We start from the raw sequence: 57,671 nt of genomic DNA, 5'->3' as shown, positions 1-57,671 counted from the left end.
ACGGTAGTTTCGCAAGTAGCACTACACATGACATGTGTATTACCGATTTTAATAAGGCATGAACCTTCCGTATTAATAAGCGGTGATAATTCTAATGAAATAGGACGTAATCGGTTGCTTTTTCTTCCTGACTGTCTCATAATACAATTTGTACTCCATAAGTAAAAATAAGTAGTAGACGAAGTTTAATTTTTCAAATTAAACGAGTATACCATTGAAAAAATTTTTATTATATCTATATATATCTCAAAAAAGAATATAAATATAAAGTAAATAATATGATAAATGATAATATAGAAAATAATGAACAAACAATAAATGATATTGCTGAAGAGATAGTTGAAACGGCAAATCCAGAAATAACAGAGTTAAAAGCAGAAATTGAAGAGCTAAAAGACAAACTAATTAGAACTACTGCCGAAATAGACAATACAAGAAAACGTTTAGAAAAAGCACGTGACGAAGCGAAAGATTATGCAATTGCTACATTTGCTAAAGAACTACTAAATGTTAGCGATAATCTTTCAAGAGCATTAGCACATAAACCGGCAAATTCTGATATAGAAGTCACAAATATTATTGCAGGCGTTCAGATGACTAAAGATGAACTGGACAAAATCTTTCATAAACATCATATTGAAGAAATAAAGCCGGAAATAGGATCAATGTTCGACTATAATTTACATAATGCAATTTCGCAGATAGAACATCCTGATCATGCACCGAATAGCATTGTTACTTTAATACAATCAGGATATAAAATTAGAGATAGACTGCTTCGCCCGGCTACCGTACAAGTAGCTAAAAAATCTTAATACTCGATGAACTTCAAAAATTGGCGTTGTCGTTCTACAAGAGCTTCGGTTCTCACGTATTAAGTATACGCTGCGATCCTCGCCTTGTGAACTCCTTGCTCTTTTTGAAGTTGATCTTCGTATAGAAATGGAAAAAATAATATGAATAGAACCGCTATATTTTGGCTAGTTTTTTTAGGGCTTTTTATAAGCGGTTTTATGCTAATTTCAGACGCAGTAAAACCATTTTTTATCGCATTTATAATATCTTACTTACTACAACCTGCTATAGGTTTTATCGCATCAAAATTCAAAATATCAAATAAATTTGCATCAAGCATAATTTATCTGATATTTTTGAGCATATTTTTCTTAAGCTTAACTATTTTAGTGCCGATAATTTATGGACAAATTTTTACTTTTATAAATAATATTCCAAAATATAAAAATTATTTACAAGCAGAAATATTACCGCCTATAATGGCAAAAATTTATTCGATAGAACCTGATATTGCCGATAAAATCAAGAATTCTTTAAGCAATCTTATAAATAGTATATTTACTATACTTGGCAGTATTGCTAATAATTTTTGGCGTTATACCATTATTACTATTAACATATTTATTTTATTTTTACTTATACCTATAATATTATTCTATTTCCTACGTGATTGGACTAAAATTATTGCAAACATGAAATCATTATTACCTATAAAAACCCGACCGAAAATCCTTGAAATATTATCGGCAATTAATAATCTGTTATCTGCTTACATAAGAGGACAGCTAAATATTTGCTTATTATTATCTACTTATTATAGTATTGCATTTACCGTAATAGGGATTGATCTCGCTCTTTTACTTGGCATTTTAACGGGATTTTTAGTTATTATTCCTTTTATCGGTACTTTTATATCGTTTCTTTTGACTCTAATTATCGGTTATTTAACTTTCGGCATGACCGCAAAATTATTATATATAATGATAATTTATCTAGTCGGGAATATTTGTGAGTCTTATATTTTAACTCCTAAAATTATCGGTGATAAAATAGGTTTGCATCCTCTTTGTATTATATTCTCGATTTTTGCCTGCGGCAGTTTATTTGGAATTATTGGAATATTTTTTGCTATACCGATTGCAGGGATTACAAAAATTTTACTCCTAAATCTAATTAAATTTTATAAATCTAGCAAATTCTATCGAACAGACGGCTAAGTTATAATATTATTGTATGATTTTTAAAAAGTGTCTAATGTCATTCCTAGCTAAAAGCGGGGAATCCAGTCAAACCTATAAAAAACTTGTTTTTTTAGGTTTATTTTATGAATTAATGTATAATTTTTGTACTGGTATTAAGATTATTTTTCTGGATTCCCGCTTTCGCGGGAAGGCATTGTTGCGTGGACCGAAAAACCTGTTCGGTGTTACCCCGTGGCTTGACCACGGGATCCATAAAAACAATAAAAATACTAATAATTTTAGTATTTTTAACTGGATCCCGTGGTCAAGCCACGGGATGACAGAGGTGAAATTGATCCACGCAACAACGCCTAGCGGGAATGACATAGAGAAGCATGAAAATGACCCCCTCGACCTACAACAATGCTGCTAAGGATTAATAATGCAGCAATATATATTTCGTTTTATTACTTCTAATAAATATCATCCTGATGAGTTTATTGTTTCTAGTTCTAACGAGCAAGCTTATAATATTATAAAAAATTGGCAGTGCAGCTTTGGCGTTAATCCTTATAAATTTACTTTATTAATTAAAGGACCTTCTTCGTCAGGAAAAACTTATTTAACCAAAATATGGCAAAATTTAAGCAGTGCCTATATTATTAAAGATATTTTTTTAAATGAAGAAATTTTAGAAAAATATAATGCTTTTATCATTGAAGATATTGAAAACTGGCAAGAGCCGGCATTACTTCATATATTTAATATTATTAACGAAAAACAAAAATATCTTTTACTTACCTCATCTAATAAAAGCAGAAATTTTACTTTACCCGATTTATCTTCACGTATTAAATCAGTACTTAGTATTGTATTAAACTCACCTGATGATGAATTAATCAAAATTCTAATATTTAAGCATTTTTCTATTTCTTCGGTAACAATATCAGGACAAATAATAGATTTTCTTTTAGTAAATTTACCTAGGGAATATTCTAAAATTATAGAAATATTAGAAAATATTAACTATTTTGCTTTAATTTCCAAAAGAAAAATAACAACTTCATTAGTCAAAGAAGTTTTAAATAAGTATAATCATAAAATATTGTAACTTTTTTCTTGACTTTAAATCTTCTCAATATAACCTTTCTATAAATTAACTTTTTAGAAAAAATTGTGTTGGGATACGAAAAAAAACAAAAAAATTTAAATAGAGAACAAAAACAGGCTATAGGTTTACTATCGATAGGTACTTTTTTAGAGTATTTTGATCTTATGCTATATGTTCATATGGCATACTACTTAATGAGCTTTTCTTTCCGCAATATGATACTCACGTTAATCGCCTTCTTGCAGCTTTTTCTTTTTGTTCTACTTTTATTTTTAGACCCTTAGGAGCTTTGTTATTTGGCTGGATAGGAGATAATATAGGTCGAAAATCTACAGTCATTATTACCACTATTTTAATGTCGTTTTCTTGTATCGTTATGGCTAATCTTCCTACTTATGCCCAAGTAGGTGCTAGTGCCGCTTGGATAGTAACAATATGCCGTATAGTGCAAGGTATGTCGTCCATGGGAGAAAGAGTAGGAGCAGAATTATATTTAACGGAATCCGTAGGAGTTCCTAAACGCTTTCCTGCCGTAGCGTTTGTAGGGGTATGTGCTAGCTTAGGATTGACTGTTGCCCTTGGCGTAGCAACCTTAGTTACATCCTATGGCTTTAATTGGCGTATCGCATTTTGGGTAGGTGCAGGAATTGCTCTAATAGGTAGTGCTGCTAGGACTACTTTACGTGAAACACCGGATTTTGTTGATGCTAAGCGTAGAATACAAGAAACTATAAAAGATAGTAATATAATTGATGTAGCAAAAATAAAAAATAACCCTGTATGGCAGGAAAAAGTTAATAAGAAGACTGCAATCTATTATTTTTTAATACAACTAGCACAACCGGTGTGGTTCTATTTTGCTTATATTCATTGTAGTAATATACTTAAAGATTCGTTACACTATACCGCTGAAGCAGTAATACATCAAAATTTCATTATTTCTATAGTAGAAATTTTTGTAGCACTAGCACTTACGTGTTTATGCTATAAATTTCATCCACTAAAAATTTAAAAAACGCAATTAGTAATATTTTTAACTTTTCTTCTATTTAGTCCATTAATATTAGATAATATAACGCAAGGCTGGCAAATTCTCTTAATTCAACTAATTGTAGTTACTTTTTCTCCAAGTGCATTTCCGGCAATTCCAATATTTTATAAAAGTTTTCCGGTTTTTAAACGATTTACCTATCCAAGTTGGTTATTTGCTTTATCACGAGCCTTAATGCATATTATTACCTCTTTTGGACTAGTTTTTTTAGTTAAATATTTTGATAATTGGGGGGTATTGTTTATACTAATTCCAGTAAGTATAGGTTTTACGTGGGGAATATTATATTTTGAAAAGCTGGATAAAGTGGTTGAAAGCTATCCTCAAACTTCGTTAGTGACCGTTCCAGCTGATAATCTTTAGGATATAGATACTGATAGCATAAAAATAAGAGCCTTTCTTTTATTACTGGAATTTTAAAATATACAGCTATAGTTACAAAATTTATTAAAGTCTCTTCAATAATTTTTTTAGCTTTCTCAGGTGATTTAGCTCCTAAAGTCTGTATATTATGGGCTCTATCAAAAAGTTTTATAAGTGCTGTATTATATCTTTTCTGTTTAATTAATAGATTTAAGCTTTCTTCAGCAGTGATTTTCCCGTAAGGTTTAATTCTAGTTAGACCTTCTACATGTTTCGCTACCTCTGCTCCAAAAATGTCGTTAATCATTTCTTCAGTTAATTCTGTATCCTCAATAGTATCATGAAGTAAAGCAGCTTGTAGCATTATGGTCGTAAAAAGCTTAGGAACTTCTTCAGCTACAAACTCCGCAAGCATAATCGTCACCTCAATCGGATGAGAATAATAAGGATCACCTGATTGACGCATTTGAGAACCGTGATATTTACGAGCGTAGTAGATACCTTTTTTAACCTCCTCTATATCAACAGGATTTTTTACTTTAGTGTTTAAATATTCGAGTTTATCAAGTAATTTTTTAGCGTAAACGCATACTTCAAACTTTTTTTTCCAAGAGCTTATATCTTTCATAAAAGTTATTTTTTATTTTTGTTAATAATAGTTGATTACAATTAAAGCAAAAATTAAAAAATTTGCAATAACAAATATTTTTTTAACTTTTAATATATTATCAACTTTTGGTTATTTTGTATTTTAGCAACTATCATTTTACTTTATTAACTGCTTTAACTCCTACTTTCTCTCGCAATTTATACTTTGCTATTTTTTTTGAAAAGCTAGTAAAAATAAGGGCAAAAGTAATAAATAATGCGGAAAAGAATTACAGTAAAATTTAGAAAGGTTCCGGACAAGATAAATTTAAAGGCGAGCGAGCTAGGGTATATTAGCATGTGAGCAAAAGCGATAGTACAAAATTCGCTTGTATCAAGCTTTATGAATTATACTGTATATAAAAGATTCTAAAAACTCGTATGAATCAGAAAATTTATTCAGTGTCATATCATAGCTTGTTGACCACGATATAGCATTATTACGTGGATCGATTCCACCCATATCATCCTAGCTCGCTTGACCTCAGGTTTCAAAAAAGATAGCCAAGTAATGTAATATATAATGAAATACGTAACTACGACTAAAGTGAGATAAAAAAGATATAAACTGTCATACTGGAACTTGTTCCCGGTATCCAGAAAACCTTAAAAAGTTTTGGATCCCATGGTCAAGCCAGGGGATGACAAATTAATAGCATACCATTTTTATTTAACCCTAGCTATATCAATCTCTAAATGGACAATCTCTTCTCGTTTTCTTCTTGTCAACGAATTACGTAAACTTTATTAGACTTCTTCGGAAATGAGGATTTAGAGAGGAATTTGCAAATAGACACTTCACTTTGAACCGGAGCGGGCGTACATACTAGTATGTGAGGATCAGTGGTAAGGATCGACGTACAAATTACCTCTAGAAGTAGAGTTTCTGAAGAGGTCTATTGTATGACACTAAGCGTGCCTCCTGATCTACGCGACAAAAAACTATAACTGTAAAGAACGTAGAAATTTAGAAAAAGTAATAAAAAATGCTAAAATTTAGTATTTTTTTACTGGATTATTTCGTCAATTACTTTGTAATTTTCTTGCAATGGCATTAAACTATTAACTAATATATACTTAGTTAGAAATGCCATTTCACAAAGATACTGTTTTTCTTGATAGGTTTAACTATTGTAACATTTAAAACTGAAAAGCTTGAGTTTAAGGCTCATGGATTGTTTGATGTTTTCGTTGAAATACTAAAAAATTTCGATTGGTGGGCGATGACGGACTCGAACCGCCGACACTCTCGGTGTAAACGAGATACTCTACCAGCTGAGCTAATCGCCCATATTTTTTATTAATTAGTAAAATAACATTATTTATAATTAATAAGAAGTATATATAAGTAATTTAGCAAAATTTTATTAGCTCTTGCTTTTAAATTACCTATAAAGTGTTATTTACTTTCGTTCAAACTTTTTATTTGTTTTGATAACCTGCTGATTTTTCTTGAGGCGGTATTTAATTTAATTATATTTTTTTTCACACCTTGCATTATCTTAGACTGAGCAACAGATAAAGCTAAGTTAGCATTTTCTTTATTACCAAGACTGATTTCATGTACAACTTTCTTTACAAAAGTTTTTATTGCACTAGATCTTTTTTTATTGATTAGAGTTCTTTTTACTGTTTGTCTGGCAGCTTTTTTTGCTGAAGAATGATTAGCCATTACCGAGTCCCTTATATTTTAATTTTTAATTTCTTCATTAGCATCTTGCTGTATATTTCCTTTAGCATTAATATCTCTATCTACAAATTCAATATATGCTATCGGTGCTAAATCACCATAACGGAATCCGGCTTTTATTATTCTAGTGTAACCGCCAGGTCTATCTTTATATCTGGTACCTAAAATATTTATAAGCTTTTCTACTGCTTTTTTATCTTTTATTTTTGATAAAACGCTTCTTCTTACCGTTAAATCAGCTTTTTTAGCTTTAGTAATTAGAGTTTCAATGTAAGGTCTTAATTCCTTAGCTTTTGGTAAAGTAGTTTTAATTTGTTCATGGGTTACAAGTGCTACAGCCATATTAGCAAGCATTGCTTGCCTATGGCTACTTGTTACATTTAACTTTCTACCTTTAATTTTATGTCGCATTTTTATTAGTCCTTAATTATAATCTTCATAACGTTTAGATAATTCTTGAATATTTTCCGGTGGCCAATCCGGTACATCCATACCGAATCTTAAATTAAATTTTGCCAATATTTCTTTAATCTCATTTAAAGATTTTCTACCGAAATTTGGAGTTCTCAGCATATCGGATTCCGTTCTTTTTACTAGATCCCCTATATATATTATATTATCATTTTTCAAACAATTTGCCGATCTAACCGATAATTCTAATTCATCAACTCTCTTAAGTAAATAAGGTGAAAACGGTAAAGCATCAGTTTTAACTTGCTTATCTTCTTCCTGTTCTTCAAAAGAAATAAATAATTGTAATTGCTCTTGTAGAATACGTGCAGCTAAACCTACAGCCATTTCAGGTAATAAATCACCGTTAGTTTCTACAAACATAATTAATTTATCATAGTCGGTAACCTGACCTACCCTAGTATTTTCTACCTTATAAGTAACACTCTTTACCGGATTAAATAAAGCATCTATAGCTATTTCACCAATAGGTAAATTATCCTCATAGCTATTTGTGCTAAGTACATATCCTTTACCAACCTTACAAGTTAATTCCATTTCTAGCTGCTTATTCTTAGCTAGATTACAAATTACATGATCCGGATTCAGTATTTCCACATCATGACCTGTTTCAATCATACCGGCCGTTATAACACAAGGTCCTGTTGCTTTTAATTTCATGATACGTTTTTCCGCAACATGCATTTTTACTTCAATACCTTTAATGTTTAAAATCACTTCCGATACATCTTCTTTTACACCGGGTATAGAAGAAAATTCGTGTTCTATAGCAGGGATCTTTATAGAAGTGATAGCTGCTCCTTGTAAAGAAGAAAGTAATACTCTTCTCATAGCATTACCGAGTGTTAAACCAAAACCTCTTTCTAAAGGTTCAACTACAATTTTAGCTTTATTATTGGTTTCCGGAAAATTTTCATAAGCGACTTTATTCGGCTTTATTAAAGTATTCCAATTTTTACTTAACGATAACATTTAATACCTATGATTCTCTTATACTCTTCTTCTTTTTGGCGGTCTTACTCCATTATGAGCAATTGACGATACATCTAAAATTGATGTAACCACAAAATTTTGCCCGAATAAAGCTCTCATTGCTGATTCACGCTGAGCTCCCGGTCCTCCAATCCTAATAGAAATAGTTTTTAGACCATATTCTTTTGCTTTTTCCGATGCTCTATCAATTGTTACTTGAGCTGCATAAGGTGTTGCTTTTCTTGCCCCTTTAAACCCATTACCTCCTGCCGATGCAGAAGAAATAGTATTACCTTGGATATCAGTAAATGTTACTATAGTATTATTAAATGATGCTCGGATATGCACAACACCAAGAGTGATAGTTTTTTTCTTTTTCTTAACTTTAACCGTCTGATTCATTATTTATACTCTATACTTAAACTATTATTTTACAGCTTTTTTCTTTCCGGCTATCGCAATAGCTTTACCTTTTCTAGTTCGAGCATTAGAATGCGTGTTCTGTCCTCTCACCGGCAACTTACGTATATGTCTAAGCCCTTGATAACATCTTATATCTTTCTTCTTCTTAATATTAAGCGTAACTTCTCGTCTTAAATCACCCTCAACTTTATACTCACTTTCAATAATATTACGTAAGCTTATTAACTCTTGATCCGTAAGTTCTTTAACTTTTTTATCTTTCGATATTTTTGCTTTATTACAGATCTCTGCTACCATAGTAGACCCAAGACCGTAAATATAAGTTAAACTCACAACTAAACGTTTATTATCGGGAATATTAACACTTGCAATTCTTGCCACAAATAATCTCCAAAATTTTACTGGTAACTAGAAAATAATATAAAAATCTTTGATAAAGTCAATTTATTTTTAGTATTTTCTGTATATCAATTTCTATTTCTTGTTCATTTTTACTTCCATTAACTATATAAAAATTACCACTATTTTTATAATAATCTATTAATGGATATGTTTCTGTTTTATATACTTCAATTCTTTTTTTTATTACTTCTTCATTATCGTCTTTTCTATAGTCAAATGTACTTGAACCGCAAACGTCGCATACATTATCAGTTTTAGGCTGCAAGAAGTAATTATTATATATTTTACCGCAATTTTTACAACTATATCTTCCTAAAACTCTTTTAATTAATAATTCATCTGGAACATCAAAATATATTATTTTAATTTTTTCTTTAATAAATGATTCAAAGAATTTTGCTTGCTCTAAATTACGTGGATATCCATCTAATATATAGCCGTTTTTATATTCAGAGGATAATAAAAAATTTTTAATTACTTGATTAACTATTTCATTAGGGATAAGCTCCCCTTGCTTAACATAATTATTAATTAACTCTGCTTCACTAGTTGATGTTTTAATAATTGTTCTAAATATATCACCGATTGCTATATGTGGTAAATCAATTTTTTTAGCTATCTTTTTTCCTTGTGTTCCCTTTCCGGATCCTGGAGGACCTAAAAAAATTACTATCACTATTTAAGCTCATTTTTAATTTTTTAATTTTACTTTCTTCATTAAACCTTCATACTTACTACTAAATAAGTAAGTTTGAATCTGAGTCATAGTATCAAGTACCACGTTCACTACAATTAAAAAACTCGTACCTCCTAAAGAAAGAGAAATTACATACTTATTCATTAATAGCTCCGGAATTACACATATTACACTTAAATATATCCCACCTATAACCGTAAGCCTTGTAAGTATATAATCAAAATAATCAGACGTATTTTTCCCTGGTCTTTTACCCGGAATATAAGCACCGTATTTTCTTAAATTATTAGCAGTTTCTTCAGAATTAAATACTATTGCAGTATAAAAAAAACTAAAAAACATAATTAATGCTACATATAATAAAATATATACGGGCTTTCCATGCCCTAAGTAATAAGTAAGCATGCCCATAGTTTCTGAATTACTATTAGAAAAATTAGCAAGTGTAGCAGGAAATAGTAAAATTGAACTAGCAAATATTGGAGGTATTACACCAGAAGTATTTAATTTAAGAGGCATATGCGTTGCTTCTCCTCCATAAATTTTATTTCCTACTTGTCTTTTAGGATACTGTACCAATAATTTTCTTTGGGCCTTTTCAAAAAATATAATTATAGCTATTAATACAACTACTCCAATACAAACAGCTAACGCTATTAAAGGCGATAATGCTCCTTTTCTTGATAATTCAAACATACTAATAATAGCACTAGGTACTCCTGAAATTATACCTATAAATATAATTAAAGACGTACCGTTACCTATTCCGCGTTGTGTAATTTGTTCTCCTAACCACATTAATAGCATAGTGCCTACAACCAAAGTAATTACGGTTGTAACCCTAAAGAAAAAACCCGCTAAAATTACTACAGGACCGGTATTTGTTACAATCGACTCTAAACTTATAGCAACTCCATAAGCCTGAAAAGAAGCAAGCAGAACCGTTAAATATCTCGATAGCTGATTTACTTTTCTTTTACCAACTTCCCCTTCTTTTTTTAAATTTTCTAAAGGTTTATATGCAACTGACATTAATTGGATAATAATTGAGGCGGTAATATACGGCATAATTGCTAAAGCAAAAATAGACATTCTACCTAGCGATCCTCCGGATAGCATGTTGAACATTCCGAGTATTCCGGATTGATTCTTTTCAGCCACACTACTTAAAGCAATTGAATCTATACCGGGTATAGGTATAAAAGACCCAAATCTACATACTATAAGAATGAGAATAGTAAAAACAATGCGACTAACTAAATCATTACTGGATTTTTTAGAAAAATTCTGCCCCATATACTATAATAATTTTCCACCTGCTTTTTCGATTAAATCCTTAGCTTTAGAAGAATAAGCATCTAATTTTAATGATAGGGGAGAAGCGAAATCATCACTACAAATAGATAATAATTTCACTAATTTCTTATTATTTTTATTATTAACTACTCCAGCTTCTACTAATTTTTCTTTCGTAATAGTATCAGCAGCACTTAAACGCCCATCGGCTAATGCTTCTTCAATATTATAAATGTTTATTATATTGTATTTTTTAGTTGAAATACAATTAAATCCTCTTTTAGGTAGTCTTTTGATCATAGGTGTTTGACCACCTTCAAAACCTTTTATTGCAACGCCAGATCTAGATTTTTGACCTTTAATTCCTCTACCGCCGGTTTTTCCTTTACCGCTACCAATACCGCGTGCTATTCTTTTCTTATTTTTTTTAGCACCTATATTATTATATAATTCATTTAATTTCATTTAAAAACTCTAATTACATATTTTCTATTTTTAACAAATGCTTTACTTTTTCAACCATCCCTTTGATTGAATTAGTATTTTCAAGAATAACGCTCTTATTAATTTTGTTTAAACCAAGCCCAACTAATGTCAATCTTTGATCATACTTACGACCTATAGCACTTTTAACTTGAGTAATTTTTATATTATTATTCATAACTTCACCTATACTTAACGCAACATTATTCATTAACTTGAATATCAGAGGATTTTACAGATATTTCATTTACTTTTTTATCTCTTCTCATAGCAATAGATTTTGGTGATGCAAGTTTATTTAAGGCATCAAATGTTGCAGAAATCATTGCATAAACATTCGTTGAACCTATTGATTTAGCAACAATATCATGAACGCCTAAAGAATCAAAAATTGCTCTCATAGACCCTCCGGCTATAACGCCCGTACCTGCTTTAGCTCTTCTTAAAATCACTTTAGCAGCTCCACTTTTACCGACAACGTCATGGTGAATAGTCCTATTTTGATATAACGGCACTTTCATCATTCTCTTTTTAGCGGCTTGTTTTGCTTTTCCTCGAGCTTCGTTTACTTCTTTAGCTTTTCCGTGTCCCGCTCCGACTCTGCCAGCTTTATCACCGACAACTACATAAGCAGAAAAAGCAAATCTTCTACCGCCTTTTACTACTTTTGTAACTCTATTTACATCAACTAAAACTTCGCTTAAAGTCTCTTCATTTTTTTTAACTTTAGACATTACTACAACCTTATAACCTAAAATTTTATTTTCTCTCTAGCTGCATCAGCTAGAGCTTTTACAACACCGTGATACTTATATCCGCCTCTATCAAATAATACTTCTTTTATCCCTGCAGAATAAGCTTTTTTTGCTATTTCTTCACCTACTTTGATAGCATTTTCAATATTACAATGAGATTTTTTTAATTTTTTTATTTTCTCATCTAAAGTTGAAGCAGAAACAATCGTTATAGACTTAGAATCATCAATAATTTGTGCATATATATGTCTACCTGATTTAAATATCGATAATCTAACTCTATTAGATGTTTTAGATATTTTATGTCTTATTCTACTTCTTCTTTTTTCAAATTTTAGCTTAGCACTACGCATATTTAACTCTTAAATTTAATTTTTCTTACCTTCTTTACGCGGTATAAATTGATTTTCAAATTTAATCCCTTTTCCTTCATAAGGCTCAGGTGGTCTCTGTTTTATAATAATTGAGGCAAATTGTCCTAATTTTTCTTTATCTGTTCCCTCAAGAATAATAATATTTTGCTTAGGTACCTCTATTTTAATATCTGAAGGTATTTCAATTTTTGTATTATGGCTTTTAGCAAGCATTAAATTTAAATATTTACCTTTTACCATTGCTCTGTAACCGACTCCATTAATTTCGAGTTTAAGCTTAAACCCTTCTTTAACGCCGGTAACCATATTTGATATTATGCTTCTTGCAGTACCCCACATAGCACGTGCATTTTTATTTGCGGCTAAAGGTTTTACTAAAAGCTTATTTTCTGCCAATGAAATTGCTATATTACCTTTAAAAGTTTTTGATAATTCGCCTTTAGGTCCGGATATTTTTACTTCTAAATCATTTAAACCAACTTTTACACCTTCAGGTATAGTAATCGGCAATTTTCCAACACGTGACATTTTTTTACCTTAAAATACTTTACAAATTACTTCGCCGCCGACATTTTTAATATGAGCTTCTCTATCAGACATAACACCGTAAGGAGTAGAAAGAATATATATACCCATATTATTATAATATCCTTTCAAATCTTTAATAGCAGAATATACTCTTTTTCCAGGCTTTGATACTCTATGAATTTCGCATATAGAAGCATCACCGTTTACAGAGTATTTTAAAGCTACCTCAGTATAACTAATATTATTTTTTTGAGTAGTTACATAATCTTTTATATAACCTTCTTTTTGCAAAACATCTAAAATTGAAGTTTTAATTTTAGAACTAGGAAAAGAAACATTTATCAATTTGCTTTTATAAGCATTTCTAATTCTAGTTAACATATCTGCTACATTATCCGTCATTGACATATTATTTACCTATCGACTTTTACCAACTTGACTTAACTACACCGGGAACTAAGCCTCTACCTATTAATTCCCTAAGCTTATTCCTAGATATACCGAATTTTCTTGTAACACCTCTTGGTCTACCTGTCATCTCACATCTATTTCTTATTCTAGTAGATGATGAATTTCTAGGTAATTGTGCAAGTGACATTACCAAAGAAAAACGCTCTTCTAATGAAATATTTTTATCATAAATTTTACTTTTTAGTGCTGAACGTTTATTATGTAAACTTTGTGATTTTTTTTTCCTACTTTCGTTCTTTTTTATAGAACTTACTTTTGCCATTATATATATCCTAAAAATTAATTATAAAAAGGTAAATTAAACCCTGATAACAAAAACTTACTTTCTTTATCTGTTTTAGCAGATGTAACGATTGTAATATCCATACCCCTTATTGTATCGATTTTATCGTAATTAATTTCAGGAAAAACTATCTGCTCTTTTAATCCAAAAGTAAAATTCCCTTTACCGTCAAAACTTTTATAAGAAAAACCACGAAATTCTTTAACACGAGGTAACGCAACAATTACTAGCCTTTCTAAAAAATCATACATTCTATCTTTACGTAATGTAACCTTGCAGCCTATTTTCATACTTTCGCGTAACTTAAAGGTTGCAATAGATTTTCTTGCTAACGTTACAACCGGCTTCTGACCGGATATCAAAGTAAGATCATTTACCGCATTATTAATTACTTTGGAATCGGCTATCGCTTCCCCTACTCCCATATTTATAACAATTTTCTTAATTTGCGGTATTTCATGCTTATTTTTATAAGAAAATTCTTTTTGTAAGTTTTCAATAATTTTTTGCTGATATAATTCTTTAAATCTTAACATTATTTACCTTCCTTACCGATAATTTCCCCTGATTTCTTTGCTACTCTAACCTTAGAACCGTCTTCTAAGAATTTAAAAGCTACTTTGGTAGGGTTACCAGTTTTTGGATCGATGTGTGCAATATTTGAGATATGTATAGGTAATTCTTTAGTTATTATCCCGCCTTCACTCATTTGATTAGGTTTAGTATGCTTTTTTACTAAATTTACTCCAGAAACAATTACTTTACTGTCCTCAGGAAAAACTTTTAATATTTTACCTTTTTTTCCTTTGTGCTTTCCGGTAATAACAACAACTTCATCACCTTTTTTTACTTTTAATTTAATCATTTATAACACTTCCTCTGCAAGCGACATTATTCTAACATATTTTTTCGCTCTAAGTTCTCTTGTAACAGGACCGAAAACTCTAGTACCGATAGGTTCATCTTGTTTATTCAAAAGCACTAATGCATTTTTATCAAATTTTATTGTACTACCGTCAGGTCTTACTACTCCGGTCTTTGTACGAACAATCACGCCTTTATAAACATCGCCCTTTTTAACCTTACCGCCGGGTATAGCTTCTTTAACAGATACAACTATAACATCACCCAGCTTTGCCACCATATGGTGAGAGCCACCTAAAACTTTAATACACATAACTTTTTTAGCACCGGAATTATCTGCAACTTCCAAGATGCTCTGCATTTGAATCATAAACTACTTCCAATTTTTTATACACGAGAGATAAAATAAACAATCTACCTTATAAAGTCAAAGATTAAAAAACTTTATTCCCCATTTACCACTAACCATGTTTTGGTTTTTGAGATAGGACGACTTTCAATTATACTAACTTTATCTCCTTCTTGATATTTATTTTCTGAATCATGAGCAGCATATTTTTTAGATACTTTCACGAACTTTTTATAAATAGGATGCTTAAACTTTCTTTCTACTTTTACTGTAACCGTCTTATCAGCTTTTGAACTTATAACCACGCCTTGTAACACTCTTTTCGGCATTTTAATATTCCTCACTATTAGATCTTTTTGTTAATTCAGTTTTAATACGTGCTATAGACTTTTTGACTAACGAAAACCTACTAGTATTTTTTAACTCACCTAAAGCTTGTTGAAATCTTAAATTAAACAATTCTTTTTTTAAAAGATTAAGGTTTTTATAAAGCTCTTCTATTGTTTCAGTAGATAACTTACTTCTTAATAATTTTAAATCATTCATAACGTCTCACTATCCTTGTTCTAACAGGTAATTTTGCACTTGCAAGCTCCAAAGCTCTAAGTGCAATATTTTCTTCTACCCCTTCAATTTCAAACATAATTCTTCCAGGCGAAACTCTAACTGCAAAAAATTCAGAAGAACCTTTACCTTTACCCATTCTTACTTCGGCAGGCTTTTTAGAAACGGGAACATCCGGAAAAATGCGAATCCATAATCTTCCTTGCCTTTTCATACATCTAGTAGCAGCTTTTCTTCCTGCTTCTATTTGTCTTGCAGTAACACGCCAACCGTCTATAGATTTTAGACCAAATGATCCAAAAGCAAGCGTCGTACCTGCTTTTGCTTTTGAAGCAACTCTACCTTTATGAGCTTTTCTAAATTTTTGTTTTTTCGGAGCTAACATTTTAATACTTAAAATTAATTATATCTTTTATTTCCTGTATATTCACCTTTATAAATCCACACTTTAACCCCTATAACTCCATAAGTAGTTATAGCCTCAGCTGTTGAATAATCAATATCAGCTCTTAAAGTATGTAACGGCATTCTTCCTTCTATATACCACTCGGTTCTAGCAATTTCAGCACCTCCAAGTCGCCCTGAACAACTAACTCTTATACCTTGTCCACCTTGCTTAAATGAAGCCTGAATTGCTGTTTTCATAGCTTTTCTAAAAGAAACTCTTTTTTCAAGCTGTAGTGCTATAGTTTGAGCTACTATAGCAGCATCTATATTAAATTTTCTAACTTCGTGAATATTTATATAAACTTCTTTTAAAGAAGTCATTTTCTCGATAGCTTTTTTTAGCTTATCAATTTCACTACCGTTTCTACCGATAATGATATTTGGTTTTTTGGCATTAATATTAATTATAATACTTTTATTAGAAGGACGTTCAATTAAAACTCTACTAACTTGAGCTTGATTAAAACCTTTATTTATTAAATCCCTAATTTTTAAATCTTGTATAAAAAGAGTTTTATAATGTTTTTCTGCATATAATACGGAATCCCAACCTTTAATTAAAGTCGGTCCAACTCTAAAACCATGTGCACAAACTTTCTGCCCCATTTTAATTATCCTCTTTTTCTGTAACAGTTATATAAAGATTACTAAAAAACTTATTTATTCTAGTTGCTCTTCCTTTTGCTCTTGGCATAACTCTTTTCATTACTAAAGCCTTACCTACAGTCGCTTTAGTAATAACCAATCTATCTATATCTAGACCTAAATTATTTTCAGCATTTGCAACAGCAGATTGTAAACAATCTTTTACAACTTTTGCAATTCTTTTAGGAGAAAAAGTTAATTGTACCAATGCTTCAGATACTTTCATATTTCTAATAAAGGCTGCAACTAAATTTAGCTTCCTTGGACTTACTCTAATAGATTTAGCTTTTGCCGTAGCAAAATTTTTATTTTCCTGTACCATATAAATCTTTACTTTCTTTTGACTTTTTTATCTGCTCCATGACCGTGAAATGTTCTAGTAGGAGCAAACTCACCTAATTTTCTTCCAACCATTTCTTCATTTACAGAAACCGGAATAAATTTATTTCCATTATGAACAGAAAAGGTAAACCCTACAAAAATAGGCAAAATCGTTGATCTTCTAGACCAAGTTTTAATCATTTCAGATTTACCTGATTCCATTAATTTTTGAACTTTCTTTATTAAATAACCGTCTACAAAAGGCCCTTTCCATATTGAACGTGCCATACTAATACCTAATTAATTTAAAATCTATTTTCTTTTCTTTACGATAAATTTTGAAGTACGTTTATTTTTACGTGTCTTCTTACCCTTTGTTGGGAATCCCCAAGGAGTAACAGGATGGCGTCCTCCTGAAGTTTTACCTTCACCACCGCCATGAGGGTGATCTACAGGATTCATTGCTACACCTCTAACATGCGGTCTCCAACCGAGCCATCTATTTCTACCTGCTTTGCCTAAATTAATATTTTTTTGATCCGGGTTAGATATACTACCTATAGTAGCTTTACAATCTAAAGGTATTAACCTAAATTCACCTGATCTTAATTTAATCTGAGCATACCCTGAATCTTTACCCACTAGAACTACTGAAGTACCTGCAGACCTTGCAATTTGACCACCCTTACCTACTTTCATTTCAACATTATGTAAAGTAGTACCGATAGGAATGAATTTTAAAGGTAAACAATTTCCTATTTTTATATCAGCATCTTGACTTGATATTACTCTATCACCTACGGATAATTTTTGCGGTGCTAGAATATAAGAATATTCCCCATCTTCATATTTTATTAAAGCAATAAAAGCAGTTCTATTAGGGTCATACTCTATTCTTTCAACAATAGCAGAAATATCTATTTTATTTCTTTTAAAATCAATAATACGATATAATTTTTTGTGTCCTCCACCTCTGTGCCAAGAAGTAATTCTACCTTGATTATTTCGTCCACCGGTTTTAGATATACCTTTGGTCAAAGATTTTAAAGGTCTGCCTTTCCATAAACTAGTTTTATCAACTTGAACTAACTCTCTAAGAGAAGGAGTAATTGGATTAAAGTTTTTTAAAGCCATTTATTTAATTCCTCCGGCAAAATCGATATTATGATCTTTTTCTAATGTAACAATAGCTTTCTTTCTATTGATTTGAGTCCCTATAATTCCTTTAAATCTTTTTTTCTTACCTTTAACGTTTAAAATATTCACTTTTTTTACTTTTACTTTAAATATTTCTTCTATAGCCTTTTTAACGGTAAGTTTTTCAGCAAATTTATCTACATAAAAAGCGTATTTATTTTGTTCCGAAAAGGTTGTAGTTTTTTCTGTAATAATAGGTTTTCTAATTAAATCGTAGTATTTATAAGAACTCATCTTAACCTCTCTTCTAAAACGCTCACTGCTTCTTGTGATAATAGGACATATTCATGTCGTATTATATCATAAACATTTGCTCCTATTTGTGGAACAATCACAGTATTATAAATATTTTTTGCAGCTAAAGAAAAATTAGTATCTACTTCATTTCCGTCTATTACAAAGAAACTTTTCCCTTGAAATTTGTTTAATATATTTACAAGAACAGAAGTTTTAGGCTTATCTAGCTTTAAAGAATCTATGACTAATAATTTTCCTTCAGCGAATTTCTCGGATAAAGCATGAATTAAACCAAGTTTTCGTACTTTTTTAGGTAATTTTGTTGCATGACTACGTACTCTAGGTCCGTGAGCTACACCACCACCACGCATCTGTACCGATCTAAGGGAGCCTTGTCTTGCATTACCTGTACCTTTTTGCTTAAAAGGTTTTTTTGTGGTTCCTGATACTTCTGATACTGTTTTAGTTTTATGGTTACCGGACATTGCTTTAGCTCTCTGCCAATCAATAACCTGCTTTATTATATCATCTCTGATAAATTCAACAGCAAATATATCTTCATTTAAGCTAATCTCACCAACTTCTTCATTAGCAAGACTTAATATTTTAGTTTTCATCTTTATTTAACCTTATACAGTCTTATATAAAACTTTTATATAAATAATATTGCATGGCGTTTTGTTAATTTGATAATCTTTAACCTCAATAAACATGTCTAAGAGGTTATCAGTAAACAAATTTTAACCGATAATTTAATTCATTTACTGATAGCCTCTAAATATCTATTATACAGTTATTGAAATCTTTTTTATTGCATCTTTTACTGAAAGATACGAATTTTTGTGACCAGGTATACTACCCTGAATCATAATAAGCTTACGCTCTTTATCAACGGCAAATATTTTCAAATTTTGAATAGTAACCTGGTTACATCCCATATGACCAGCCATTTTTTTGCCTTTGAAAACCTTTCCTGGATCTTGCCTTTGTCCTGTAGAACCGTGCGAACGATGGGATATAGAAACACCGTGAGAAGCTTCAAGACCTCTAAAATTATGTCTTTTCATACTACCAGCAAACCCTTTACCTATAGTAGTTGCCGTTATATCCACAAATTGTCCTGCCGTAAAATGATCTACTTCTAGACTTGCTGCTATATCAATAAAATTCTCTTCAGAAATTCTAAATTCTTTTAATTTAGTTTTAGGAGATATTTTAGCATTAGCAAAAACTTGTTTCATAGGCTTGGTTACTCTAGATATTTTTTTATCTTTTATACCTATAACCAAAGCATTATATCCATGTTTTTCTAGAGTTTTATGCCCTACCACTTGACAATCATCAACTTTTACTAATGTCAAAGAAATTCTTTCCCCTTTATCATTAAAAACACTAGTCATCCCAATTTTTTGAGCAATTATACCGGTTCTCATTTATTCCCCACTCTCTAATTCAATCACTACATCAACACCTGCTGCTAAATCAACTTTACTTAAAGCATCAACAACCGCCGGATTTGGATCATCTATAACTAATAATCTTTTATGCTTTCTAATTTCAAATTGCTCTCTTGACTTCTTATGTACATGAGGAGACCTATTTACGGTAAATCTTTCAATTTTTCTAGGTAAAGGAATAGGACCATTAATGTTAGCAAATGTTCTTTTAACAGCACTAACTATCTCTTTTGTAGCTTGATCAAGACTACGGTGATCAAATGATTTTAAACGAATTTTGATTTTATTTTTCATTCAGTAAACCTAATATTTAAACAGCAAGATGTTTTTCAGACATCTTAAAATATAAATACCTATTATTAAAAAATAATAGGTATTTATAAAATCAATTAATTATTTATTTTAGTTACTACGCCGGCACCCACTGTTCTACCACCTTCACGTATAGAGAATTTTAACCCTTCCTGCATAGCAATCGGTTTAATTAATTCCACTGTAAAAGTAGCATTATCTCCAGGCATAACCATCTGCTTATCAGCAGGCAATTTTATTGTACCGGTAACGTCTGTTGTTCTAAAATAGAACTGCGGACGATAGTCATTAGTAAATGGGGTATGACGTCCACCTTCTTCTTTACTAAGCACATATACTTCAGCTTCAAACTTATCATGCGGTTTTATGCTACCAGGTTTTGCGAGAACTTGTCCTCTTTCAACTTCTTCTCTTTTTGTACCGCGTAGTAATATACCGACATTATCTCCGGCTTGTCCTTCATCAAGTAATTTTCTGAACATTTCTACACCGGTACAGGTAGTTTTTTGCGTATCTTTTAGACCGACTATTTCAATTTCCTCACCTACCTTAATTATTCCTGACTCTACTCTACCGGTTACAACAGTACCTCTTCCTGAAATAGAGAATACATCTTCTATCGGCATTAAGAAAGGTTTATCCGTAGCTCTTACAGGCTGCGGTATATAGCTATCTACTGCATCCATTAACTCATTAATAGCTTTTTCACCTTCAGGCTTTCCTTCTAAAGCTTGAAGTGCAGAACCTTTAATAATAGGTATTTCATCACCCGGGAAACCGTATTTTGATAATAATTCCCTTACTTCCATCTCTACTAGTTCTAATAGATCAGGATCATCCACCATATCTACTTTATTTAAGAATACTACCATAGCAGGTACACCTACCTGTTTTGCTAGTAATATATGCTCTCTAGTTTGCGGCATAGGACCATCAGCAGCAGAAACTACTAATATTGCCCCGTCCATCTGAGCGGCACCGGTTATCATGTTCTTTACATAGTCAGCGTGTCCCGGACAATCTACGTGTGCATAGTGTCTATTTTTAGTCTCATATTCTACGTGTGCAGTAGAAATAGTTATACCTCTTTCTTTTTCTTCAGGAGCAGCATCAATTTGATCATACGCTGTAGCTTTTGCTCCACCTGTCTTAGCAAGTACTATAGTTATTGCTGCTGTTAAGGAAGTTTTACCGTGATCTACGTGACCGATCGTACCTATATTAACGTGCGGTTTAGTTCGTTCAAATTTTGCTTTTGCCATGTTATTACTCTCTACAATCAGGTTTAATACAAGTTAATTTTTTATAAGTGCATTTTTTGCTAAATTTATTTGTTACCACTATCTCTGGAGCGGGTGATGGGAATCGAACCCACACAGCCAGCTTGGAAGGCTGGAACTCTACCATTGAGCTACACCCGCATTGTGGCACTGTTAATAAAATAATTTCAAAGCTATTTTGTTAACAATGCTATATCAATTTTATTCAGATTTATAAATATACACAATTATGTTTTATTTTTAAATAAAATTAAACATATATACATGAATCTTTTAAAATAAAATGATACGCTTCCCTGAACCATTTAAGTGGTGGAGGGAGAAGGATTCGAACCTTCGAACGCTTACGCGGGCAGATTTACAGTCTGCTGCCATTGACCACTCGGCCACCCCTCCTAAAGAACTTTACTGTATTAAATAGACTAATTCACTGTAAAATACAATATATAATTAGTATTAGGACTTAATAAAACTTCTTGCCGAATCATCAAATAAACAAATAGCAGCTTGCACATTTATTTAGTTGTAACTTTCTATAATAAATAGTAGTTTCTGTCAAGAACAAATTACTGACGGTTTTCAATATAGATGCAAAATAAAAAACTTGATTCTAAAAATTGTTATTATATGTATGGGAAACATCCTGTATTTTCTGCTCTAAATAATCCAAAACGTCAAATTGAAAATATTTTATGCACTAGGGAAATTTTTGATACAAACAAAAAATTAATAGGTACTAGATCTTATGAAATTATTAATAACGATATTTTATCTAAATTACTGGAAAACCAAACACATCAAGGAATAGCTGCAAAAGTTAGACCAATTTTTTCTTACAATCTAGAGGACGTAGATATAAAAAACCCAAAATGTAAAATTGCGATTCTTGATCAAATAACAGACACACAAAATATTGGAGCAATTATTCGTAGTGCCGCTGCTTTTGATATAAATGCTATAATATTACCTCAAGATAATTCTCCAAATGAAAGCGGCAGCATTGCTAAAGCGGCTTGCGGTACTTTAGAATTAATACCTATAATTAAAGTTACTAACTTACGCTCATGTATGAATTATCTTAAAAAACACGGCTTTTGGATTATAGGTCTAACAGGTTCTACAAATGACTACTTTACCGATAAATTAATTTCCGACAAAATGGCATTAGTATTTGGCTCAGAAGATAAAGGCATGCGAAGATTAGTCGAAGAAACATGTGATTATTTAGCCAAAATCCCTATTTCTAAGAGAGTAGAAAGTCTTAATGTATCAAATGCCGCTTCTATAATTTTTCATTCATTACATAAATAATATTTTTAATAAATCAAATATTGTTTTTTATTTACTTCGATATAAATATTTAGTCTACTAAAATTAAAGTAATAAACTTTTATTATATCAATTAATTTGAGAGAAAAGTCATGAAAAGGGGACCAAATGAACAAATTATCGAGAGTTTTGAAAAACAATTAGACATATTTATAAATGAACTTACAGAAGAAGAGATAACAACGGCTATATTAAATAATTTTTTTGATAAAGTGATCAATAATCTCAAGAATGAAAGATTAATTAATGATACTATATTTGATATATATCAAGGTAAAGCAGTAATTACTAAACCTATATATTCCGATTATATAGAATCTTCTGAACCTAAATATAAAGAACATTGGCAAAAATTTTATAGTTTTAATCGTAATCTTATGATAGAAAGCACATTAATATTTATTGCTAAGAATCTAAAAAAAGCTTCTTTAACAGACAAATTATATTATAGCTTTGCTAAATTAGCCCAGCAATTAGATTTGAATGTAGTAAGTGATCATTTTATGAAAAAAATAGATAATTATATAACATTTAACAATTTATGAAAAATTACAGAACCGAAAGCGATTCTTTTGGAGAAATTCAGATAGAAGAAAAATTTTATTGGGGAGCTCAAACTCAAAGATCTTTAGAAAATTTTAAAATAGGCAAACAAAAAATGCCTGAAATTTTAATTCGTGCTCTTGCTATTTTAAAAAAATGTGCAGCACAGGTTAATTATGAGTTTGGTGATTTAGAAGCTAAAATAGCTACAAGTATCGATAAAGCCACTGATAGAATCTTAGAAGGTGAATTTGAGGATAATTTTCCTTTAGTAGTTTGGCAAACAGGTTCAGGTACACAAACAAACATGAATATGAACGAGGTTATTGCCTCTATTGCTAATGAAGAATTAACACGCAAGAAAGGCGGCAAATCTCCAGTACATCCTAACGATCATGTTAATAAAGGACAATCATCCAACGACTCTTTTCCAACCGCTATGCATATAGCAACCGTACTTGCAACTAAACAGCAACTTATACCGGCTTTGAATAATTTACTTACCTCTTTGCAAGACAAGTCAAAAGATTGGGATAAAATCATAAAAATAGGACGTACCCATTTACAGGATGCAACTCCTTTAACTCTTAAACAGGAATTCTCTGGATATATTACACAAATAGAGTATGCTTTAGAACGCATAGAAGATGCACTAAAAAAAGTTTATCTACTTGCTCAAGGTGGAACAGCAGTCGGCACAGGTATTAACTCAAAAATAGGCTTTGATATAAAATTTGCTGAGAAAGTGGCAGAGTTTACTAAACAACCTTTTAAGACGGCTCCTAATAAATTTGAAAGTCTAGCTGCCCACGACGCACTAGTAGAATTTTCAGGAACTCTTAATACTATAGCAGTTAGCTTAATGAAAATAGCAAATGATATAAGACTGCTCGGCTCCGGTCCAAGATGCGGTCTTGGTGATCTGCATTTACCTGAGAATGAACCCGGCTCTTCGATTATGCCAGGTAAAGTAAACCCTACCCAAGTCGAAGCTTTAACAATGGTATGCAGTCAGGTGATGGGAAATCATGTTACGGTTACTATTGCCGGCTCAAACGGACATCTTGAACTTAACGTATTTAAACCTGTAATAATATACAATATCCTACAATCTATAGAGCTGTTATCCGATAGCGTAAATAGCTTTGTTACTCACTGTGTTAAAGGATTAGAACCCAATATAGCACGCATTAATGATTTACGTGATAAATCTCTAATGCTTGTTACAGCTCTTAATCCGCATATAGGCTATGATAATGCTGCAAAAATTGCTAAAGAAGCTCATAAGCACGGAATAACTTTAAAAGAAGCAGCTAAAAAACTCAATCTTTTATCCGAAGAAGAATTTGATAAAATAGTAGTACCCGAAAAAATGGTTAGTCAATCCTAAGTTTTATACAAAGATATTAGTTTAAACTATTAATATCACTGTACAAAATCTTATAAATAGGCTAGTATTAAATTAGTCTATTTATTATATTACCTATGTGAAACAACATTTACCTAACCAAATTAACCTGTTAGAAGCAAAAGCTCATTTTTCCGATCTAATACAGCGTGTACAAGACGGCGAACAAATTACTATTTGTAAGCATAATACGCCGGTTGCAAAAATTATACCTATAACTCAAAAACCTAAAATGGATAATATAGTAGAGCAAATAAGAGAATTCAGCAAAGGTAATACATTGGCTCCTTATACTATTAAAGAGCTTCGAGATGAAGTTAGAAGATGAGTTCTAAACCATTTATAGCCGATTGCTCCATAACTGCTTCATGGTTCTTTAATGATGAACGTGATGAATATTCAGACTTTACATTAGATTATTGTTATAAATTTAGAGCAGTAGTACCATTTCTTTGGAAATTTGAAGTAACTAATACAATATTAATAGCAGCAAAACGTGCTAGAATAACTTCAGCAAAAATTATTAAAACTATAGATTTTTTAAACTCCTTACCCATCAATATATCAAATTTTGATTTTCCTATGTACGAAATTATGAATACTGCAAGAACCAATAATCTTACTTCATACGATGCAACTTATTTGTTAACTGCCATGCATGAAGGGCTTCCTAGCCACTAACGATAAAGCATTAATAAAAGCATGTCATAATAACGGTGTTCCGCTATTAAAAGAAAACTTATCTTAAACTTTTCATAAAATACTGTGGAAATTTTAAGGCTGTATAAAGAAAAATTTAATTATTTATATTTTTAGATATTTTTGAGCGAAAATTAATAAGATTTTTGCAGCAAATAGCTGTTCCTATTTCAAAAAAATCTTATAATTTGCAGCCAAAAAGAATAAAAATATATTAATTAAATTTTTCTTCACACAGCCTTAATCTTTTATTATACTTAAACATTAATTATATAAAATAAAAGAGTATCATGGTTTTAAATATAAAAGCTCCTGAAAATATAGTATTAAAGCCGACCATTACGGTTTTTGGTGTAGGAGGTGCAGGTAGTAATGCAGTAAATAATATGATTAGTGCTAATCTGCAAGGTGCTAATTTTGTAGTAGCTAATACCGATGCACAATCGCTTGAACATTCTTTATGCACTAACAAAATACAACTCGGTGTTTCTACGACTAGAGGTCTTGGGGCAGGAGCTTCTCCTGAGGTTGGAGCACTTGCTGCTCAAGAATCAGAAAGCGAAATTCGTAGTTATCTAGAAAATAGCAATATGGTATTTATTACGGCAGGTATGGGCGGCGGTACAGGTACCGGTTCTGCACCGGTTATTGCACGCATTGCTAAAGAACTAGGCATCCTTACGGTTGGGGTAGTAACTAAACCTTTCCATTTTGAAGGCGGTCATCGTATGAAAACTGCCGATAAAGGACTTATTGAATTACAGCAATTCGTTGATACTTTAATTGTAATACCGAACCAAAATCTATTCCGTATTGCTAATGAACAAACGACGTTTGCCGATGCTTTCAAAATGGCAGATGACGTATTACATGCAGGCGTTAGAGGAGTAACGGATTTAATGATTATGCCGGGACTTATTAATCTTGATTTTGCCGACATTAAAGCAGTAATGAGCGAAATGGGTAAAGCAATGATGGGTACGGGTGAAGCTAGCGGTGAAGATAGAGCTATTAAAGCGGCAGAATCTGCAATTTCAAATCCGCTGCTAGATCATAGCTCAATGTGCGGTGCAAGAGGTGTATTAATCAATATTACAGGCGGTTCCGACATGACCTTATTTGAAGTTGATAACGCTGCTAATAGAATTAGAGAAGAAGTAGATAACCTTGATGCTAATATTATTTTCGGTTCAACATTTAATCCGGAACTAAAAGGAATTATCAGAGTATCGGTTGTTGCTACCGGTATTGATGCCGATAAAGTACCGACATATAAACCCGCAATAGCTGAAACTACCAATATAGTTCCTGAAGAAACTTATAATGAACCTATAGTACAACCTACACAAATAGAAGAAATTCCTGATTTTAACAGCTATAGTACCGAAAATATTGAAATTACCGACTCTCCAATAAATCAAAATTTTATCGGAAATGAAAAAGAGCTAGGGCTACATGCAAATACTTTTAACAAATCTGAAGATGACTCACCAAAACCATCATTTTTAGGAAAAATATGGGGTTCTCTGCGTGCTTCAAATAATCAAACTTTAGAACGCAAAAACATTGTTGTTAATACTCTAGATCAAGATAATAAAGAGTCTGATATTCATGACATACCTGCTTTTTTAAGAAAGAAACGGGATTGATTTAAATGAGCAATACACCTAACCTTACATTAATTTCATTATTTGCAGGTGCTGGCGGTATGGATATTGGATTTAAAAAAGCAGGATTTAAAACTGTTTGGGCAAATGAATATGATAAAACTATTGCTAAATCTTATCAAAATTATTTTCCTAAAACCAAACTTGATAATCGTTCTATTTTAAATGTCCCTAATGAAGATATTCCTATCGGAATAACAGGTGTCATAGGCGGTCCTCCTTGCCAGTCATGGTCAGAAGCAGGAGCAAAACTAGGCTTGCAAGATCCTAGAGGCATGTTATTTCATGAGCAAATTAGAGTTATTTGACATACAAAACCAAAATTTTTTGTGGCAGAAAATGTTCATGGGTTAATTCATTCTAGAAATATAAAATCATTTATGAATATAATAGACATGTTTCAAGAAGAAGGCTATGAAGTAAACTGGAAGTTATTGAAAGCAAGTGATTATGGAGTACCGCAAGATCGTGAACGTGTTTTTATTGTTGGTTACCATCAATCATTAAATAAAAAATTTCAGTTTCCTGAGACTTTAAAAACTAAAGTTACTTTAAAACAAGCTATAGGTGATTTATCTAATTTAGAAGCAGGAATAACTAGTACAATAAATAATCATGAATTTTTAGACTCAGGCTATTCTCCTATTTTTATGTCAAGAAATCGAGTTAGAAACTGGGAAGAACAATCTTTTACAATTTTAGCTACTTATAGACATATACCTTTCCATCCCCAAGCCCCAAAAATGGTTAAAATTGCCGGTCAGGAAAAACGAGAATAAATACTACTATAGGCATATCTTGCAAAACGAATCACCAAGCGTTAAAACATCCAAGGCTTTCCGATTCAATTGACTTTGTAAAAAAATGGGGACTTGATGGTAATGGTTGTAGTGCTAAATATTGGGATATTGTAAAACCATTATTTGGAGAATTAAGACAAATTAAAACTCTTTCAAATAAAACTGCATTATGGGAAAATTTACTTGATAAAGCTAATAAATATTACTGACCTATACTCAATGCTTGGTCTGAGGAAATCACAAATCTTTGTTCAGTTGATGAAGAAAAAGCTAATAATGTTTGTAAGGCACTAATATCTTATTTAATAGGAAAATATGATTTTTATAAAATAATGTATTATGGATCAAATAAAGTTTTCATTCAAGCATATAATTTTAATAATACACTTAACACCAAAAAAACTAATTACCCTAACTATATTCATACTATTAATACTAAAAATGGAGGAATTTATTCTAAAACTATAGTATTTAATCGTGGATTTAGCATTAATTTTAGAATTCATAATGCAAGTAGCAGAGTTGAACCGTCGCTTAAATTTGATATTAATGCAATAGGGCTTCCTACTAATGAAGCTTATCAACATACTTTTGATATTATAGACTAGGTTATTAATATGTTTCAAAAAATTATACTACTTCTTACATTATGTTTTTTAAATACTCATTTATTAGCTGATACCGATAAGCGGTTAAAAGATATTGCACCCTACCCTCTACCGACAGATAGCCAAAAACGATATGTAATTCATTTACCTACAGAGTCTAATGAAGAAAAGCTAAAAGTAGAATTGCAAGCAACAAAAAATGCAAAGAAAAAATGCAAAGATTGTAATCGTGTTTGGTTTGGCGGTAAGCTGGAAACAAAAACTTTAGAATGAAGGATGGGGATATAATTATTATATAATCGATCAAGTTAGCGATCAGCCTGCTAGTACAATGATGGCATGCCCTGGGGTAAAAGCAACCATAAAACCGGTTAGTGTATTTTTAGGCGATGAAACATTTTTAAGATATAATAGCAAACTACCTATCGTAGTATATGCTCCAAAAGATGTTGAACTACATTACGTTATTTGGCATCAAAATGATATAATCAATTCTGCAAAGGAAGGTTAGCTTCTTTAACGTGAGCGTTCACGGGTTTTTCACTGTCACCCCGTGGCTTGACCACGGGGTCTATAAAAACAATAAAAAATACTAGTAATTTTAGTATTTTTAACTGGATACCGTGGTCAAGCCACGGGGTGACAGAGATAAAATTGATCCACGCAACAACGCCTTGCGAGGAACGAAGCGACACAGCGATTCAGAAAAATAATTAAAAAAATTCTGATTTACAGAATTTTTTACTGGATTGCTTCGTCAATTACTTACGTAATTTCCTCGCAATGACGTTGAATTCTTATAGTTAGCAATACCTAAATTACTCAAAATCTTCCTCTACAGCTTCAACTTCTTGCACTTCTGGTACAAAATGTTTAAGCATGGATTCAATGCCGTTTTTTAAGGTAATAGTAGAACTTGGACAGCCAAGACATGCACCGCGAAGAGCTAATTTAACTATACCGTTTTCAAAGCCTTTATATATTATATCACCACCATCTTGTGCAACAGATGGACGCACTCTAGTTTCAATAATCTCTACGATTTGCTTCTCTATTTCCGAAAGCCCATCAAGGTTATGATTTACATTATCTGCTTTTGTACTTTCTTCAAATACCGGAAATCCCGAAACAAAATGATCCATAATAACCATTAAAACTTCAGGCTTTATAACTTGCCAATTACTTTCAGCTTGCTTAGTCACCGTTATAAAATCACTACCAAAAAATACTGATTTTACATTATTAATATAAAATAGTGACTCTGCAAGTTTGCTTCTTCCTTTAACTTCAGCAATATCGCTAAAAAATACCGGCTGTTCACTACTTATTTCCTGTCCCGGGAAAAACTTTATTGCATCAGGGTTGGGAGTATCTTCAGTTTGAATAAACATAATTAAAGTACACTAATAAATTTGTTGATTATTATAAATCGATAGTACCGTTTTTACAATATATTTGTATTTATCTTGAAGATTGTTGCGTGGACACCTAATCGTCAAGTGGCTGCGGCAATCTAGAAAAGATAATAAAAAATGTCAATTTATAGCATTTTTTTACTGGATTGCTTCGTCAATTACTTCGTAATTTCCTCGCAATGACGAGAAAGCTGATCCACGCAACAATACTACGCGGAAATAACATAAGGCGGTAAATATCTAATTAATATATAAGCCGGTATAAAACAAAATCCTGCTACGATGAAAAAATAAGTCCAACCTAAATAAGTAGCTGCATAGCCTGAAATACTACCAAACAATATGGTACTAATATAAGCAATAGAAGTAATTAAAGCAATTTGGGTTATACAATATTTAGAACTACAACATCTTAATTGGTAAGAAAAAAACGGGGACATAGTTAAGCCTTTGGTAAATTCTTGAAAAAAGACCGCTATATACAGACTTGTAATATCTCGATTATAAAAATAGAGAAATAAAAAAGATAGGCTAGATAAAGCATGATATATTAATGCTCTTTTAAGCAAATAAGAATATTCATATTTTCGGCACAAAAACCCGCCTATAAAACCTCCAAGGATTGTAGCACACATACCGAAAGCTTTATATCCAAGAGCTAAATCTTTCTTCGTATACCCAATATCGAGATAAAACATATTCGGCATAATTGAAAGAAAATTATCTTGAAGACGATATAGAAGCATAAAACTAACAATTATTAGCCATTTAGGTTTCTTGATAAAGTCATAAAAAGCATGCCAAAATCTATCAAAATCATTAATAATTATCTTATCTTTAAATTTAAGCGGATAAATTATAATTAATAGTAATGACGGTATACATAAAATTGCCATAGCACGATAAACATCTTGCCAAGATATGATAGTTGATAAATATAACGCTCCTGAACCTGCTATAAGTATACCTATTCTAAAGCCTGTAGTACAAGCTGCCTCACTTATGCCCCAATTTTTATTTATAATAAGTAACATCTGTGATGATTGAAGCAACATATCATAAATGGAAGAAAAAAATGCCACAGCTACTAAGCATAAAGCAAATGGTATAAAATGAGTGTTAGGGTTAAAATTTGTTAGAACATATACACAACAAATACAGCTAACCAAAGCAATAATTAAACAATATTTATATCCTCGCTTACTTGAAGGAGCAAAACTTACTTTTTCTAGTAAAGGACCCCATAAAAATTTAAATATATGAATAAAATTAACTAAACTAAAAAGCCCGATAGTGATTTTATCAAAACCGGATTCTCGAAGCCAAAAAGAAAGAGTTGAACCGGTAAGTAAATAAATTAAACCTCCGGGAAAAGAAATTATTAATATAAAGAAAATATTAGATATATATTGAAATCGTGAAAAATTTAAATTTATGAATTTATCCTCCTTTTTTATATTTGTCATCCCACCGCTTGATCGGCGTTGCTGCATAGATCAATTCCACTTCTGTCATCCCGCGAGCTTGTAGCGGGGCCCAGTTTAAAATACTAATATTAGTATTTTAAGTTGTTTTTTGGACCCCATGGTCAAGCCACGGGGTGACAATATAATAACCACCCACGAAATCAAAGATCACTCGCAATGACGTAAATCTAAACTACGATACTTTCTTTCTTTTATTACCGTAGCTATTACCGTCAAAAGTTTTTTTACGATTATTATCAAAAGAATTAAAATTTTTACCCTCACCGCTGGCTCTTTTACCGAATGATCTTTTACGATTATTTTTATCACTCCTAAACTCACTGCGTGGTGTAGATTCTCCTTTATTTACTAGACGATCAATTGCACGCCATCTAATAACATCATCAGGAGAAATAAAAGACAGTGCATGTCCGGTAGCCCCTGCTCTACCCGTTCTACCTATTCTATGTAAATAATCTTCAGGACACATAGGTAAATCATAATTAATAACATGCTGTGTATGAGGAATATCAAGCCCACGAGCCGCTACATCAGTTGCTACCATTATTCTATGATTTGACTTACGAAATGATAAAATTACTCTTTCACGTCGACGCTGACTTAAATCACCATGTATAGCTTCTGCTTTATGATTTTCATATTTTAACATTTTAGCTAATTGATCGGCAGAGCGTTTAGTCTTCACAAAAATAATTACCGATCCTTCCCTATTACCAAGTTGTTTAGTTAATTCACTAAATTTTTCTTTATCAGAAACATGCATTGATTCCTGTTTTATTTCTGCAGCTGCTTTATTAGTAGCACCTACCGTAATACGTAATGGATTGTTTAGATATTTTTGAGAAACAGCAATAATATGTTTTGGCATAGTAGCGGAAAACATTAAAACTTGTCTTTTTTCCGGTAAAAATTTATTGATTTCTTCTAACTGTTCTTTCATCCCCATATCAAGCATTCTATCCATTTCGTCAAGTACGGTTATGCCTATGCGATCAATTTTTAAACTTCCTCTATTTAAGTGATCGATAATACGCCCCGGCGTACCGATAATCACTTTCGGATTCTTTTTTAATTGCATAAATTGTTTAGGCATTGGTTCACCGCCTATCAAAACTGCACTATTAATTTTATAGGATGTAGTTACTTTATTTAAAGTACTGTGTATTTGCATTGCTAATTCTCTAGTCGGAACAAGAATTAACGCAGTAGTTTTATTTTTAATAAATGAATCAATTAACGGCAATAAATAAGCGAGAGTTTTTCCTGAACCTGTTTGGCTAGAAGCGAGTATGTCCGACCCCGCCATTGCAACCGGAATCGATTGCTTTTGTATTTCAGTCGGCTCAGTGATATTCATTGTCTCAAGAGCGATAATTAATTCTTCAGATAAATTAAAATTTTTCATTATATAATCCAATATAGTTTTAAATCAAAATATGCACATTATTGATTAGACCACTTACATAACCCATTTCTTAAAGATATTATGAGACGCTCTCTCTCAGCCTTACATACTTAACTATAGTACGCTTGAGTAGAGTAGAAATCTCTTATTCCCTTTATTAAGAGCCTACCTGTAAGATAAGTTATGCAGGTCTATTGTATAAAAAATAAGTTATAGTAAATTAAAATAACGACTTATATAATTATCCTGAATCAAAAAATATGCTTAAGCTAGATTACAAACCAACTAAATATATAAAACGATAATGAATAATGAAACTATTTTAGAATCTTATTCAAGCCAGAATAATATTATTAGATTTAGGGCATTTTCATGCCCTTTAGTAAAAATAATTTATTATACTTAAAATTATATAGGTTATTATAAGACAAAAACAAAATATTTACTATATTGATAAAGATGACTAGGCTACCCTAAATTATAAACAATTTTGGATAGCTGCTTTTGGTATTATAAATATATTTATTTAATTCTGAGGTTAACAGCATAGGCTTTTCCTTGCTTTTCTTCAAGATCAAAAATTACATCTTGTCCTTCTTCAAGGCTATGTAAACCTGCTGCGTCTACGGCTGATTTGTGTACAAACACATCTTTGACGCCATTTTCCTGTTCAATAAATCCAAAATTCTTCGTAGAATTATACCACTTAACTTTACCTACTATATTTGTAGCCATAAAAACCTTTATTAGATAGAAATTACTTATTTGAACTTAACACACGCTTATAATAACTAAAACTTAAATTTTACTTTAAATCTTACTTAAATATAAGAGCCGATAAAAATTCATTATGCAAAACTACCTTACCTTGCGGCATTTGTCAATAAACATGTCAATAACATGCAAGAGAAAGTATTACTTTCTGAAACTAATCTATCATATTATTACTATTTTGTCACTATTTAAGTTAATTATCTAATAAATTAATGCGTAAACTAACTATTTTAAAGGTGTTTAATAATTTTTTCATATCAGACTAATATATTAATGATAAAAGTACTTGCTTTTTTGTATTTTTTTTATTAACCTGTCCACTTAGAAAAATACAGTTCTGTATTTGCCCGCGTGATGGAATGGTAGACATAACGGACTTAAAATCCGTGGAGCGTAAGCTCTTGCCGGTTCAAGTCCGGCCGCGGGTACCATTCGCCATTTTTAGGCAAATTCACCAATGTATCAAACGGCGAACACAGCATAAAATCAAGCTTTCCAGCATTTTTTACTTAACAATACATACGCTTTAATAAATTTTGTTTATTATATTGTACTTCAGAATTTGTAGGATCAAGTTCAATTGCCTTATTATAAGACTCAAGAACTAATGCATATTTACCTAGTAAATAGAAAAAGCCGTATTTTTGAGTAAGATAGATTTATTAAATATATACTTATTGACTTCTTTTAATTCCCCCTATAAATTACTTCTCTCAAATGATAATTAAACTCTATCATTAATATATAAGCTAATTTTAAAGAGTTAAAATATGGAAAATAAAGAAGAAGAAATTTTAACCTCTGAGTCTTATATTGATGAAGAGGAAGAAAAGAAATTAAAAGCTCAAAATGCAAGGAAAGAGCTTAAGTTAATACTAATAATTCTTGGAATAGTTTTGACTAGTTTTTTAACTTTCTGTTATTTCTTTTTTAATTATGCAGAAGAAAAAGCGGCATAGTATAAATTACAGCAAGAACAAGAAGCTAAAGCAACTAATAAAACAGAATGATAGCCGCTGAAATACCAAAAGTTACAATTATTAATACTTCTTTAGGGCTAAAAAATTATTTATTATTGCAACTTTTTATTTTTACTTTAATTGTAATCAACTATTATTAACAAAAATAAGAAATAACTTTTATGGAAGATATAAGCTCTTGGAAAGAAAAGTTTGAAACTTGCGTTTATGCTAAAAAGCTACTTGATAAACTCGAATATTTAAACACTAAAGTAAAAAATCCCGTTGATATAGAGGAAGTCAAAAAAGCTATCTACTACGCTCGTAAATATCACGGTTCACAAATGCGTCAATCAGGCGATCCTTACTATTCGCATCCGATTGAGGTGGCGATTATGCTTGCGGTGTTTGTAGCTGAAGAAGCCCCAAAACTTTATACTGCTATTATGCTGCAAGCTGCCCTACTCCACGATACTATTGAAGATACAGAACTAACCGAAGAAATGATAACTAAGATTTTTAGTATAGAAGTAGCGAAACATGTAGAGGGATTAACTAGAATCAAACCTTATGGAAAAATAAGTGCCGAAGAGAGTTTAAATCAATTAATTAAACAAAAAAGACACGATACGGCACTTATAAAACTTTTTGATAGAGTCAATAATATACAGACTTTAGGAGCTAAATCACCTGAGAAAGCTAAAAAAGTAATAAAGGAAAGTTTAAGTGCATTTGTAGCAATTAGCATGCACTTAGAAATACCTACACTAGTACAAAAATTAACTCAACTATGCTATACACATTTATCAATACAAAACCAACAAAAAGAATTGTTTATAGAGGATAATTCCCAGCTTCTTTTTCTACCTTTTCAAAATGAGATAAACCAATTGCAAAACCAGTTGCTACTAAAGCAAAAACAATAAATAGTCCCCAATAATTAAAAAACTTAGTTAAATAAACAAGACCAAAGGATACCAATACATACATTATAGCTCTTGATAAAGCATATGTAAGAGTAGCTGAAGTAAAACGTTTAAAAACTGGAAAATGTTTATAAAAAATTGGAGCCGCAGGCATACTATCTGAAACAAATAAAATAACTAAACTCTGTAGTATAAACAATTCGGTAGGACTTGTCATATTACTTAGAAAATAAGGAATAGCTACTGTAAAGATTATAAATGCCCCAAATTTTACTTTTAAGATTTTTAATGGATAAATCCAATAGCTTAAAAATGTTAATATTATAAAGCCCAATAGATTTACTAATGAAATAAAGAAATTATGATTAATAACCTGTGCTGGGGTGTAATTGAAAACACGCTCTAGTACTTCACCACAATAAACATATATAAAGTAAAACATTACTGGCCAACAACATTCTATTAAAAAATATGCTAGAAAATTTTTGTTTAAAAGTTTAGCACTTATTACAGGATTATTTTTTATAATAGATAAATCTTGATTTGCAACTTCTAAAGTTTTTTTCAATTGACGTTTAGCATCTGCAAATTCTGGAGTTTCTCGAAGACTCCTTCTAGCTGTTGTACCTACAAGTGCTATTGCAGCCCCTATCCAAAAAACAGCACGCCAACTAAAACCTTGAGAAGTTACTAATGATGCAACCCCAAGTGCCATAGTTCCTCCTAATGTTGCAAATACTGATACTACTGCAACAGCTACATATCTAATCGGCGGAGAGATCATTTCAGTTAAGTAAATCTCTGCCCCTACTACTTCTCCCATTGATGAAATACCTTGAATAGCACGACATAAGGTTATAATCACCGAGACGGCAAGCCCTTTCTCTTCATAAGTCTGAAGATTTGCCATAATTATACAGCATATAGACATTAAGAAAGTAGTTATTATAACTGTAGTTTTTCGTCCGATAGTGTCTCCAATCCAACCAAAAATTAAAGCACCCAGAGGTCTAAGAATGTAAGTAGAACAAAAAGCTAATGCTGTAAAAAGTGAAGAAGTAAAAACGTCTGTCTGAGGAAAAAATAGTTTATTAAGTAGTACTGCCATATGAACATATAGCATAAGATCAAAGTACTCTAAAAAGGCTCTGGATATATAAGTGTGTAAATTCTAAAATAGGCATTAAATTCGCCCCTCAAATTTTATCAAAAAGTGAGCCATGGCCTCTCCCCAATTTTGGATAGGCATATTCCATTTTCGCGTAATATAGTCAATTGTCAAGTACAAAGTCTTAAATACAGAGTCGTCGTTAGGAAAACCCCTTTTGTTATTAGTAACCTTGCATAATTGACTATTTAAACCTTCGATTGCATTGGTTGTATAAATGATACGCCTAATCACTTCTGGGTATTGTAAAAAAATTATCAAATTCTGCCAATTATTTTGCCATGATTTTGCAATATGTGGGTACTGTTTGCCCCATTTCATATCAAAATCAGATAAGGCAGTAAGTGCTTCATCCTCAGTGATAGAGCTGTATACTAGCTTCAAATCTGCTGCAAGTTCTTTACGATCTTTATAGCTTACATATGACAAACTATTTCTGATTTGATGTACAATGCACAGCTGATGCTCAGTTTGTGGATATACTGCAGATATCGCCTCACTCATGCCCGTTAGATTATCGCTACAAGCAATTAAGATATCTTTTAATCCCCTGTCTTTCATTTCAGTAAAATTATTTAACCAAAATTTAGCTCCCTCATTCTCGCTAATACACAAGCCTAAAATATCTTTCCTTCCGGTTAAATCTACACCTAAAGCTACATATACTGCCTTATTGATAATTCTCTTATCTTGACGTACTTTAACTATAAGTGCATCAAAATATACTATAGCATATATGGCTTCCAGAGGCCTATTCTGCCAACTCCTGACCTCATCCATAACATTATCGGTAACCCGACTAATAAGGCTTTCACTGTTCTCTGCACCATATAGCTCATGAATCTGAATCTTAATGTCAGAGAGGCTCATCCCTTTAGCATATAAGGATAATATCTTCTGATCTAATCCATCAATCCTAGTCTGACGCTTTGGCACTAGTACAGGAGAAAATTCAGCATTTCTATCACGTGGTACTTCAAGTTCCAATACTCTACCTTCAGTAATTAGGCTTTTTTTGCATACACCATTTCTACTATTGTTAGTCTCTATCCTGCCATATTTGTTATAGACAAGATGCTCATCCATCTCAGCTTTTAAGGCTCTTTCAAATATATTTTTAGTTAACTGCTTTAATATCCCGTCTTTGGCAAAAAAACTCGTTAAATCAGTATCTTTATCTATTAGCAAATCTACTGCTTGTTTTATCTTCTCTTGGTTACTGTTACTCATGTTATTCCTGATAAATTATATTATTGTTAATATAACCTATCCTAGAAATTTACACACTTAGTGAGACAGCACCGGTTGCTATGCGATATAACTGTAAAATGAAGCAATTATATGAACGTTTAATTGCTTCAGGCAAAAAAGCTAAAGTAGCTTTGGTTGCCGTCATGCGTAAAATTATTATTTGTTTAAATTCTATGCTAAAACATAACGAAATTTATCAAATTTAACGCTTTTTACTCTTGACTCTTAAGACGGTAGATTCCCGCCTCCGCGGTAATGACATCGAAGCACTAGGATAACCCCAAGCAATTCTTTTTAGGCAGTACTAACTCTTCTACTTCATATTTCTTAAATGATCTTCTAATTTTCTTAGTTTTCTGCCTTCATTTACTATTGGTCTCACATATTTTTCCATTTTGGCATTTTCCCTATATTTATTAATCTGATCGATCTGAGCATTGACTTCATCGGTAATAGCTTGCTTTCTGTCCTCTATTTTATTTAATACTTCAGTACTATATTCATAATTTTTAACATCAGCATTAAAGTTATTAAGCTCTTCCGTAATCTTTGCGTCTACTTCAGGTCCCTGCTCAGTATCTTTGATCTTTTGTGCTATTAATGCCGGCATTTCCTCAATGTTGATATCATCTCTTTTGAAATGATCTTTAAGCTCTTTATAAGTTTGTTCTAAATTTCCTTCAGCTTTCTCGTGCATAATATCATAATGCTCTTGGCGACGAGTATATCGATCTTCCTCTATAAATTCTGCATGTTTTCTATGGGCGTTATCTATCATATCTCGCATCTGAGAATCAGTAGCTTTCTCACGCATAAATCTGTCGCCCATCATTACCGGTTCACCTTCCTCGAATAACCTACCACGCACCTCATGAATAAGCTTTCTTTGAGCTAATTCTTGATAATATTCTACATCACTCTGTCTACCTGCTTTTTCTAGCCTTGCTAGATATTCCGGTGATAATATATCTGCCTGAGCAGCTAACGTTTCCTTATTAATATGCATTTGGAGTTCTTCACGTTCCCGTGCTTTTTCATCATCTTTTAATTTTTCGCTATAAGTTCTAAGCCTTGGATCGTTATATTCAAAATCATGCCATTCGGCACTGGTTAGATTACCCTCATAAGCATCACGTAAATCTTTACCGACTATTGCAGTTAAAGCTCCTCTTTTTATTCCTGTATAACCTGCATATATTTTTTCACCTATACCTACACGCCTTTCTTCTTTTAATTTACGTTTTGTATCAACACGATGCTCCATCTCTTGCCAACTTCTAAGCGGTTTTATATTCTTACCGAACAGACCGACACCTCGCCCTGACATTTCTTTGTGAGCATATTTATAAGCATCTTGATAATCTTTAGTAAAACTCGCATCGCTAGCGAGTTCACGTAAGTTAGCATCTTTTAAGGACTTATCAAGCTCTGTTTTTTGTTCTTTACTTAAAGCAGCGTAATCTTTCACTCCATATTTATTTGCAGCAATTTTATCTCGAAGCTGAGTAAATTTCATTTGCGATAGTTCTTTTGCTTTTAATTCATTCCCTTTAGGTAAATTCTTTAACAATCCTGAAATACCGTTTTCATAATCAGTAATAGCATTCATTTTTACATCTTTAGAATCTATGCCGTATTTTCTCTTAACCTCATTTTGTACGGCTTTGTTTGCTGAAGAACCAAGAGCTTGCTTTTCAAGCCTTCCCATCATTATACCTTCAAATCCTTTAGCAAAGAACATACTAGTTTCTTCTAACTTCGCACTTACACGGGTAGTTACAGGTGCACTTACCGTCTTAGCTACATAACTTAACGGTCTATTCATTTGCTTCGCTGCAGATTCATAAGATTGCTGATTAACTTTTTGTATGTCTGTTAAATTACCTGAGGTACCGGCAATAAATTGTGCCGTCGATATAGCAGTATCGTTAAATTTACTTAGCAAATAAATAGACACAAAAATTAGTAATATCCCATCAAGTTGGACAAATTTCCCGTTTATAAAATTACTAATCCTTTTTGCATCTTTAACTAAATCTAAAAACGGTAATTCAATATAGCGTTCATCTATACACTCATACGCAGCACAATGCTTACATTTATCAGGATCATTCTTACAAGAATCATCTACTATTATATGATCTTCTGGAACTAATATTTTTGCTTTGTGGAAATTATTTATACCTCCTTTCATTGGTACAGGGAACCACCAATAAAATATTGAATTACCAAGGCTTGGATCTATATCCTCAAGAAAACTACCGAATATTTCATTTATCGGACCTAAATTAGGAAAATCATGTTTACATACCCCAAAACCAAGAGTTGAATATATTTCGGTTCTGATGATCATTGAAATAAAAGCGATACCGGCAAATAAAATTATAGGCTGTAATGCATATGATATTAATTGTCTTAACCAATTCTCAAATAACGAACGAGTTATATTAAATAACATGAAACAAATAAATATCGGTCCCATAATTATAATCATACCGATAGTTATAAGAGCGGTTAGATAGATAATAGTAGCTTTAAATATAAGAAAGAAAATAAAATATAGGGCTATTAAATATAGAATGATATATATAAAACCAAGCCAATCAACAAATAGTAAAGAAAATAATTTAGATAAAGTTTGAGGAGAAATAAGTAACCCCAGCAAACTTTGAGAACCGGGACCGGTAGCCGCAGCTTCATTAATTATTTGCAGTATTTGCTGAACCCCGTCAATAAAAAATACGAATAAATAATCATGAAAAAATGTCCAAGCTTTATCCGTACTTAATAATATTGAGACTATACTAACTTTTAATATTCTAACTATAAGTTCGACATGAGTAAGGTTTATATTACCTATTAAAAAGGAAAAGCCCGTAAACATTATATATAGAGTTAAAATAGCCGAGACACTCATCCTATAACCCGGCGTATCAATTATTTGTTGATAAGTTTTCTTTATAATCCCATCCTTACCAAATAATACTCCTTTTATTAAATCCGTTAAAAATTGTAGCGGATCGGGTCTAGTATCAGTAACTCCGGACTTGATTACTAATCTATATTGCCCGCTATTATCATCATAAAATTTATCTATAATCTTAAAATAAATAGGAGATTGAGCATATTTTGACTTATCCTCACCTTTATATTGATAATTTATACCGCCGGCTTTCAAGAATTGTCCTGTACTACTAATACTATAAAATTCATAGCCTACACTCGAAGTAAGCTCTCCTAAATGCTGAGTTATACCTTGCGGTTTACGCTGTGAATCCGGTGAAATATTGGGATCGGTATTTTTAGCGGCAATAAGAAAATAAAGCCCGACACCGTCTGTCATTATACATGGAGGATTACTAATCATTGCGTCATTTTGATTTGCGGGATTAGGAGTACACATATCAAGTCTAGCATTATCCCAAAAAGTACACGGTTGTAGCTTAACGCAAAAAGCAGCCAAAGTAGTTGTGTTATTTTTCTGACCATACCACGGACACCATGCAGATAACTGACCTGAAGTATTTTTATCACCAAGTATATAACTCCACGGTCTTACCATAACGGTTAAAGGATAACCATTTACTTTATAAGCACTATCACGCCATGGTGCTACCTGATCACCTTCCTGTCTTGAAGTAATTTCTTCCGGATTATATCTAGAAGAGACATTGAATTTGATAAAACCGAAATCATCAGGGTCAATACAAGTATCGCCGGTACAACCGGAAAGCAGCAATAGCGATATTAATAATGTAATAAAAATATTTTTGTTCATTTATTTTTTATGTGTTATTTCTTGTTTATGTCATTCCCGCAAAAGCGGGAATCCAGAAAAAATAAAACCATTTGCGTTTATAATTTTTAATATTATTTTGTGTTTTCTTGACTATGGATTCCCGCTTTCGCGGGAATGACATCGACAACCGGCACAACTCCAATCAAGTTAGCTAGGATGACACTAAAATAATTTTGTTACTTTCTCTCTTCCTCTTTCTTCGGTACATCATTACGCTCGGCAAGGAATTTATTTGTAAATTCACCACCTCCTTCCGGTTTTCTAGCTTTATAATTTTGATCAATTATCTTGTCTTTGAAAACTCTAGCCGGAGCCATTGCAGCCTTTTTAATCGGTTTTGTTACCGAACCTATATCCTGCATAACGGCTCCCACAGGATCAGAACGTTCTTGATAATTTCCTGATATTCGTGCCGGTGTAACATTTGTAAGCATTCCGACTACTATATTTACAAAAGTTACTAAACCATATGACATTAAGCAATATGAATAAAATAATAAAGCCGTAGTAAACAATACTAAGAAAGTATTAGCGTTATTCGTTAGAATATTCGAGCTACTAATTTCCGGTACATCCGGTACATAGAAAGGTATTCCTGGTAAGAACGGTAATGTAAAAGAGAAATTAATCGGAATACCAAGATTTGTTAAATCAAGCCCTATTTTTATTGGTATCAGAGTATCCCAACAGGCTCTAACTACTACTTTTAAAAGCTGCTCAGATAAAACCTGATCTATCAATAAAAAGAAAATCAATAATATTGTCGGCTGCACTACATAGCTAAGCAATGTCGATATCCAATTATCAAATAAACTTTTAGTTTTTTCAAATAACATTAATATTATGAAAAACGGTGCTAATGAAATCATAACAGTTAGCCCTATGAATGCAATAACATAGCCTATTATAACTTCTAAAATAGCTCTAAAATAAGTAATAAGTGAATAAATGGTTATAATAGCGATAAATGCTAAACCATTATGTATTTGTAATAATTCAATAAATAGTAATCCCCAAATCCTACCGTTAGTATATTTATCAAATATAGGATCAATAAAACCAAAAATATTAGCTCTAGAGCTTGTAGCACCTACTACGTTAGTTACAAAGAAATCAATACCGTCAGTAAATGCACTAAAGAAGTATGTATTAAAGAAGCTCCAACTTTCTTCTCTAATTAAAAAAGCTACTATAGCTATTTTGCATATACGTGTTATTACTTCTACGGCAGTTAATTTTAATGCTCCCGCAACGAACATTAGCCCAAATATAGTAACATAAAGGGTTAATGCAGCTTTAGCTATATTCTGCACTGCAGAATTTTTAACTAACTTAATATAAAAGTTCTGACTAAAAGTTCTAAACTGATCGGTAATAGGTTTAATAGCACCGTTATATATTATATCAGAAAACCAAGTTGTACCGGTATAATTAGCATAATTTACACTAACCACCCCTTGTATATTACTATTAGGGTTTACCACCCTTAACCATAAATATCCATCTTGCGGTGCATCAGCCGCAAAGTTATAATCTACCGGCGTACCACGAACAGATGGATCAGGTAACGTACCATCAGATGTTATTAAATATTCTAAACTTATATTTTGCTGATCACCTGGACTAATTGAATTTGCCCCATTACCTATTTCAACAATCATCGAATAACGACCGAAATATAAAAAATTAGCTGACCAATCATTCTTATTTATATAATCTACAAAATTAGCATAATTTGAAAAATTTCGGCTCCAATCACTCATTAAAACTGAATTACTAAACATGTTATTAACTTGCCAATCGCTAGTAAAATCCATAGTACCGCCGCTAGTGGCTTGATAATATATAAAGCTACTTTGAGTGCTGCCTGAATTTACAAAACTCTGATCTCGTTCCTTAATAACCTGCCCGCCTACTTTAATTATCATCCCTCTACCTTGATCGTAATAGCAAGCAGGGCTAGTATTTATACCGGCATTAGCAGGACAAGAATTAATTAAGCCCATGAAATTCTGTACCGCTCCCGTCATCATAGGTTTGCCGACTAATGCTTCGTTACTATTTATACTTTTATATTTTGTAGCTGAGCCAGTACCGCTACACCCGCTTGGTTTATCAGGATCTCTTGAAGCGTCTATAAGATCACATACCTCCTTTGCAGATGAGTAAATTATTCTATTATCAAAATTTCCAAGGTTACTTTGAGTATAAAGTGCAGAAGCAGCAAATATTGAACTATCAAGTTCCTGCGTTAAAATATTATCTAGAGTATTAGGACTAAAAAAATTATCTTTACCAACTAAACTAATATTTACTACATCGCCGGCCTTAACTTCAATTCTCGAATTACCGTTAGAATAGTTAAAATATTTAACAGAATCAGACATTTTAGTAAATGAAAGTGCATCAAGGTCTTTATCAGGCGGTATAGCCCCAGGTGTTGCACTGTTATTGTCCGTAACAAAACGAGGAAATCCTAAAGCTTCAAATTGTAATTTAGAATAATTATAAGTTTTAATGAAAACTTGCGGCGTACTAAATCTTGGATCAATTCTATATAATACTAGATATTTTCTAGGTTCAGGAGTAATACCTGAAGTAGACCAGTTTATTTTTAACAATTTACCTTTCTCAACAGTATTACCTGTTGATTGCCAAGTTCCGGCTGTAGATAAACTAATTCCTATATTACCCTCTTTAAAACTTGTAAATTCAGGCACTTCTAAACAACCGAATAAGCTTTTTAACCCACCAAAACTGGTTGACATCCATGAAAAAGCATCATCAGCTTTAGCTGGCATCGCCATAAACAAAACTAATAAAATTAAACTCTTAAGAATTTTCATAATTTTAAATTGTTATCCAACATGTCATACCGTGGTTTTTATTTTTTGTCATTGCGAGCGACCAAAGACATTGTCGCATGACTCGGTTTTCCGTCATTGCGAGAAGAATTACACAGTAATTCGACGAAGCAATCCAGTAAAAAATTCTGATTTACAGAATTTTTTTAATTATTTTTCTGGATTGCCACGTCGCTTCGCTCCTCGCAATGACGATTCGGGTATCCATGCAACAACCCAGCAACCAAAGACATTGTTGCATGGCTCGAAAAATGCACTCGATGTCATCCCCACGGAAGCGGGAATGATATAAAACTAGCAATGCAACAACACTAATACCCACTTGCAATGACGATTTTCGATTCACCCCCTATCCTCGTGCTTCAGGCTGCGGCGGTTCTTCATTTGTCTTCTCGCCCCCTTCTTTTGGCGTATTTTTCCTATTTTTCTCAGCCTGGTCTAATGTCTTATTGCGTTGTTTTAATCGTGCTTCTGCTCTGCCGGTAATACCTTGTCTTGTTTTATCATCCATTCCTATTGGACTTAATGCTTTTTGTCCTGCATCATGAGACATTCTACCACCAATTTCAGTAGCCGAAGGTCCAGCAGCACTAGTTAATTTTGCTACCATACGCCCTGAAAATTCGACATAACCATACATACCATAAGCAATAATAACTAGAGTTACGATATTTTGCATATTTACTCCCATCATACCCGACATATAATCCATTCCCCAAGGGGCAAACCAATTAATACAGAAGATAGGTACATTCAGCAATGCAATAGGTAAAATAGTACCGATAAACGGAATTTTTATCGGTAAAGCACATTTCCAACAAACGCTATAACCTAAAACAAAATCTAGATAAATGGTAAATAGCTGGGTTAGCACTATAATACCTGCCATCATAACTACCGGTTCTATCATATAGCGGATCGTAAACCTCACCCAATTATCAAATAAATACCTAGTAACATCAAATAATAAGAAACTAATAAATAAAGGGGCTATACCGATTAATATACAAGTTGCCATAAATGCCATAATATAAACGGCAACAGCTCTAAGTGCCGTAATAATTACTATACCAACCGCAATAAAAGTAATTATAAAATATATAATACCGCTAAGCCCCAGAGAAAGAAGTGAAAGTAATTGAGCGATAAAGGTTTGACTAAAAAATATTTTACTCATTACTGCATCTAAAAACATGAAAGGATTAGAAATAGTATTAGTAGAAGTAAACAAACTATATCCACTCATATTAGCAATAATTGCGTCTGAAAAATTGGTAATTGCATCAAAAAGATAGTTATTGAAAAATTCAAAAGTATTACCGTTCATAAGTCCGCTAACTATGCCGATTTTTGCTATTCTAATTACTAGCTCTTTTTGGTTTATCTTAGCAAAACCAAGCAAGAACATTGCTCCGTAAGTCATCACATACAGAATTAAAATTGCTTTAATATAGGTAAAAAAGTTAGTACAGGACGAGCTATCATTAGCTTTATAACATACCATATTTTTAAAAATAGAAGTAGCAGCCCCTTGTACTTTAGTTTTAAATAACTGAAGTAACGGATTCATTACTTTAATAGTAAAACTTCCTACTTTTAAGGATGTTGAGAAATGTACTTTATAGCTACCTTCACTATCTTTATAGTCCCTTAAATTATTATTAGGATCATTTAGAATTTTCATCCATATATAACCCGCCTCATTCGCGTTAAAGTTATATTTACCGTCGCTATTAACGTTAATTCCTTGAGGTGAATAGGTTTTACCGCTAGTATTCGGGTTTTCCGAAGGCTTTACTATTATGTATTGCACTCGCCCACGATCATCAAAAGTATCGTTAAAACTATTACCGTTCTCTCTATAGCATTTAGTCTGTTTAATATTTAAAACGTATCCTCCCGTATTCTTACTAGCATCTTGTGAAGCGGGATACCAAAGCCTATATTGTAAATAGCTTTTTTCAATATTACTGTTAAAAGGTCTATTATATATAACTTTATATAAATATTTACCGTCTTTATCTTTATAGTCAGGCGGTTGTTCTGTCTCTGCAACAAATTCAGCAAATTCTAGCTTAGAAGGCAGAGCTTGACTTACAGAACCCGCATCATTCATTTGATATATTAGTCCGGTTGGTCCTTTGCCTCCTTTACCGTCCGCCGTATACCAAAATCTTCGATTCTTTTGAAAATCTCCGTCCTTACATATTCCTGAAGTACAATTTACACCTCCAATATAATCTTTATCTTTTGGGTTGCGATCGCTAACACTATCAGGACATCGACCATTTGGAGGAATATTAACATTATTAGAACATTGAAGAGCTGAATAGTCGATAAATAATTTACCTATGTCGTCAGACCACGAAAATGTAAAACTCCCATCATCTAGGTAGTTTTCTGGTGCTGGACCAGTTATATTAGCCCAAGCCGGACATTTCTCTTTACATTCTGGTATCTTACCACAATTAGGATTACAGCCGAGTAGTCCCCAGTCGCAACCTATTTGCTCAAACCAGTTAGGACACCTCCATGTGACTTTACAATTCCAATACTTCTCTTTTAACTCGCAAGCATTAACATATTTACCGGAATAAATAGAATATTTTCCACAAATCGGATCGTAAGAAGTTTTGCCTTGGGAACAATCTTTCGTAACCTTATCATCTTTAAAAGCATCTTCAACTGTTGCATCCGTATTGGCAAAATTAGGAGATACGGAAACTAAAACTCTATCATTAGCGTATAATTCGGCAATATTACGCCATTCATTATTTTTTGCATCCATTATTAGAGAGAGAGGCGGATTATTTGCATCGGTAATACGAGGAATCGGAATCATGTTACCTTTATCGTCTAAATTAGATTTACCAGGCCTTGTACTTTCAGTAAATTGTACATTATCCTTTGGTACATAAGCTAAACACAAACTAACCTGACCGACCACTTGTAAATTCACCGGTTGATTGTTCTCTACTAGCACCTGAGTATTTAACCATTCACCGTAACGATTAGGATCAGGAATAAGCTGAGTCGTGCCGTCGGGCAACATCTTAGAAGTGTTTACATAATTAGCATTAGCATTAAGGGTTATAGTACCGGTTATTGAATCTGAACCTCCTTTACCATCCGGAGCATATCTCATGTAGCAGCCGTCACCGACTTTTACTGCTCCTATCATACCAAGTGCTGCAAAAATAAAGCAAACTAACGTTGCTACTATAGCGAGTACTCCTAAAACTTTTAATAAGTTACTCTGCATATTCTATTATTTACCTCCACCCGTCAATAAGGCGTCTTTAGCACTACTACCTCCTTCTGTACCAAGTGCATCATCTCCTTTCTGTCCTTCTTGGCGTTTACCTCCAACATCCGGCTTATCTCCTACCGGCGGCTTACCTTGTGAAGCCATGGCTGCATCCTTAAGGAAAGCTGTTCCTTTCTTTACTAAATCAACGATTTTAGTTGGACTTGCCGTTACTGCATCCATATTAGGACCATTAGTTAAATCAGAAGCAAATCGCCCTATAGATTTAGAGAAGTAATAAAAAATAACCGAAAATACTAATACGCACAAAAGTTCCGCTAAAATAGATACAACATCTCTAACAATTGATTTTATTGGGAAAATTATCAATAAATGCTCTTCCCAACCTTCACCTGCATAATATTCTAACATTTTATATCCAAAGCTTTTCTGACATTCATCTGCCCCGCCGACAGGAAGCCTTAACTCAAAAGTACTAAATCTAATATCACCTTTTTCATAATCATATCTAAGAAATTCGCAATTTTTAAATATTGCAGAATCATACATAGTTATTAATAAAGCTATAAAACCTGCTACTACTGCCGGCTGCAATGCACATGAAATACATACTTTTAACCACCCATCAAAATAAGCTTTTGTACGAGTAAATAGAGCCATAGGAATGAATATAGGAGAAATATATGTCATAACGTAAATAGTAATCATGCAAACTAAATAATGCGTAATAAAATATAAAAGTATAGATAAAAATATTACAGAAAATACTAGACCTGCTGCAAGTATAATAACGTTTCCGGCCATAAAGAATCCAAACATAACGGTAAAAAATCTAAGTGCTCCTGCTTTACTTAAATCTTTCGGTCTGTCTTTTTTGCCGTCAGGATCAAAATTAGGTATAGGTGTATTATTACCACTGGGACCATTGCCGACTGAATTCCCTAAAACTCCATTCTTATCTATATTATAAAGTAAATCCAAGCCAAGATAATAACCTATACGGCAATCAATTGCGTCCCATAAACCGTAAAATTTATAACCATCCTTATACTTTGAATTATCAAATTGACATAATCCTCTAGAACCTGCTGAATTAAAGATCATCTGTGCAAAGTCCGGTGCTGCCCCCGTCAAAAGAGGTAATCCATATTTTAACATACCGTTTTCTTTTGTCGGCTGACCGCCGCTAAAATCTAAAGGTCCAAGACCGATAGAAAAATAAGCAACAAATAAGAACTTTATTACAAAAAGAGCTATTTTTTCAGTACTTGCATATTCTTTATTTAGAGCCATATTAAAGGCAAAAAACATAGTATAAAGAATTAATGCCGCACCTATAATTCTCTTTAAATAACCTTGAAACGTAGAAAAAGCAGCAAGATTAGTTATTCTAGAATTTTGATCTTGAGAGCTACAACCATTTCCGGCAAAAAATATTTTATTAAGCGTTTCGCTCAAACACTGAACTGCAAGACCGGAAAAATTAATTAACGATTGACTATAATTTGCTCCCGTATAGCAACTTTTTCCTATATTACAATTTTCATCATCAGGCGGAGTAGGCGGCGGAGTAGCACTTAAAGATTTACATGCTACCGGCATCGGTCCTCTTGACGTAGGCATAACTAAACATAGATCATTATCCCATTTTTTAACCGTTAAAACGATATTCTTTAATACAGGATTTGCTCCAAGATCAGGATTATTATCAGTACTTAAATCACTAATTTTCTTAGAGTCCCCTTCATTTAAATTATATATGGTGCAAGGGCTACTACTACCTTCTATATTTTTAAAACAAAACGTTATACTAGATGCAGCTGAGTTACAATTACCTCTCGGATCTTTCATATCAATATTACGAATTATATAGCCATATGCCGTGTCCGTTTCTAAATACCCATCTGAAGTAGTCGGTAAACTAGAACATGATTCTCCAAAGCCGGCAAAGCTAGCTAAGCTTACAGACGCTATACAAACTATAATAAATATCTTTAAGGTTTTAAGAGTTTTCATTAGAACTATTATCTTTTTTTTCTGTTACTACGCCGCTTTTTACTAACTCATACCATGTCTTTTCAGCATTTGCACGTCGTTCTGATACTTCTCCTCCTTCTTGTTCTCTTACTCTTCCTCCTCCGCTTGCTACTAGTTCATTCCATGCTGTTTCTACTTTTACACGTTTATCCCAAATCTCTGCATTTTCCCGTATCTGCTTCACTCCTGTCGGGTTTTCATGTTCCTTTAAGTTAAAACTATAATCAATTACTCCTGTACCCCTACTTGTACTGTCAACTTTTTCTTGCGGTGACGTAGTAGTATTATCTTCTTTTCTGTCGTTTTCTATATTTTTATTTTCTTCTACCTTTGCTTTTTCTGACTTATTAAGTTCATCAGCTAATTTATCAAATTTATTAGTTACACTATTATCTCTTTCTCTTATCTCAGTTACTACACCGCTATCGACTAATTCATTCCATTTCTTTTCCGCATTCGTGCGTCGCTCCGATGTTTCTTCACCTTGCTGATCTCTTATTCTTCCTCCGCCGCTTGCTACTAATTCGTTCCATGCTTTCTCTACTTCTGCACGTTTATCCCGAATCTCTGCATTTTCCCGTATTTGCTTTACTCCTGCCGGATTTTCATGTTCCTTTAAGTTAAAACTATAATCAATTACTCCTGTACCTTTACTTGTGCTGTCAACTTTTTCTTGTGGAGCTGCATTATCAACTTTTTCCTGTGGAGGCGGAGTATTATCAATCTCTTTTTTACTTTCTTGATTATTATCTCTTATGATTTTTCCAACACTTTCAGTTTCAATATTACTTTGCGGTGCAGGTGTAGAAATAGAAGTTCTAATACTAGCAGGCGGTGGTGAAACAGCTTCTGGAGGAGCAGGAGGAGGAGTAACAACATCTGATCTTGCTTCACTACTTACTGTTTTTGGGCTAGAAGTTGCTATAGAAGACGAAGCTGTCGGTGTTGTTACCGTAGGTGCCGACGTACCTCCGCTTGCAGCAATATTATCATTTGGTCCTCCGCCTCCGCTCGTAGCAATATTATCACTTACTCCTCCATCTTGACCAGCTTTTAAATCACCAACTCCTCCTCTACTTGCTATCTGATCTACTCCCTTAGTTGCCGTACCCGCAGCAGCAAGGGCTGCCATACCTGCCTTAAATATTGCTTGCGGTTTTATAGCAACATTATTAAGAGCTACTCCTTCCGTCATATCTGCAGCAAATTCAGCTAGCTGACTACTAAAATTATACATCAAATACAATGTAAAACATGCCGTAACTAACGCAAGTAAAATATTTTTAATTTTCTCAAAAAGCACTTTTGGAGACATGAAAAACATTCCGGGTCCCAAAACTACTCCCGATAAAAACTGGAATTTAGCAAGAAATTTATCAGTAGGGGTATCTCCCGGTTTACTATCGACGATTTCACTTACACTATCTTTTGCAAAATTAAATGCCGTGGTAATCGGGTTATTTAACATATAACCTAAACTATTTTGACAGCTTTCTACGGCATCTTTATCAGGATATTGTGATATATCATCCCAATCATTATTAATATAAAATATCAAAACATCACGACTTGAAGTACCGCCGCTCTGTGCAAGATTTTCTATACTATTGTGAATTAACTTGCTCTTATATTGACATTTACCGTAGAAACCATAATCATATACCGAAAACATCGTAATCATAAAAGTAACTACCACCATAGGCTGTAGCAAGAACGAAATCATCAGCTTAACCCAGCTATCAAAATAATTTCGTGTATATGTGAATAAAAACATCGGTACAAAAAGAGGAGCTAAAATACCGAGTATTACTATAGATATCATACACATAATCGTTGCATTAACCATAAAGGCAGCAACCGAAATCACAAGTAACGGATAAGAAAGAGCGAGTGACACCAAAATCATATTACCGGAGATTATCGCCGGAATTAGCAAATAAATATATGGTGGAGCACTAAAACTAAAGAAATCAAAATTTAAAAAATCATGGCTTCGATAAGCATTTTCGACAAGTAACGTAGATAATATATCAAGCCCTAAATAATGAGCTACCCTACAATCTAACGCATCCCATAATGCAATATAAGAAACGGTACCGTCATAAGAAAGATTGTTAAATTTACATAAACCGGACGGAGCAGCATTCATAACCCAACTTGCTAAACCGTTTATACCGTCAAGTAAGAAAGGAAACGCCCACTGAATCATACCGTCTAGTCGGTCATACGGAGAGCCATTACCAGGGGTTATATTAATTCCTATTGAAAAATAAGTTACGAATATCATTTTCAATATAAAATTTATATACTCACTTTTTGGCGGTACTTCACCTGCAAGTAATAGTTTAAAGCCAAAAAACATAACATATAAAGTTAGAAAAGCCGTAACTATTTTATACATTCCTACTTGGAACTGAAATAATGCACTATCTTGCCTTGAAGCCAAATTAACCACTTGTTCTACATTATCAAAACTACAAACATCTTTACTAATTAGTAATCTAGCAATCATTTGCCTCATACATTCTATAAGAGGAGAAGTCATGACTACTGCAGTTTTTGAAGCATTATAAGCTTTTTGATAACATCCGCCGCCTGCTGCACTACAGGAAACTAAAGCTAAAGGATCGGTAGGCGTTTCCTTAGGATCCTGAATAAAATCCTTATCTGCTACATCCATAAAACTATTATACATGGATTTCGGAAACGGCTCTTTCATATATTTACAGCCGACTGGGACGTCTCCTGTAAACCCCTTTGTTGAAACACATATTCTATCTTTATCTTGAATAACTTTCCAATATATTACAGGGAAGCCTACATCAAATGCAAAACCGTCATCACCGGGCTTACCACTATATGGAATATGATATTCCTTTTTTTTATTTTCCCACGCTTTCTTTATATCATCCCAAGGGTCGCCCCCTGTTAAGACAGCTTTAGCAATAGCAAGTGCCGATTCAGCAACAGATTTTGCCCGAGATACAATTAATTTAGCATTATTACATAAAGCAAAGCGTAATTCTGGATTTTTAGGATCAATTCTGTTTTCACGAGTACATTGACCTCCGGGGAAATTTCCAAAATTACTATCGTTAAATAAATCACTGTCGTTTATTTTAAGCTTTAAAAACGTATTCATATATAAAACGGGAGAGACAAGATTCATTACCGCAAAAGTAAAGAACGGAGCAATAATACATGTATGAGAAAATTCAGTACGCAGCAGATCGCCTACGCCTTGGGTTTCGCAAGTTAAGCCACTCAAAATATCTACAATGCTATCAAGAGTATCCTTGGCATGGGTTTTAGTAACTAGCCCTAAATTTAGGGCAAAGCTTAATACTAATGTTATAAGTATACTACGAGGAAATAATTTCATGACTAGTTACTTGCCTCGTATGAGATAGTTTTTAACGTCATTGCGAGAAAAAATTGAAAATTTTGACGAAGCAATCCAGTAAAAAATTCTAATTTACAGAATTTTTTTATTACTTTTTCTGGATTGCCCCGCAGTCTACGACTGCTCGCAATGACGACTCGGTATCCATTAAATCTATAATGTTTTAACTGCTTCATAAAATATAGGTAACCACTTATCCGGATCATTGCCGTATTTCTCTCTAATTTGATCGAGCAATATTACAGTCTCAACTCTGCCGGATAAAACACTAATTATATTATTCATACCGTCTAAGTTAACTTTAGCAACTACGGCATCTATTCCTTGTTTTATTAAAAAATAACGTGTAGTAGGGTCGGTAGTTTTAATTAAAATATATTCTCGCTGACTTAACATAAATGCACTACGATAAATATCCGTAGCTTTCAAATTAGGTAAAAAAATCTGCGTAGCTGTTTGTTGAATCAACGTATCACTAATTCTACTTTTTGCGGCATCTTCAACACTCTGCGTAGCAAATATAACAAAAGTATTTAATTTTCTCAACACTTTTAACCAATCTTTGATTTTAGGTGCAAATACCGGATTATCTATTAAAGCCCATGCTTCATCAAGTACTATCATAGTTTTTTGTCCATCTAAAGAGATATTAATGCGATGGAAAATATATAACAATACCGGTGCAAGGCTTACAGGGTCTTTAAGTAATTCAGTCATATCAAACCCGAATACCCTTGCTTTTTGTAAATCAATATCATCTACTTCATTGTCAAATATCTTAGCATGTGAACCTTTACCAACCCACATTGCAATCCTACTTGCCAAACTATTTGGTGTATCAATACCAAGAAATGCTATAACATTACTAAGCCTTCTGTCTTTTTTCTCTAATCTAAAATTACCGCTTACTGCTTGCGATAAGATTTTATTATCTTGTGCAGTTAAACTTTCACCGTTAGAAGTTACAAGTACACGAAGCCACTCTAAAATAAATGTTCTATTCTCACTAGTATCTTCAAGCTGCAAGGGATTAAAATTACATTTTAATCCCGGATCAATTACCGTATAAACTCCGTTTAAAGCACGTATAAATATTTCTGCTCCTCGATCTTTATCAAAAAAGAACATACGAGGTTTGAATTTTTGTGCTTCCGCACATAAGAAATTCATAAGAACTGTTTTACCGGCACCAGTTGGACCGATAATTAGAGTATGTCCAACATCCCTTACATGGAAATTAAAATAAAACGGCGTACCTGAAGTAGTATCAAGTACTGTGACATATTCTCCCCAATGGTTATCTCTAATTTTACCGAGCGGATAATTATGTTGTGAGGCAAAGCTAGCCATATTAAGAGTATTTATAGTGGATTTACGTACTATATAATCCATATTTCCCGGCAACTGTCCCCAATAGCTAGGTTCCATGTTAACTTTTTCTCTAACCGGCTGAATTCCTGAATTAGAAAGCTCAACTGCTGCCATTGATAATATATCTTCCAAAGCTTTAATATTATTCGCAGAACATAAAAGCGATAAATGATGCTCACCGAAACCGATATCACCGCTAGTGGCCATATCAAGGGCCGTATTAATTTCAGCAATTTGCGAAGTAGCTTTATCACCGGATTGTATCATTCTATTTTGCTGTAATTGCATTTTACCGATCGCTACGGTTCTATTAGCAAAGACAAAGCTTTGAGTCATGACAAATTCAAAAGGCATTTGCAGAAATCCGTCAAAAATTCCTGCTGAAGTATTAGGCCCGTATTCAAGTATACTAATCATTCCGGCATATTTTTTGCCAAGCGGACTTCTTGCTTCAATAGTACGAGAATCAAAAAATAAGCGATGAGTCGGTAAATATTCGTCAATAGTACCACGCGGTAATGCTATAGGACCTGGTGAATCGCCGCAATTGATTAAAGATGAAAGGAATTCTAAAATTTCACAATAACTACCTGACTGCGTTTGACGAACTCCAAGTAATCTTGCTCCGTAACTTCTGAATGTATTAAACACTCTAGTTGACATTTCTTGAAGATTTTCTTTCATCTCTTTCATGTCATTTTCCCAAGCGGTTTTATTAGATTTTTGTCTAAGCTTCTTTAGAAAATACTCAACTATAACAGCACCGCCGGTATCAGGCTTATATAAAATACTAACATATAATTCGTTAAAAAATGACCTAGCACCCGCATGTTTCTTACGCCATTCCGCACCTAAATAAGTAATAAAATCATTAGGGACTTTTACGGTAGGATCATAAGTAAATTCCGTATCGTCAAATATTACTGCTTTACGTCTTCTAATAGTATGGAAATACATAACGATATTTCCCGAAGCCATATTTTTAAGTAAGACATTTCTGACATTCTTTTTAATGTCTAAATCTTCATCATCAGCAGTTTCAAAAGAAAATCCGTTTATTTTAATAACTTGTAATAAAGAATTATCTTTTGTTAAAATAGTATTACTATCCCAATGACATTTATAAGGAATAAAATGCGAAGTTGGTCTTTCTTGTTTAGACCTTAATTCTTTAGCTGCTCTAGTTCTAAATAACTTCATTACCTCACCTGATTTAACTATTTTGATTTATTTTGTCGGTTATACCTTTTTTCTGGATCCACGCCTGTACGAGGATGACATCGAGTAGGTTTAGCATCCACGCGAGAATGACATAAAACTCAAATATTATACGAATTTGCTCCGTAGTAAAATTTATTAGGACATTGGCTAGTTCTTGACATTTTATTTAAATATAGCTCTATGAATCTCGGTTCTTTAAAACATATAATATAAGCTACCAAATGCAAAGCAGCTGCAATGAATAAAATCATAATGCCGTTATTCCAAATAAATACTATCATCGTCATTATCATATTTAATGCAGCAAACTTAATACTTACTCCAAATATCATCGGCGGTCTAGTTAACCCTACAAATAAAAGATCGGATTCTAATGCTCCTGCCATAAAAAACCTCTATTAATTTATATTAATATCAAACATAGTTGACAATATTGAATTCGGTACTTCACTATTCACAAAATGTACGTAACCGTTATTATTTTCAAGTGCATTAACTGCTATCTTAATTAATTCTTCTTCGATGAAATTATTACTATCATCTAACATTGATTTCAATAAGTTGATATCTCGTATTTTTATATTATACGGAAATGTCTCGGATACCTGTAATATCTGATATGGCAATATTAAATGTTCTGCACTTAATGCAGAAGCAATTGTTGCTACCGTTAAGTTAACATTTAATAAATGCGTTTTTTCCTGATCATCATTAGCAAATGGTGCTATCACGGGTATAATATTATTATCTTCAAAATTTAATAAAATTTCCGGATTAATCATAATAGGTTCACTTAAAAAACCAATATTTATAACATCATGATTTACAATTTTTCGGTGAGATAATTTTGACTTTTTTACTTGCAGTAAATTAGCATCCTTACCTGAAATACCAACTGCATAACAACCTATACTACTTAACTTTGTTACTATAAGCTTGTTAACGTAACTAGATAAAATTTCCATAATAATAGGATTATTTAGAGAACTATAGTCGCTTATTTTACTAATTTTCTGACTAAAATTTTCATCTATTTGTGATATTAAAGACGAACTTCGCAAATCAATATGATCATGTACTATATATATTTTAGCACCGCACATCTCAAGCAATCTAACAGATTCAATAAAAGCCGTAAATAATTTATTGTCAATAATAATAGTAGCAGGTAATTTTAGAACTATTGCTTGATTCTTCAGCTCACTACTACACTTTATTATATTCTTAATTATAGCAATGTTATTTAATGAAGAAATACTATCTACCTCTTTACCTTTGAGGTTTGATGCATTTTGCCAAACTAGCTTTAAGTTCTCTTGCACCTTCTTTACTCCTACTACTTACATACATAACATTACATGAGTAGTTTAAAGTTGCAAGAAAATTCTGTGCTTCATCGTTAAGGTTTTTACGATCCGTAACTTTATCGGATTTTGTGAAAATAATTTGAAATTCTCTTTTATTTGCAAGTAATAGCTCTGCTACTTTCTTATCGTTTTCTTTTATACCTCTTCTTGAATCAATCAATAAGTTAACTAACCTTAAATTATAACTATTTCGTAAATAATAACTAATTAACACTTCCCACTGTTCTTTGACTGA

General features: G+C 32.4%; 64 protein-coding genes, 4 tRNA genes and 3 pseudogenes (2 of these 71 only partly in view). 20 read left to right on the top strand and 51 right to left on the bottom strand.

Annotated elements, in window-relative coordinates; all coding sequences use genetic code 11:
• Positions 1-140 carry the 5' portion of a ribonuclease PH gene (gene rph / locus AC5587_RS02055; protein ID WP_499162687.1) on the bottom strand. The gene continues 580 nt to the left of window position 1, outside the view, so the window shows 140 of its 720 coding nt (coding positions 1-140); its start codon is at positions 138-140; the stop codon falls past the left edge of the window.
• A 138-nt stretch (positions 141-278) separates the two neighbouring features.
• Here rph and grpE point away from each other — a divergent pair, with 138 nt between their 5' ends.
• From grpE to AC5587_RS02030, 5 genes are all read left to right on the top strand, one after another.
• Positions 279-815, top strand: coding sequence for a nucleotide exchange factor GrpE (gene grpE / locus AC5587_RS02050; protein WP_499162686.1), 537 nt, complete (start codon positions 279-281; stop codon positions 813-815).
• Positions 816-956: 141 nt separating this feature from the next.
• Positions 957-2,012, top strand: coding sequence for an AI-2E family transporter (locus tag AC5587_RS02045; protein WP_499162685.1), 1,056 nt, complete (start codon positions 957-959; stop codon positions 2,010-2,012).
• Positions 2,013-2,049: 37 nt separating this feature from the next.
• On the top strand, positions 2,050-2,409 hold the full coding sequence (locus AC5587_RS02040; RefSeq protein ID WP_499162684.1) for a hypothetical protein: 360 nt from the start codon (positions 2,050-2,052) through the stop codon (positions 2,407-2,409).
• A 9-nt stretch (positions 2,410-2,418) separates the two neighbouring features.
• Positions 2,419-3,087 carry an HdaA/DnaA family protein gene (locus AC5587_RS02035; protein ID WP_499162683.1) on the top strand — a complete coding sequence of 223 codons (669 nt, stop codon included), beginning with the start codon at positions 2,419-2,421 and terminating at the stop codon, positions 3,085-3,087.
• A gap of 169 nt (positions 3,088-3,256) precedes the next feature.
• Positions 3,257-4,099 carry an MFS transporter gene (locus AC5587_RS02030; RefSeq protein WP_499162974.1) on the top strand — a complete coding sequence of 281 codons (843 nt, stop codon included), beginning with the start codon at positions 3,257-3,259 and terminating at the stop codon, positions 4,097-4,099.
• Positions 4,100-4,406: 307 nt separating this feature from the next.
• On the opposite strand, the gene AC5587_RS02025 is transcribed toward AC5587_RS02030, so the two are convergent.
• The 33 genes from AC5587_RS02025 to AC5587_RS01865 all read right to left on the bottom strand — a co-directional run bounded on the left by AC5587_RS02025 (position 4,407) and on the right by AC5587_RS01865 (position 22,063).
• Positions 4,407-5,129, bottom strand: a complete 723-nt coding sequence (locus AC5587_RS02025; protein ID WP_499162682.1) for an HD domain-containing protein — start codon at positions 5,127-5,129, stop codon at positions 4,407-4,409.
• 1,234 nt (positions 5,130-6,363) lie between these two features.
• Positions 6,364-6,439 (bottom strand) — tRNA-Val (locus tag AC5587_RS02020).
• A gap of 109 nt (positions 6,440-6,548) precedes the next feature.
• Complete coding sequence (gene rpsT / locus AC5587_RS02015; RefSeq protein ID WP_410526826.1) at positions 6,549-6,821, bottom strand: 30S ribosomal protein S20; 273 nt, start codon at positions 6,819-6,821, stop codon at positions 6,549-6,551.
• 18 nt (positions 6,822-6,839) lie between these two features.
• Positions 6,840-7,250, bottom strand: coding sequence for a 50S ribosomal protein L17 (gene rplQ, locus AC5587_RS02010; RefSeq protein ID WP_014409457.1), 411 nt, complete (start codon positions 7,248-7,250; stop codon positions 6,840-6,842).
• Between the two features lie 12 nt (positions 7,251-7,262).
• Positions 7,263-8,282 (bottom strand): DNA-directed RNA polymerase subunit alpha, encoded by a 1,020-nt coding sequence (locus AC5587_RS02005; RefSeq protein WP_499162681.1) that lies wholly within the window; start codon positions 8,280-8,282, stop codon positions 7,263-7,265.
• Positions 8,283-8,300: 18 nt separating this feature from the next.
• Positions 8,301-8,684, bottom strand: a complete 384-nt coding sequence (gene rpsK, locus AC5587_RS02000) for a 30S ribosomal protein S11 (protein ID WP_008580920.1) — start codon at positions 8,682-8,684, stop codon at positions 8,301-8,303.
• A 24-nt stretch (positions 8,685-8,708) separates the two neighbouring features.
• A complete protein-coding gene (rpsM, locus tag AC5587_RS01995; RefSeq protein ID WP_499162680.1) occupies positions 8,709-9,086 on the bottom strand; it encodes a 30S ribosomal protein S13 in 378 nt (125 codons plus the stop codon).
• 58 nt (positions 9,087-9,144) lie between these two features.
• Positions 9,145-9,783 carry an adenylate kinase gene (locus tag AC5587_RS01990; protein WP_499162679.1) on the bottom strand — a complete coding sequence of 213 codons (639 nt, stop codon included), beginning with the start codon at positions 9,781-9,783 and terminating at the stop codon, positions 9,145-9,147.
• Positions 9,784-9,798: 15 nt separating this feature from the next.
• Positions 9,799-11,100: a preprotein translocase subunit SecY gene (secY, locus tag AC5587_RS01985; protein WP_499162678.1), complete on the bottom strand. Its 1,302-nt coding sequence runs from the start codon at positions 11,098-11,100 to the stop codon at positions 9,799-9,801.
• A 3-nt stretch (positions 11,101-11,103) separates the two neighbouring features.
• Complete coding sequence (rplO, locus tag AC5587_RS01980; protein WP_266264669.1) at positions 11,104-11,565, bottom strand: 50S ribosomal protein L15; 462 nt, start codon at positions 11,563-11,565, stop codon at positions 11,104-11,106.
• 13 nt (positions 11,566-11,578) lie between these two features.
• Entirely contained in the window at positions 11,579-11,761 is a 183-nt protein-coding gene (rpmD, locus tag AC5587_RS01975) for a 50S ribosomal protein L30 (protein WP_410526827.1), read from the bottom strand.
• A 25-nt stretch (positions 11,762-11,786) separates the two neighbouring features.
• Positions 11,787-12,317, bottom strand: a complete 531-nt coding sequence (gene rpsE, locus AC5587_RS01970) for a 30S ribosomal protein S5 (protein WP_011270644.1) — start codon at positions 12,315-12,317, stop codon at positions 11,787-11,789.
• Between the two features lie 17 nt (positions 12,318-12,334).
• Positions 12,335-12,691: a 50S ribosomal protein L18 gene (rplR, locus tag AC5587_RS01965; protein ID WP_499162677.1), complete on the bottom strand. Its 357-nt coding sequence runs from the start codon at positions 12,689-12,691 to the stop codon at positions 12,335-12,337.
• Between the two features lie 15 nt (positions 12,692-12,706).
• On the bottom strand, positions 12,707-13,240 hold the full coding sequence (gene rplF / locus AC5587_RS01960; protein ID WP_499162676.1) for a 50S ribosomal protein L6: 534 nt from the start codon (positions 13,238-13,240) through the stop codon (positions 12,707-12,709).
• 9 nt (positions 13,241-13,249) lie between these two features.
• A complete protein-coding gene (gene rpsH / locus AC5587_RS01955; protein ID WP_011270641.1) occupies positions 13,250-13,648 on the bottom strand; it encodes a 30S ribosomal protein S8 in 399 nt (132 codons plus the stop codon).
• 19 nt (positions 13,649-13,667) lie between these two features.
• Complete coding sequence (rpsN, locus tag AC5587_RS01950; protein WP_499162675.1) at positions 13,668-13,973, bottom strand: 30S ribosomal protein S14; 306 nt, start codon at positions 13,971-13,973, stop codon at positions 13,668-13,670.
• Positions 13,974-13,990: 17 nt separating this feature from the next.
• Positions 13,991-14,530 (bottom strand): 50S ribosomal protein L5, encoded by a 540-nt coding sequence (gene rplE / locus AC5587_RS01945; RefSeq protein ID WP_040256101.1) that lies wholly within the window; start codon positions 14,528-14,530, stop codon positions 13,991-13,993.
• Positions 14,530-14,859: a 50S ribosomal protein L24 gene (gene rplX / locus AC5587_RS01940; protein WP_011270638.1), complete on the bottom strand. Its 330-nt coding sequence runs from the start codon at positions 14,857-14,859 to the stop codon at positions 14,530-14,532. The genes rplE and rplX overlap by 1 nt, the downstream gene beginning before the upstream one ends.
• Positions 14,860-15,228, bottom strand: a complete 369-nt coding sequence (rplN, locus tag AC5587_RS01935) for a 50S ribosomal protein L14 (protein ID WP_008580952.1) — start codon at positions 15,226-15,228, stop codon at positions 14,860-14,862.
• Positions 15,229-15,302: 74 nt separating this feature from the next.
• On the bottom strand, positions 15,303-15,536 hold the full coding sequence (gene rpsQ / locus AC5587_RS01930) for a 30S ribosomal protein S17 (RefSeq protein WP_039594825.1): 234 nt from the start codon (positions 15,534-15,536) through the stop codon (positions 15,303-15,305).
• A 1-nt stretch (position 15,537) separates the two neighbouring features.
• Positions 15,538-15,753: a 50S ribosomal protein L29 gene (gene rpmC / locus AC5587_RS01925; RefSeq protein WP_004596213.1), complete on the bottom strand. Its 216-nt coding sequence runs from the start codon at positions 15,751-15,753 to the stop codon at positions 15,538-15,540.
• The gene (gene rplP / locus AC5587_RS01920; protein WP_499162674.1) at positions 15,746-16,156 is read right to left on the bottom strand and encodes a 50S ribosomal protein L16; all 411 of its coding nucleotides are present in this window, start codon (positions 16,154-16,156) and stop codon (positions 15,746-15,748) included. Before rplP ends, rpmC begins: the two co-directional genes overlap by 8 nt.
• A gap of 14 nt (positions 16,157-16,170) precedes the next feature.
• The gene (rpsC, locus tag AC5587_RS01915) at positions 16,171-16,824 is read right to left on the bottom strand and encodes a 30S ribosomal protein S3 (protein WP_499162673.1); all 654 of its coding nucleotides are present in this window, start codon (positions 16,822-16,824) and stop codon (positions 16,171-16,173) included.
• 1 nt (position 16,825) lies between these two features.
• Positions 16,826-17,185 (bottom strand): 50S ribosomal protein L22, encoded by a 360-nt coding sequence (gene rplV, locus AC5587_RS01910; RefSeq protein WP_008580961.1) that lies wholly within the window; start codon positions 17,183-17,185, stop codon positions 16,826-16,828.
• Positions 17,186-17,193: 8 nt separating this feature from the next.
• Positions 17,194-17,472 carry a 30S ribosomal protein S19 gene (gene rpsS / locus AC5587_RS01905; protein WP_008580964.1) on the bottom strand — a complete coding sequence of 93 codons (279 nt, stop codon included), beginning with the start codon at positions 17,470-17,472 and terminating at the stop codon, positions 17,194-17,196.
• A gap of 24 nt (positions 17,473-17,496) precedes the next feature.
• On the bottom strand, positions 17,497-18,318 hold the full coding sequence (gene rplB, locus AC5587_RS01900) for a 50S ribosomal protein L2 (protein WP_499162672.1): 822 nt from the start codon (positions 18,316-18,318) through the stop codon (positions 17,497-17,499).
• Positions 18,319-18,615, bottom strand: a complete 297-nt coding sequence (gene rplW / locus AC5587_RS01895) for a 50S ribosomal protein L23 (RefSeq protein ID WP_410526816.1) — start codon at positions 18,613-18,615, stop codon at positions 18,319-18,321.
• The gene (gene rplD / locus AC5587_RS01890; protein WP_011270631.1) at positions 18,612-19,235 is read right to left on the bottom strand and encodes a 50S ribosomal protein L4; all 624 of its coding nucleotides are present in this window, start codon (positions 19,233-19,235) and stop codon (positions 18,612-18,614) included. The genes rplW and rplD overlap by 4 nt, the downstream gene beginning before the upstream one ends.
• A gap of 168 nt (positions 19,236-19,403) precedes the next feature.
• The gene (gene rplC, locus AC5587_RS01885; protein WP_218461021.1) at positions 19,404-20,051 is read right to left on the bottom strand and encodes a 50S ribosomal protein L3; all 648 of its coding nucleotides are present in this window, start codon (positions 20,049-20,051) and stop codon (positions 19,404-19,406) included.
• Positions 20,052-20,369 carry a 30S ribosomal protein S10 gene (gene rpsJ, locus AC5587_RS01880; protein WP_011270629.1) on the bottom strand — a complete coding sequence of 106 codons (318 nt, stop codon included), beginning with the start codon at positions 20,367-20,369 and terminating at the stop codon, positions 20,052-20,054.
• A 95-nt stretch (positions 20,370-20,464) separates the two neighbouring features.
• Positions 20,465-21,649, bottom strand: coding sequence for an elongation factor Tu (gene tuf, locus AC5587_RS01875; RefSeq protein WP_045803554.1), 1,185 nt, complete (start codon positions 21,647-21,649; stop codon positions 20,465-20,467).
• 85 nt (positions 21,650-21,734) lie between these two features.
• Positions 21,735-21,808: transfer RNA gene (locus AC5587_RS01870), tRNA-Gly, on the bottom strand.
• 169 nt (positions 21,809-21,977) lie between these two features.
• Positions 21,978-22,063 (bottom strand) — tRNA-Tyr (locus tag AC5587_RS01865).
• A 192-nt stretch (positions 22,064-22,255) separates the two neighbouring features.
• On the opposite strand from AC5587_RS01865, the gene rlmB reads away from it, so the two are divergent.
• From rlmB to AC5587_RS01815, 10 genes and pseudogenes are all read left to right on the top strand, one after another.
• A complete protein-coding gene (rlmB, locus tag AC5587_RS01860; RefSeq protein WP_499162671.1) occupies positions 22,256-22,978 on the top strand; it encodes a 23S rRNA (guanosine(2251)-2'-O)-methyltransferase RlmB in 723 nt (240 codons plus the stop codon).
• Between the two features lie 110 nt (positions 22,979-23,088).
• Complete coding sequence (locus tag AC5587_RS01855; RefSeq protein WP_499162670.1) at positions 23,089-23,541, top strand: hypothetical protein; 453 nt, start codon at positions 23,089-23,091, stop codon at positions 23,539-23,541.
• Positions 23,538-24,929 (top strand): class II fumarate hydratase, encoded by a 1,392-nt coding sequence (gene fumC, locus AC5587_RS01850; RefSeq protein WP_499162669.1) that lies wholly within the window; start codon positions 23,538-23,540, stop codon positions 24,927-24,929. Before AC5587_RS01855 ends, fumC begins: the two co-directional genes overlap by 4 nt.
• Before the next feature lie 97 nt (positions 24,930-25,026).
• Positions 25,027-25,275: a type II toxin-antitoxin system Phd/YefM family antitoxin gene (locus AC5587_RS01845; RefSeq protein WP_499162668.1), complete on the top strand. Its 249-nt coding sequence runs from the start codon at positions 25,027-25,029 to the stop codon at positions 25,273-25,275.
• Positions 25,272-25,628: a type II toxin-antitoxin system VapC family toxin gene (locus AC5587_RS01840; protein ID WP_499162667.1), complete on the top strand. Its 357-nt coding sequence runs from the start codon at positions 25,272-25,274 to the stop codon at positions 25,626-25,628. The genes AC5587_RS01845 and AC5587_RS01840 overlap by 4 nt, the downstream gene beginning before the upstream one ends.
• A gap of 308 nt (positions 25,629-25,936) precedes the next feature.
• Positions 25,937-27,295 carry a cell division protein FtsZ gene (gene ftsZ, locus AC5587_RS01835; protein ID WP_499162666.1) on the top strand — a complete coding sequence of 453 codons (1,359 nt, stop codon included), beginning with the start codon at positions 25,937-25,939 and terminating at the stop codon, positions 27,293-27,295.
• Between the two features lie 5 nt (positions 27,296-27,300).
• A pseudogene (locus AC5587_RS01830) lies at positions 27,301-28,092 on the top strand (DNA cytosine methyltransferase).
• A pseudogene (locus AC5587_RS01825) lies at positions 28,089-28,721 on the top strand (HaeIII family restriction endonuclease). Before AC5587_RS01830 ends, AC5587_RS01825 begins: the two co-directional pseudogenes overlap by 4 nt.
• Positions 28,722-28,730: 9 nt before the next feature.
• Positions 28,731-28,994: an ecotin family protein gene (locus tag AC5587_RS01820; protein ID WP_499162665.1), complete on the top strand. Its 264-nt coding sequence runs from the start codon at positions 28,731-28,733 to the stop codon at positions 28,992-28,994.
• A gap of 58 nt (positions 28,995-29,052) precedes the next feature.
• The gene (locus tag AC5587_RS01815) at positions 29,053-29,232 is read left to right on the top strand and encodes an ecotin family protein (RefSeq protein WP_499162663.1); all 180 of its coding nucleotides are present in this window, start codon (positions 29,053-29,055) and stop codon (positions 29,230-29,232) included.
• Here the strand turns inward: AC5587_RS01815 and AC5587_RS01810 are convergent.
• From AC5587_RS01810 to AC5587_RS01790, 5 genes are all read right to left on the bottom strand, one after another.
• Positions 29,210-29,416: a hypothetical protein gene (locus tag AC5587_RS01810; protein ID WP_410526899.1), complete on the bottom strand. Its 207-nt coding sequence runs from the start codon at positions 29,414-29,416 to the stop codon at positions 29,210-29,212. The two genes, AC5587_RS01815 and AC5587_RS01810, sit on opposite strands and share 23 nt — an antisense overlap.
• 123 nt (positions 29,417-29,539) lie before the next feature.
• Positions 29,540-30,112: a NifU family protein gene (locus tag AC5587_RS01805; RefSeq protein ID WP_277360669.1), complete on the bottom strand. Its 573-nt coding sequence runs from the start codon at positions 30,110-30,112 to the stop codon at positions 29,540-29,542.
• 233 nt (positions 30,113-30,345) lie between these two features.
• Complete coding sequence (locus AC5587_RS01800) at positions 30,346-31,602, bottom strand: MFS transporter (protein WP_499162973.1); 1,257 nt, start codon at positions 31,600-31,602, stop codon at positions 30,346-30,348.
• Between the two features lie 193 nt (positions 31,603-31,795).
• Positions 31,796-33,028 carry a DEAD/DEAH box helicase gene (locus AC5587_RS01795; RefSeq protein WP_499162662.1) on the bottom strand — a complete coding sequence of 411 codons (1,233 nt, stop codon included), beginning with the start codon at positions 33,026-33,028 and terminating at the stop codon, positions 31,796-31,798.
• Between the two features lie 522 nt (positions 33,029-33,550).
• A complete protein-coding gene (locus tag AC5587_RS01790) occupies positions 33,551-33,763 on the bottom strand; it encodes a cold-shock protein (RefSeq protein WP_410526901.1) in 213 nt (70 codons plus the stop codon).
• Positions 33,764-34,147: 384 nt separating this feature from the next.
• On the opposite strand from AC5587_RS01790, the gene AC5587_RS01785 reads away from it, so the two are divergent.
• Positions 34,148-34,233: transfer RNA gene (locus AC5587_RS01785), tRNA-Leu, on the top strand.
• A 78-nt stretch (positions 34,234-34,311) separates the two neighbouring features.
• Here the strand turns inward: AC5587_RS01785 and AC5587_RS01780 are convergent.
• A complete protein-coding gene (locus AC5587_RS01780; RefSeq protein ID WP_410526906.1) occupies positions 34,312-34,461 on the bottom strand; it encodes a tetratricopeptide repeat protein in 150 nt (49 codons plus the stop codon).
• 111 nt (positions 34,462-34,572) lie between these two features.
• Here AC5587_RS01780 and AC5587_RS01775 point away from each other — a divergent pair, with 111 nt between their 5' ends.
• Positions 34,573-34,761 carry an RC1041 family protein gene (locus AC5587_RS01775; RefSeq protein WP_499162661.1) on the top strand — a complete coding sequence of 63 codons (189 nt, stop codon included), beginning with the start codon at positions 34,573-34,575 and terminating at the stop codon, positions 34,759-34,761.
• A 182-nt stretch (positions 34,762-34,943) separates the two neighbouring features.
• Complete coding sequence (locus AC5587_RS01770; protein WP_499162660.1) at positions 34,944-35,687, top strand: HD domain-containing protein; 744 nt, start codon at positions 34,944-34,946, stop codon at positions 35,685-35,687.
• Here the strand turns inward: AC5587_RS01770 and AC5587_RS01765 are convergent.
• Together AC5587_RS01765 and AC5587_RS01760 are read right to left on the bottom strand one after the other, a co-directional pair.
• Entirely contained in the window at positions 35,596-36,810 is a 1,215-nt protein-coding gene (locus AC5587_RS01765; protein ID WP_499162659.1) for an MFS transporter, read from the bottom strand. The genes AC5587_RS01770 and AC5587_RS01765 overlap by 92 nt on opposite strands.
• A gap of 60 nt (positions 36,811-36,870) precedes the next feature.
• The gene (locus tag AC5587_RS01760) at positions 36,871-38,085 is read right to left on the bottom strand and encodes an IS256 family transposase (protein ID WP_499162658.1); all 1,215 of its coding nucleotides are present in this window, start codon (positions 38,083-38,085) and stop codon (positions 36,871-36,873) included.
• Between the two features lie 65 nt (positions 38,086-38,150).
• Between AC5587_RS01760 and AC5587_RS01755 the strand changes: the two are divergent.
• A pseudogene (locus tag AC5587_RS01755) lies at positions 38,151-38,312 on the top strand (IS110 family transposase); the annotation flags it as partial.
• A gap of 107 nt (positions 38,313-38,419) precedes the next feature.
• Here AC5587_RS01755 and AC5587_RS01750 read toward each other — a convergent pair.
• Together AC5587_RS01750 and AC5587_RS01745 are read right to left on the bottom strand one after the other, a co-directional pair.
• A complete protein-coding gene (locus tag AC5587_RS01750; protein ID WP_499162657.1) occupies positions 38,420-41,884 on the bottom strand; it encodes a TrbL/VirB6 family protein in 3,465 nt (1,154 codons plus the stop codon).
• A gap of 197 nt (positions 41,885-42,081) precedes the next feature.
• Entirely contained in the window at positions 42,082-44,751 is a 2,670-nt protein-coding gene (locus tag AC5587_RS01745; protein WP_410526876.1) for a TrbL/VirB6 family protein, read from the bottom strand.
• Positions 44,752-44,821: 70 nt separating this feature from the next.
• On the opposite strand from AC5587_RS01745, the gene AC5587_RS01740 reads away from it, so the two are divergent.
• The gene (locus tag AC5587_RS01740; protein ID WP_499162656.1) at positions 44,822-45,061 is read left to right on the top strand and encodes a hypothetical protein; all 240 of its coding nucleotides are present in this window, start codon (positions 44,822-44,824) and stop codon (positions 45,059-45,061) included.
• Positions 45,062-45,118: 57 nt separating this feature from the next.
• Here the strand turns inward: AC5587_RS01740 and AC5587_RS01735 are convergent, their stop codons facing one another.
• The 7 genes from AC5587_RS01735 to yihA form a co-directional block, all read right to left on the bottom strand.
• Positions 45,119-48,031: a TrbL/VirB6 family protein gene (locus AC5587_RS01735; protein ID WP_499162655.1), complete on the bottom strand. Its 2,913-nt coding sequence runs from the start codon at positions 48,029-48,031 to the stop codon at positions 45,119-45,121.
• A gap of 6 nt (positions 48,032-48,037) precedes the next feature.
• Entirely contained in the window at positions 48,038-50,053 is a 2,016-nt protein-coding gene (locus tag AC5587_RS01730) for a TrbL/VirB6 family protein (RefSeq protein WP_499162654.1), read from the bottom strand.
• Complete coding sequence (locus AC5587_RS01725) at positions 50,040-53,456, bottom strand: TrbL/VirB6 family protein (RefSeq protein WP_499162653.1); 3,417 nt, start codon at positions 53,454-53,456, stop codon at positions 50,040-50,042. Before AC5587_RS01725 ends, AC5587_RS01730 begins: the two co-directional genes overlap by 14 nt.
• Before the next feature lie 174 nt (positions 53,457-53,630).
• Complete coding sequence (locus AC5587_RS01720; RefSeq protein ID WP_499162652.1) at positions 53,631-56,048, bottom strand: VirB4 family type IV secretion/conjugal transfer ATPase; 2,418 nt, start codon at positions 56,046-56,048, stop codon at positions 53,631-53,633.
• Between the two features lie 119 nt (positions 56,049-56,167).
• Complete coding sequence (locus AC5587_RS01715; RefSeq protein WP_499162651.1) at positions 56,168-56,455, bottom strand: type IV secretion system protein VirB3; 288 nt, start codon at positions 56,453-56,455, stop codon at positions 56,168-56,170.
• Between the two features lie 12 nt (positions 56,456-56,467).
• Positions 56,468-57,391 carry an amino acid kinase family protein gene (locus AC5587_RS01710; protein WP_499162650.1) on the bottom strand — a complete coding sequence of 308 codons (924 nt, stop codon included), beginning with the start codon at positions 57,389-57,391 and terminating at the stop codon, positions 56,468-56,470.
• On the bottom strand, positions 57,339-57,671 hold the 3' portion of the coding sequence (gene yihA / locus AC5587_RS01705) for a ribosome biogenesis GTP-binding protein YihA/YsxC (RefSeq protein ID WP_499162649.1). Its footprint extends 306 nt past the window's final position; only the last 333 of its 639 coding nucleotides appear in the window; its start codon lies off the right edge, out of view — the gene reads right to left on this strand; its stop codon occupies positions 57,339-57,341. The genes AC5587_RS01710 and yihA overlap by 53 nt, the downstream gene beginning before the upstream one ends.

It is taken from the genome of Rickettsia endosymbiont of Hedychridium roseum (assembly GCF_964028255.1).
Lineage (GTDB): Bacteria > Pseudomonadota > Alphaproteobacteria > Rickettsiales > Rickettsiaceae > Rickettsia > Rickettsia asembonensis.
The sequence above is the reverse complement of the archived record's forward strand: the minus strand, read 5'-3'. Positions and strand labels throughout refer to the sequence as shown.

Coding starts and splice junctions, on each gene's coding strand:
- grpE (WP_499162686.1), top strand. CDS start 279: ATGATAAATGATAATATAGAAAATAATGAACAAACAATAAATGATATT.
- AC5587_RS02045 (WP_499162685.1), top strand. CDS start 957: ATGAATAGAACCGCTATATTTTGGCTAGTTTTTTTAGGGCTTTTTATA.
- AC5587_RS02040 (WP_499162684.1), top strand. CDS start 2,050: ATGTCATTCCTAGCTAAAAGCGGGGAATCCAGTCAAACCTATAAAAAA.
- AC5587_RS02035 (WP_499162683.1), top strand. CDS start 2,419: ATGCAGCAATATATATTTCGTTTTATTACTTCTAATAAATATCATCCT.
- AC5587_RS02025 (WP_499162682.1), bottom strand. CDS start 5,129: ATGAAAGATATAAGCTCTTGGAAAAAAAAGTTTGAAGTATGCGTTTAC.
- rpsT (WP_410526826.1), bottom strand. CDS start 6,821: ATGGCTAATCATTCTTCAGCAAAAAAAGCTGCCAGACAAACAGTAAAA.
- rplQ (WP_014409457.1), bottom strand. CDS start 7,250: ATGCGACATAAAATTAAAGGTAGAAAGTTAAATGTAACAAGTAGCCAT.
- AC5587_RS02005 (WP_499162681.1), bottom strand. CDS start 8,282: ATGTTATCGTTAAGTAAAAATTGGAATACTTTAATAAAGCCGAATAAA.
- rpsK (WP_008580920.1), bottom strand. CDS start 8,684: ATGAATCAGACGGTTAAAGTTAAGAAAAAGAAAAAAACTATCACTCTT.
- secY (WP_499162678.1), bottom strand. CDS start 11,100: ATGGGGCAGAATTTTTCTAAAAAATCCAGTAATGATTTAGTTAGTCGC.
- rplO (WP_266264669.1), bottom strand. CDS start 11,565: ATGAAATTAAATGAATTATATAATAATATAGGTGCTAAAAAAAATAAG.
- rpmD (WP_410526827.1), bottom strand. CDS start 11,761: ATGAATAATAATATAAAAATTACTCAAGTTAAAAGTGCTATAGGTCGT.
- rpsE (WP_011270644.1), bottom strand. CDS start 12,317: ATGTCTAAAGTTAAAAAAAATGAAGAGACTTTAAGCGAAGTTTTAGTT.
- rplR (WP_499162677.1), bottom strand. CDS start 12,691: ATGCGTAGTGCTAAGCTAAAATTTGAAAAAAGAAGAAGTAGAATAAGA.
- rplF (WP_499162676.1), bottom strand. CDS start 13,240: ATGTCACGTGTTGGAAAATTGCCGATTACTATACCTGAAGGTGTAAAA.
- rpsH (WP_011270641.1), bottom strand. CDS start 13,648: ATGTCAATGACGGATAATGTAGCAGATATGTTAACTAGAATTAGAAAT.
- rpsN (WP_499162675.1), bottom strand. CDS start 13,973: ATGGCAAAAGTAAGTTCTATAAAAAAGAACGAAAGTAGGAAAAAAAAA.
- rplE (WP_040256101.1), bottom strand. CDS start 14,530: ATGTTAAGATTTAAAGAATTATATCAGCAAAAAATTATTGAAAACTTA.
- rplX (WP_011270638.1), bottom strand. CDS start 14,859: ATGATTAAATTAAAAGTAAAAAAAGGTGATGAAGTTGTTGTTATTACC.
- rplN (WP_008580952.1), bottom strand. CDS start 15,228: ATGATTCAAATGCAGAGCATCTTGGAAGTTGCAGATAATTCCGGTGCT.
- rpsQ (WP_039594825.1), bottom strand. CDS start 15,536: ATGCCGAAAAGAGTGTTACAAGGCGTGGTTATAAGTTCAAAAGCTGAT.
- rpmC (WP_004596213.1), bottom strand. CDS start 15,753: ATGAATGATTTAAAATTATTAAGAAGTAAGTTATCTACTGAAACAATA.
- rplP (WP_499162674.1), bottom strand. CDS start 16,156: ATGTTAGCTCCGAAAAAACAAAAATTTAGAAAAGCTCATAAAGGTAGA.
- rpsC (WP_499162673.1), bottom strand. CDS start 16,824: ATGGGGCAGAAAGTTTGTGCACATGGTTTTAGAGTTGGACCGACTTTA.
- rplV (WP_008580961.1), bottom strand. CDS start 17,185: ATGGTACAGGAAAATAAAAATTTTGCTACGGCAAAAGCTAAATCTATT.
- rpsS (WP_008580964.1), bottom strand. CDS start 17,472: ATGGCACGTTCAATATGGAAAGGGCCTTTTGTAGACGGTTATTTAATA.
- rplB (WP_499162672.1), bottom strand. CDS start 18,318: ATGGCTTTAAAAAACTTTAATCCAATTACTCCTTCTCTTAGAGAGTTA.
- rplW (WP_410526816.1), bottom strand. CDS start 18,615: ATGAGTTCTTATAAATACTACGATTTAATTAGAAAACCTATTATTACA.
- rplD (WP_011270631.1), bottom strand. CDS start 19,235: ATGAAAACTAAAATATTAAGTCTTGCTAATGAAGAAGTTGGTGAGATT.
- rplC (WP_218461021.1), bottom strand. CDS start 20,051: ATGAGAACCGGTATAATTGCTCAAAAAATTGGGATGACTAGTGTTTTT.
- rpsJ (WP_011270629.1), bottom strand. CDS start 20,369: ATGAAAAATAAAATCAAAATTCGTTTAAAATCATTTGATCACCGTAGT.
- tuf (WP_045803554.1), bottom strand. CDS start 21,649: ATGGCAAAAGCAAAATTTGAACGAACTAAACCGCACGTTAATATAGGT.
- rlmB (WP_499162671.1), top strand. CDS start 22,256: ATGCAAAATAAAAAACTTGATTCTAAAAATTGTTATTATATGTATGGG.
- AC5587_RS01855 (WP_499162670.1), top strand. CDS start 23,089: ATGAAAAGGGGACCAAATGAACAAATTATCGAGAGTTTTGAAAAACAA.
- fumC (WP_499162669.1), top strand. CDS start 23,538: ATGAAAAATTACAGAACCGAAAGCGATTCTTTTGGAGAAATTCAGATA.
- AC5587_RS01840 (WP_499162667.1), top strand. CDS start 25,272: ATGAGTTCTAAACCATTTATAGCCGATTGCTCCATAACTGCTTCATGG.
- ftsZ (WP_499162666.1), top strand. CDS start 25,937: ATGGTTTTAAATATAAAAGCTCCTGAAAATATAGTATTAAAGCCGACC.
- AC5587_RS01820 (WP_499162665.1), top strand. CDS start 28,731: ATGTTTCAAAAAATTATACTACTTCTTACATTATGTTTTTTAAATACT.
- AC5587_RS01815 (WP_499162663.1), top strand. CDS start 29,053: ATGATGGCATGCCCTGGGGTAAAAGCAACCATAAAACCGGTTAGTGTA.
- AC5587_RS01805 (WP_277360669.1), bottom strand. CDS start 30,112: ATGTTTATTCAAACTGAAGATACTCCCAACCCTGATGCAATAAAGTTT.
- AC5587_RS01800 (WP_499162973.1), bottom strand. CDS start 31,602: ATGACAAATATAAAAAAGGAGGATAAATTCATAAATTTAAATTTTTCA.
- AC5587_RS01795 (WP_499162662.1), bottom strand. CDS start 33,028: ATGAAAAATTTTAATTTATCTGAAGAATTAATTATCGCTCTTGAGACA.
- AC5587_RS01790 (WP_410526901.1), bottom strand. CDS start 33,763: ATGGCTACAAATATAGTAGGTAAAGTTAAGTGGTATAATTCTACGAAG.
- AC5587_RS01775 (WP_499162661.1), top strand. CDS start 34,573: ATGGAAAATAAAGAAGAAGAAATTTTAACCTCTGAGTCTTATATTGAT.
- AC5587_RS01770 (WP_499162660.1), top strand. CDS start 34,944: ATGGAAGATATAAGCTCTTGGAAAGAAAAGTTTGAAACTTGCGTTTAT.
- AC5587_RS01765 (WP_499162659.1), bottom strand. CDS start 36,810: ATGCTATATGTTCATATGGCAGTACTACTTAATAAACTATTTTTTCCT.
- AC5587_RS01760 (WP_499162658.1), bottom strand. CDS start 38,085: ATGAGTAACAGTAACCAAGAGAAGATAAAACAAGCAGTAGATTTGCTA.
- AC5587_RS01750 (WP_499162657.1), bottom strand. CDS start 41,884: ATGAACAAAAATATTTTTATTACATTATTAATATCGCTATTGCTGCTT.
- AC5587_RS01745 (WP_410526876.1), bottom strand. CDS start 44,751: ATGAAAATTCTTAAGAGTTTAATTTTATTAGTTTTGTTTATGGCGATG.
- AC5587_RS01735 (WP_499162655.1), bottom strand. CDS start 48,031: ATGCAGAGTAACTTATTAAAAGTTTTAGGAGTACTCGCTATAGTAGCA.
- AC5587_RS01730 (WP_499162654.1), bottom strand. CDS start 50,053: ATGAAAACTCTTAAAACCTTAAAGATATTTATTATAGTTTGTATAGCG.
- AC5587_RS01725 (WP_499162653.1), bottom strand. CDS start 53,456: ATGAAATTATTTCCTCGTAGTATACTTATAACATTAGTATTAAGCTTT.
- AC5587_RS01720 (WP_499162652.1), bottom strand. CDS start 56,048: ATGAAGTTATTTAGAACTAGAGCAGCTAAAGAATTAAGGTCTAAACAA.
- AC5587_RS01715 (WP_499162651.1), bottom strand. CDS start 56,455: ATGGCAGGAGCATTAGAATCCGATCTTTTATTTGTAGGGTTAACTAGA.